Origin of the sequence: Spirillospora sp. NPDC048819 (assembly GCF_040650055.1) — a bacterium.
In the GTDB taxonomy this organism is placed as follows: Bacteria; Actinomycetota; Actinomycetes; order Streptosporangiales; family Streptosporangiaceae; genus Spirillospora.
In genome coordinates this window covers 63,603-121,273 of the sequence record NZ_JBEZGN010000005.1, presented here as the reverse complement: position 1 = coordinate 121,273, position 57,671 = coordinate 63,603, and the positions used below count along the sequence as shown (strand labels likewise).

Genomic DNA, 57,671 nt, shown 5'->3' with positions numbered 1-57,671 from the left:
GCACATGGTGGATGACGCAGAACACCGGCACCCGGCGAGGAAGCACCCACGGTGTGAAGAAGGGGATGCCGTTCTGGCAGTCGACGACCGCGTCGAACGAGCCCTTCCGCCGTATGCGCCGAGCCAGCAGCCACAGCAGCACCAGGGGGTAAACGGTGAAACGGCCGCCGAGGCGCACGAACTCCACGTCCTCGACACGTTCCCGGCGTTTCTGGCCGGGCGCCCTGCACGTGACGTACTGCACGCGGGCCCCTTGACCGGCGAACCTGCGCGCCAGCTCCCAGGCGTAGCGTTCGGCTCCGCCCGCGGCCGGATGCCACGGGTCCCGCCAGTTGACGACCGCCAGCCGCAGGTTGATGGAGGTTGCCGCGGGGCCCGGATCACCGGAGGCTGGGGAGCTCGGGTTCATCCCGACTTGGCGCTCGACGTCGACGGCAGGCCCTTCTCCAGGACGATCTTCACCGGCTCCCGCTCGGCGAACATCGTCCGGATGGGCACGACGGGGATGATCGGGGCCACGGGCACCGAGGGCATCCGGAATCCGGCACGCGCACGGATCCGGGCCAGGTCGAGCAGGCATTGCAGCGAATGCCGCCGCACCGAGAACGTCGAGCCGGGATGGTCGCGCCACACCACGGGGATGTCCGTCACGGACGCGCCTCGCCGCACACAGTGGGCGAGGAGCTCGACGTCGAACGAGAAGCCCGCCGTGCGCAGATCCTCCGCCGCCGCGCGGGCCAGCGGCCCGTAGAAGAATTTGAACCCGCACTGGGTGTCGGCGATGCCGCCCACGAGGTCGCGGACGATCCGGTTGAACATGATGGCGCCGAGCCGCCTGACGGGCAGCGCGTACCCCTCGACGACCGACCGACCGTGGCGCCTTGACCCGACCACGACCGGGCGGCCCTCGCGCAGCAGGACGATGGCTTCGTCCAGCGCGGCGAGGTCTGTTGCCATATCGGCGTCCATGAATCCTACATAAGGAGCGCGCGTCGCGAGCAGTCCCGCGCGGACCGCGGCTCCCTTTCCCCGGCGTTGGCAGCCCACCAGCCGCACGGGCACCGGCCCGTCCCAGGACCGGACGATGTCGGCGGTGCCGTCCGTGCTGGCGTTGTCGACGACGACGACCTCCGCGCGCACCGCAAGCCCGGCGAGCTTGTCGCACAGCTCGCCCAGCCCCTCCGGAAGCCGGTCGGCCTCGTTGTAGGCGGGAACGACGATCTCCAGGAGGGCGGGGCCGTCACGCCGGGTCCCCATCAGGGCCTACACGTCAACGGGAGCCGTAGTTGTACAGCGGCTTGATGACGGGGTCCTGCTGGGAAGAGCTCACCAGCTGGACCGTGGTGAACGACGCTCCGGCGGCGAGCAGGACGCCGACCAGTGCGGCGATGGCGATGCGCATCAGGGGGTCCTTCGTCGGTGTGAGCTGCGGGGTTTGATACTGCTGAGTAACGGAATGCTCAGAGTAGTGCCTGAGGCCCGGAATGACCAGAAAACGGCAATACCCATGACGGCCCACGCGGCGATGACGGGCCCGGCCGCGACCCCGTCCGCGCCGCCGCCGGCGGCCCCATCGATCCGGTATACCGCCAGGTCAGGGCCGCGCATCACCTCGACGGCGGCGCCTGACGGACGAAGCGCGCCGATCTCGGCGTCGACCACGACGTACCGTATCCCCTCGTCACGCAGTGTCGCCGCGGGCGGGGATCCCGTGCGGGCCGCCGGGGCCAGCCGGACCGCCCTCGGGTCCTCGGGCGCGACGGTCGTGTCCCCCACGGTGACGGCGTCGTCCACGATGACCCGGCGGTGCAGGTAGCGGGGCATCGGGTCGAGGACGCGGCGGCCGTGGTTCCACGAATAGCTGCGATACGACGCCCACGGCAGCACCAGCACGTCGCCCCCGGCCGGGTCGCCGTCGATGATCTGCCGGGCCCGCGCCCAGTCGTCCGGATAGCGGACGGCCCGCAGATCGCCCGCCGCGCCCCACGCCAGCGTCGGCAGCAGCATCACCGGCACGGCCATCGCGGCGGCGGGCACCGCCGGCCACCGCGCCTCGGCGGCCCGGTCGGCCGCCACCCCGAGGCCGACCGCGACCACGACGGCGAGCGGCGCCGCGTACTGCTGCCCGTCCCGCAGGACGGCGAACCCGGGCCAGATACCGATGAGCCCTTCAAGGACCGGAGCCGCCACCGCCCCCAGCGCCGCGACCGCGAACCCGGCCGCCGCCGCCACCGCCGCGCCGCGCCGCCAGCCGGGCTCCCGGCACCACTTCCAGTAGGCGGCCAGCGCGATGACCACCACCACCAGCCAGATCGTCGCGGTCACCGGCGCCCCGTACCCGTCCGGCACCGTCTCGCCGTTCCACACGCCGCCGAGCAGGAGCAGGCTTCCGAGCGTCCCGAACGGCGTGTCGGCCCGGGCGGCGAACAGGTCCACGGCCGTCCCGTCCCCCGGTACCCCTGCGGGACGGAGCGCGCCCGGCACCAGCCACGGAAGGCTCAACACCCCCACGGCCCCCACGACCCGCGCCGCGCCGGCCACCCGCACCCGGACGGCCTGGCGCCCGCCCTTCGCCGAAGGCTCCGCCTCACTCACAGCGAGCAGTTCAGGCGCGGCGAGCGGGTCAGGTGTGGGGTGCCGCTCGCCGCGGGGTCGATCTCCAGGGCGGCGGCGCCCGGTCACGAAGGCGACGGCCAGCGCCGTCAGGCCGGATACCGCCAGAGCCGCGAAGCCGCCGATGGCGGCGGGGATGAGGGCTCGGATCAGCCGTCTCCCCCCGCCGGGCTCGTCCGTCCGCGACGCCGCCATGACCACCCAGGGGAGGGCCGCGTAGCCGAGGAGGAGCGCCCACTGGCCGAGGAGCAGGCGCTCGGCGACGAACGGGTTCCAGGCGTAACAGATCCCGGCGGCGAGGCGCGGCAGAAGGCGGCGGGACGGCACCAGCGACGCCGCCGCCGTGCACGCCATCACGAAGATCGCCAGCAGGACGAGCTTCTGCACGACGTCCGCCGGCATGACGGTGGCCAGCGCGGTGATGAAGGCGTCGCTCGGGACGTGCCGAGGAACGATCCCGGTCAGCCCGAACGTCATGGGGGTGAACGCGGGATCGGGCACGAACACCATGTCGTACGACAGCACGAAGCCGGGCGCGAGCCCCGGCCCCAGCGCCGCGAGCCCGAGCCCGAGCCCGGTCAGCGCGGCCGCCAGGTGCCGTGCCCGCCCGTTCAAACCGCCCGCTCGTTCATGTGCGCCGGACGCTACCCGACCCGCTCCCGTGCGGGAGGACGGCCCTCCGGCGACCGCGTCGGGTCGGGGTCGCGGGGCAGGCCGAGGATGCGCTCGCCGATCACGTTCAGGTTGACCTCGGTGGTGCCGCCGCCGATGCTCATCGCGCGGGACGCGAGCAGGTAGCGGGTCCAGCGGGCGCGCAGGTCGTCCTTCCAGCCGCCGGTCAGCGCGCCGTCCTCGCCGAGCAGCGTGAACCCGAACTCGGTGACCTGCTGGCCGTGCTCCATCGCCACCAGCTTCCGGACGTTGGCCGTCGCGCCCGGGTCCGTCCCCGACAGCTGCTTGAGCGTGGCGCGCAGGCCCAGGAGGTTGAAGGAGTGCTCGTCGCAGGCGAGGCCGCCGAGGCCGTCGCGGACGACCGGGTCGTCGGCGAGGCCGAGCCCGGAGGCGAGGTCGATGAGCTTGGGCAGGTCACCGCCGAGCTGGAAGCTGCTGGTCAGGCCGACGCGTTCGTTCGCGAGGGTGGTGCGGGCGACGCGCCAGCCCGCGTTGACGGGCCCGACGACCAGGTCGTCCGGGACGAACACGCCGTCCATGAACACCTCGTTGAAGACGGCGTCGCCGGTGCATTCGCGCAGCGGTCTGATCTCGATGCCCGGCGACGCCATGTCCACGAGGAAGTACGTGATCCCGTCGTGTTTGGGTCGATCGGGATCGGTGCGGGCGATGCAGATGCCCCACTGCGACTCGCGGGCCAGCGACGTCCAGATCTTCTGGCCGCTGATCTTCCAGCCGCCCTCGACGCGTTCGGCGCGGGTCCGCAGCCCGGCGAGGTCGGAGCCCGCGCCCGGCTCGGAGAACAACTGGCACCAGATGATCTCGCCGCGCAGCGTCGGCGGCAGGAACCGCTCCTGCTGCTCCGGCGTCCCGTACTGGACCAGCGACGGGACGACCCACGCCGCGATCATCAGCGGCACCGGCCGCACGTCCGCCGCCTTCAGCTCCTGCTGGATGACGATCTGCTCCAGCGGCCCGGCGCCCCTCCCCCACGGCTTCGGCAGGTGCGGGGTCACCCAGCCGCCCTCCGCCATCGCCGCCCGCTGCCCGAGGGGGTCCATCGCGGCGAGTTCGGCGACTCGGGCGCGGATCTCCTCGCGCACCGGTGCGGCGTCGTCGGGGAGGTCGATGCTCATCGCACGCCGGACCCCCGCGACGGCCAGCGCCGCGACGTCCGCCCTGTGCCTGCTCGCCCGTCCCAGGAGTGCGCGCAGCGTCAGTGCCCTGCGGTAGAGCAGGTGGGCATCGTGCTCGTAGGTGTAGCCGATGCCACCGTGCACCTGGATGTTGCCTTCCGCGCAGGTGACGGCGGCGTCCGCGGCCAGCGCCGCGGCGACCCCGACGGCGTAGGCGCGCTGTTCCTCCGGCTCGCCCAGCGCGCGCGCCGCGTCCCAGACCGCCGCCCTGGCGCGCTCGACGGCGATGAGCATGCGGGAGCACTTGTGCTTGATGCCTTGGAACTGCCCGATCGGGCGGCCGAACTGCTCACGGAGCTTCGCGTACGCCACCGCGTCGTCCAGGGCGCGTCCCGCTACACCACAGGCCTCTGCGCCAAGGAGGACGGCGGCGAACGCCCGCACGTCCACACCGTCCAGGAACCGTTCGTCCGGAACCGTCAATCCCTCGACTGCGACCGATCCGACAGGACGGGTGATGTCGAGGGACTCCAGCGGCCCGAGTGTGACCTCGTCCCGCTCAACGACGACCCGGCGTTCACCGGCCGGAAGCAGGAACACGTCGGCGAGCGGTGCACCCAGCACGGGCTGCACCGTCCCGGAGACGGTGGAGCCGTTCACGTCCAGGTTTCCGGACAGGCCCACCGCCGCCGTGCGGGAACCGTCCGCCAGCCCCGGCAGCAGCTTCGCGGCGCCGCAGGCGTGCAGGACCGCGGACCCCAGAACGGTCGGCGTGTACGGCCCCGGAGCGAGGACGCGCCCGAGTTCCTCCAGCGCGACCGCCTGCTCCAGGAGCCCGAACCCCTGCCCGCCCGCCTCCTCCGGCAGGTGCAGGCCGGGCAGGCCCTGCGCGGCGAGCGCCGGCCAGAAACCGGCGTCCGCGTCGCGGACGGCCTGCGCCGCGATGTTCCGTTCGGCGAACCCGCGCACGGAAGCCGCCAGCGCCTCGTGTTCCTCGGTCAGCCCGATCGCCATGGCCACACCCTCCCTCGACGTGGGCACAGCCTATTAGAACGCTATTCGGTTGTCAGGCGGCGATCTTCAGCCGGGTGAAGAACGTGTTCACGTCCGGCCACATCTTCTTGTGCGTGTTCGGCAGCGACGCGAACACCACGGCGGGCGTCTTGCGGCCGGTGTCGATCACCGCGGTGGCGACGACCTCGCCGGTCGCCCGCACCCCGTCCCGCTGGTAGGTCAGGTACGAGGCGACCAGCCAGCCGGGGCGCCCGTCCACGTTCAACGCCTGCGAGGCCAGCGGCGACGTCTTGTGGGGGAAGGCGTAGTACTGCGCCTCGTACCCCTGCGCGACCAGCGCGGCGACGTTCTTGACGCTGTCCGGCCCCTGGTACGCGTTCTGCATGCCCGGGTGCAGGGTGCCGGTGAGCAGCTGCCCGTACCAGATCTGCCCGGCGCTCCGCTCCGTCACCAGGATCTGCTGCCCGGACCACCCAGGCGTGCCCAGCTTGTTCTGCTTGGTGGGCACCTTCCAGGGGGGCGCCAGCCGCGGGTACGCCAGCCCCGAATACGAATCGGGGACCAGCCCGAGCACCCTGCTCGGGGTACCGGCGAACGTCGTGAGCCGCTTGTCCGCCGGCAGCTTCACCGGCGGCGCCTCGGGCTGCTCCGCGGCCGTCCGGCCCGCGTTCCCGTTCGTCTCCGACGGCTCGTCGCCGCCCTTCAGGAAGTAGACGGCACCCGCCGCGACCAGCGCGGCCACCAGCAGCCCGACCCCGCCGAACAGCACGAGCCGGGACCGGCCGCCGCCGTCGAGGACGTCGCGGGGCGGCTTGGGCGAACCGCCGAGCTTGGAGTCGGCGGACGCCTCGTCCGCCATCCACTCCGGCATCTGCCAGTTGCCGCTGCTCGGCTTGCCGGGCTTGGCCGGCTCCCCCACCCCGGTGGGGACGGCCGGCGTGTACCGCTCGTCACCGGCGCCCTCGTCGAAGAGGTCGCCCTCCCACTGCGGCGACTCGTCCTCTGAGACGGGCGCGACCCGGACGTCGTCGGCGTCCTCGGCCTGGGGCCGGGACTCCTCGACACCGCCCCAGACATCGTGCGCCCCGGTGTCCTCTCCGGACCCCGGGGCGGGCGGGAACCCTTCGGGCCTCTCGGGCTCGGGGAAGGTCATCCGCGCGCCGGCCGCGTCGCCGGCCTCCGGGCTTTCACGGGACTCGTCCCGCGGCTCGCTCTCGCTCATATCGGTCCAGCGCACACCGCGCTCCCCCTGATCGGACATGCGGCACACGTTACGCGAAGATCAGTACTTGAGTTCCGAGGTGTAATCACGCTCAGGACACATCTTCCTATCGCCTCAGTGATAACTGGCCGGTCCGCCGTCACCTGGTGTGACCAGCGTCTCCTCGGCCCGCGGATCGCCCGCCAGCCGTTCCCTGGCCAGCAGTGTCCCGCCCGCCACGGCACCCGGCATCGCGAGCACGGCGCCCAGCGGAATGAGGAACACCACAACGGTCGCGGCGCCGAAGCCGACCACCAGCGGGCGGTTCGCCCTCATCCGCACGAACCGCTCCTTGCGGAGGATCCCGCGCCGTTCCAGCGCGATCGACATCAGCTCGCCCGCCAGGAAGTACCCCGAGACCAGCGCCGCGATCACCGGCACGACCGTCTGACCCACCACCGGAAGGAACCCGCAGGCGAAGAACACCACCGCGAACCCGAGCGCGACGGCCCCGAGGAGCAGCGCGTCCTTGACCGCCCGCCCGATCTGGACCATCAGCGGGACGTCCGGCTCCGGCGGCGCGCCGCCCTGCGACTCCTCGACCCGCACCGCGATGGCCTCATAGAAGGGGTCCCCGACCAGCAGCGTCACCGCGGTGAACGTGATCAGCGCGACGAACAGGGACGCCCCGTAGATCGCGATTCCGGCGACCACGCGCGCCGACGTCCGCGGGGCGTCCGACCAGTCGTCGGCGAACCCCGTCACCCACCCGGCCAGATCATCGATCTGGAACGCCAGGAAGATCAGCCCCGCCCCGTACACGGCCAGCACGATCAACGCGGGGATGAGCCCGAACAGCCACTGCGCCGGATGCCGCGCCGCCCACCCGATGCCGCGCAGCAGATAGCCGACGCCGCTGAACAGATCCTTGAACCCGGACGGCTTGGGCGCTTGGGGGGCGTGGGGTTGGCTCACGCACCCAGACCCTATAGGGCGGGCAACCCCACAAGGCGAGCCGAACGCTCCCAAACCGCGCGCCCGATTTCCGGATCCTTGAGCGCCTCCGCCGCCGGCAGCATCCCCGCACCCGGCGTCGAGCTGTGGAAACCACCGGTGCGTCCCTCGAACTCCTCGTCCAGGGCAAGGCGCAGCGCCATCCTCGCTCCCTGCGCCGGCGTCCGCAGCAACGGGGTGCGCGACAGCAGCGCCCCGATCCGCTCACTCCCCCGGATGTCCCTCGCCAGCCCCGTCGCGACGAGACCCGGGCACATCGCGTTCACCGTGACCCCGCTGCCCTCCATCCGCCTGGCCAGCTCCCGCGCGAACAGGATGTTGAGCAGCTTCGACCGCCCGTACACCCGCAGCGACCCCGCCGGCCCGTACGACCCCGGTTCCGCGAACCGCTCGACGTCCAGCCCGTCCGACTGCCGGTGCGCCTCCGACGCCACGACCACCACCCGCGACGGCGCGCCCTTCTCCAGCAGCCCGAGCAGCAGGTTCGTCAGCAGGAACGGCCCCAGATGATTCGTCGCGATCATGCGGTCGTACCCGTCGGCGCTGACCTTGGCCCGCAGCAGATGCGCGCCCGCGTTGTCGACCAGCACGTCCAGCCGTTCGAACCGCTCCACCAGCGACGCTGCGACCCGCCGCACGTCCAGCTGCACCGACAGGTCCGCGATGAAGGTCTCGACCCGCGCCCCCGGCACGTCCCGCGTCAGTTCCCGCACCGTCGCCGCGCCCCGCATCTCGTTCCGGCAGACGATCGCCACCAGGAACCCCGCCCGCACCAGCCCCCGGGCGATCTCCTTGCCGATCCCCGACGTCCCCCCGGTCACGACCGCGATGCGCTCCATCCCTCCACAGAACCACCCCCGCCGAGCAAACGCACCCCTGGCACAAAGGTGGAACACGTTCTAATATTTTCCGATGAGGTTCACCTACGCCGAGGCGATGACCGACCCGTCCTACTACCTGCCGCTGGCCAGGGCCGCCGAGGCCGCCGGGTACGCGAGCATCTCCGTGGCCGACTCGCTCGTCTATCCGAAGGAGTCCGACTCGGCCTACCCGTACACCGCGGACGGCAACAGGGAGTTCCTTGAGGACAAGGCGTTCATCGAGACGTTCACGCTGATCGCGGCCATGGGGGCGGTGACGAGCAGCATCCGCTTCACGCCGTTCGTCCTCAAGCTGCCGGTGCGCCCGCCCGTGCTCGTGGCCAAGCAGGCGACCTCGGTCGCGTGCCTGACCGGCGGACGGCTCGGCCTCGGCGTGGGCCTCAGCCCGTGGCCCGAGGACTTCGAGGTCATGGGCGTCCCGTGGGAGCGGCGCGGCAAGCGGATGGACGAGGCCGTCGACATCGTCCGGGGCCTGAGCAGCGGCGATTACTTCGAGTTCCACGGCGAGTTCTTCGACATCCCGGCGATCAAGATGACGCCGGCGCAGCCGTTCCCGATCCTGGTCGGCGGGCACAGCGAGGCGGCGCTGCGCCGCGCCGTGGTCCGCGGCGACGGCTGGATGCACGCGGGCGGAGACGACCTGGACGACCTCCTGACCAGGCTGAACCGCATCCGCGAGGCCGAGGGCAAGGCCGCCGGCCCGTTCGAGATCCACGTGATCTCCATGGACGCCTACACGCCCGACGGCGTGAAACGCCTTGAGGACAAGGGCGTCACCGACGTGATCGTCGGCTTCCGCATGCCCTACGTCAAGGGCCCCGACACCGAGCCCCTGCACAAGAAGATCGAGCACCTCGAACGCTTCGCCGAGACGGTCATCGCCAAGGTCGACCACTGAACGAGAACAGGTTACAGTCCGAGCCATGGACGCCATCACCTGGAACGCCCCGGACTCCGACCACCCGGCCCGCCGGGCCGCCCGCGCCTCCATGACGGCCGTGATCGGCGGCGACAAGGGCACCTGGCTGAAGCTCTTCGCCACCGACGCCCTGGTCGAAGACCCCGTCGGCCCGTCCTTCCTGGACCCGTCCGGCAACGGTCACCGGGGCCACGACGGCATCGGCGCCTTCTGGGACACCTTCGTCTCCACCATCGCCGGCTTCCGCTTCACCATCGCCGACTCCTTCGCCAACGGCGACTGCTGCGCCAACGTGGCGACGATCACCACCACCATGGCCGACGGCTCCACCATGACCATCGACTGCGTCCTCATCTACACGGTCAACGAGACCGGCCTGATCACCTCCCTGCGCGCCCACTGGGAGCCGGACCGCGCCATGGCGACCATCACCCGGAAATGAAGGCTGGGCCGCCGACAGAGCGCGTCAGCGGAACAGGAGGCGGGTCATGACCTCCTCGATCGTCCCGCTGGGGTCGTCGGCGGGGGCCGACGTCCGCCAGCCGATGACGCCGTCGGGCCGAACGACGACGGCGCCGCCGGGCCCGGTCCCGTAGACCTCGGTGAAACGATCTTCCTTGTCGACGAGCGGACCGGCGGCGGCCACGCAGTGGGCCTTCAGCGGGACGCCCCGGGACGCGGCCACCGACGCGGCGGCATCGCACCACGCTCGACCGTCCGAGCCGGCGAGCAGGACGAACCCGTCCCCGAACAGGTCGTGCGTCGAGATCGAGGCGCCGTCCCGTTCGAGCGAAAGGTGCGGTGCCCGGATGCCAGGCCGTCCGGTGGGGCTCCGCAGGTCCTCAAGGGAAGACTCCTCCACCGCGGGAGGATCGACGACCCCGGCCGACCGGCACACGGAACCCAACTCGATGGATGCGTCGTCGAGCGGATCCATCAGGTCATCCTTTGGCAGAGAGGAATCCACCCTCAGCACGTAGCGCGTGTACGCCTGCTCGACGGTCAGGTGACAGACGGGCCTGCGCTCCGCGTCATAGGTGTCCAGAAGTCGCGCGTCCGCTGCGCCACTGTGCACCATGGCCAGCTTCCAGGCGAGGTTGTGCGCGTCGGCGATACCGGTGTTGCCGCCGAACCCACCGGTCGGCGGCATGACGTGCGCGGCATCCCCGGCGAGGAAGACGCGCCGGTCCTGGAATCGTGCTGCGGACGCGGCGGCCGCGCTCCACCTCTGCACGTTGTCGATCTCGACGGCGAACTCGGGCCCGGCGCCGAGTGCCGTGCGCACGAGCTCCGCGCACCGGGCAGCGCTGATGTTCTCCCCGACGCTCTTGTCGCGAGAGCCGTCCGGACCGATGGTGGCGAAGACGGCGAGAAAACCGGAATCGGCGGCGATCGAGAACCGGAAGAAGCCCAGCAGCTCAGGATGGTTGACGTACACCACGCTGAGGTTGCGGTCCCCGAGCATGTCCCGGACATCGGCCTTGAAGTAGATGGTGACGCAGTCGGCGAAGCTGCCGCGACCGACCATGTCGATGCCCAGCCGCTCGCGCACGGCGCTGTGCGCGCCGTCCGCCGCGACCAGATACTCCGACCGCACAGTCCGTTCCGCACCGCGGTCACGTGACCGAATGACGGACGTGACACCAGTGTCATCCTGCTCGAAGCTGACAAGCTCGGTCGCGAAGCGGTGTTCGGCCCCAAGATCCCGCGCGCGGTCGCGCAACAGAGGCTCCAACCCGACCTGGGTGATGAACAGCCGCGAGGTCGGGCTGAGTCCCTCGACCCCGTCGTTGTACGACCGGTAGAAGTACTGCAGCTCCCTGCCGCTCAGACTCTCAACGGCAATGATCGCGCCGTTCTGGGCGAACTCCTGCTCCGCAGCGGCGTCCACGGCCTCCTGCATGCCGACGCTGCGAAAGATCTCCATCGTCCCCTGGTGAAACGAGGCCGCCCGGGGATGGATCGCGGTACCCCGGTGCTGCTCGACCAGCATGTGCGGGACCCCGCGCGCGGCGAGCAGAAGCGAGGTGGACAGCCCCACGAGACTGCCCCCCACAACGAGAACCGGAACCTCATGATCAGCCATCGGACCCCTTCCCTCCCGTCGCCACACGGACGCGCGACCCCCAAATCGTACACCTGTCCGCACAGCGGACAAGGGTCACAACCCCTCAAAATAAAAGTCCCCAACCGGAGCCCGGTCGGGGCAGAAAGCAAAGGTGAACAACCACCCCAGCCCGCAAGAGGCCTGGGCGGAACCCCACATCGGCGGTCTGGGGTCCACCCAAACGGGGATTTGAACGGCCCGCGGGCGGAGATCCGCCACGCCGTGACGGATCTGGATGCGCGGACGGGGAACCCGAACAGACCGTTCGAATTTCAGCCTCCGCCGCCCCGGGGAACTCCTCCACCGTCCCGCGGCTACACCGGCTCGGCGCCGTGTCCGGCGGCGATCGCGTCGCCATCGCGCTCCCAGGTTCAAGTTCGGGGGCGGCGATGCGGGCCACTGGGTACCGCCTCGATCTGGAATGGTGGCTCGATGGGGAGTCGTGCTGCCCGGAGAACTGCGCGCAGCCACCGATGACCGCCTGACCAGACCACGGGGATAGATCCATGCGTAGCGACTGGACCGACCTGCCGCCCGAGGTGCTCGGCGCGATCAAGGCCCACACCGGCCCGATCCGCCGGGTCGAGCCAGCGCTGGCGGGCAACCACGCCGACATCGCCGCCACCGTCCACGGCGCGGGCGGGCGGATGTTCGTCAAGGCCGCCCGGAAGGTCGCACCGAATAAGGATGGTGCGGAGGTCCGGTCGCTGCGCTGGGAAGCCGCGATCAATCCCCACGTCAGCGAATACGCCCCCTGCCTGCACTGGACGGTGGAGGCGGGGGGCTGGCTCGCCCTCGGGTTCGAGCACGTCCAGGCCCGCCACTCCGACTACACGCCCGGCTCGGCGGACCTGGACGCCCTAGCAAAGGTCATCGACGGGCTGCAATCTCACCCGCTCCCGGACGTGCTGGAGCGCAAGCGGGTCGAGCGTCGCTGGGAGTTCCTGGCCGACGTCTCACCCCTCGCCGGAAACACGCTGCTGCACGCCGACCTGAACCCCGCCAACGTCCTGCTCGGCGACGCCAGCGCCGTGTACGTGGTGGACTGGACGTTCGCCGGCCGCGGTGCCCCGTTTCTGGAAATGGCACTGCTGCTCCCGTGGCTGCTCAAGGCCGGGCACACGTTCGCCGAGGCGGAACGGTGGGTGTCCCGGTTCCCCGCCTGGACGTCCGCAGACCCCGCCGCCGTCGACCTGTTCGCTCGCGTCTTCGCCGACAAATGGCAGGCCAATATCGTCACCAACACGGCGGACTGGGCGCTCGAACACGCTGCAGCCGCACAGCGGTGGGCGATGTACCGGCGCGGCCGGCACTGAGCACAACAAAAACGCCCCCGCCCTTCCGAGAAGGACGAGAGCGCGTTGTTGTGCAGGTGCCTCTAGAAGCCAAGCGCGAAGCGCGAAGCGAGCAGCCCGGCCGACCCCGCACGAAGGTCAAGATGAACAAGGACCCCGGCCCACAAGGGGCGTGGGGGCGGAGCCCCCACATCGGGGGTCTGGGGGTCGCCCCCCAGATGGACAGAACGGAACGACACGGCGAAGCCGAGCGCAAAGCGCCCGGCGAGCACACGTCGCCGAGAGTGGAGGTGGCGGGAATCGAACCCGCGTCCTTCGGTGATAAGTCAGGGCTTCTCCGGGTGCAGCCTGCTTGGCGTTTTCTCAGCCCCGGCGCTCACGCAGGCGTGTCGCCGACGGGCTCAGCCGCTGTTTGTTTTTCCTACAGGTCCCGCGGCCGGGCTTGCAGGTGGAGTCTCCTTACGATGCCAGACCCCGGGTCGGAGACGCTCCCGGGCTGACAGAGTTGGCTACTCGCCTCAGGCGGCGAGTGCGAACTCGGACTGCTGCTTGTTGGCAGTTATGGTTTGCTGTCACAGGATTTACGAGGTCACGACAGCAACCCTCGACCCGCTTCCCCTGGCTCGAACGACCGAAGTCGAAGCCGGTCACCCCCATGTTGAGTTGTCAAAGCGGATGTCCGGGGACGTCCGCATGACGACGTTACAAGGTTAACGGGCGGGACGGCAACGTAATTCCCGGGTGACAGCCGTGAACCCCGGTGGATGCGAGTGTGTCGCACCCACCGGGGTCGACCGGCAGGGTCAGGCCGGTCCGGACGGCAGAGCCTCCCCCGAGACGAGGCTCTGGTCTCATCACGGCGACTGAGTCCGCAACCCCCCAAGCGGGATCTCAGTCACCCGTAAAGACGCTCGGGGGCGGCGGCTTGGTTGCCCCGCCGGTGTAAAGAGATCACAAAGTCGTCACGTGCCTGGTCGGGCGGGTGGTTCGGTCAGCGGCCGCGGAGGAACTTGGCGGCGATCTCACGGGTGTTGACGCTGCCTTCGACGGCGATGGCGAAGGCGCGGTCGCCGCTGGAACCGACGAACCAGGAGACGGTCCTGTTGCGGTCGCCGTCCCGGTAGGTGGTGAGGGCCGCGACGCCGACGACGTCGCCGGAGACGCGGACGCCGCGGGCGTTGCCGTGGGACGCGGTGAGGCCGAGGACCTTCTTGAGGCTCGCGATGGACTCGGGCTGGAGGTTCTGGGGCGGGGGCGCCTGCACGGTCTTCGGGATGTCCTTGAGGACGTACGGGGGCTTCCAGGTGCCGTTCTGCGCGGCGGCGGCGACGAGGGCCATGGCGAGGGGGCTCACCTGGACCCTGCCTTCACCGATCATGGTGGCGGCCTTCTCGCCGTCGTTGGCGGGGGTCGGCACGGAGCCGGTGAAGGCGGGGACGGTCAGGCCCCAGCTCTTGCCGATGCCGAGCTGGGCGGCTTCGTTGACGAGGGTCTGCGCGTCCAGCTTGGTGCTGAGCTGCGCGAGGGTCGTCTTGCAGGACGCGGCGAAGTGGCTGGCGAAGGAACCGTCCGGACGGGCCCGGTTGGTGAACGTCTCGGTGCCGATGGTGACGTTGCCGGGGCAGGTGGTCTCGGTGTTCTGGTTCATGTCGGCCCGGGAGAACAGGGCCTCGGCGGACACGATCCCGAACGTCAGCCCGGGCGGGTACTTGCCTTCGAACGCGAGGTTCCGCCCGCTCGTCCCGTGGTTGGACACGGCGAGCACCTCGCCGGTGCTGGGGCGCAGCACCACCATGGACGCCGGGTGCCGCAGGCCCGCGAGCGCGTTGTCGGCCTTGCGCTGGAAGGAGGGGTCGAGAGTGGTCTGGACTTCCTGGGGCTGCTGGCCTTCCCAGGAGCGCAGTTCCTCGGTGTTCTTGCCGGTCTCGTCCTGCGCCACGACGCGGACGGTGGGCGTGCCGGCGAGCCGGCGCTGCTGGAGGAGCTGGACGCCGCTGACGCCGATGGTGTCGCCCGGCTGGTAGGGCGCGCCGACCTGCTGGAGGCGGTTGGCGGTGGCGGGGCCGAGGCTGCCGATCAGCTCGGGCGCGTAGGCTGCGGCGATCGGCGCCCTGACGCCGTTGAACTTGAGCCCGGGAATGTTGGCCAGCCGCCTGACGAGCGCGTTGTGCGCGGGCACCTGCAGGGTCAGCAGCGGCAGGAAGTCCTGCGGCGGGGCGGAGCGGACGCGGCCGAGGAGGCGTTCGGCGTCCAGCCGGTGGCCGCCGTCGATGACGGCCTGTTTGGCGAGCAGGTCGAGGGTCTTCTTCGGGTCGGCGAGCTGCCCGGGGAACACCCCGATGTCGTAGGCGCCGACCTCCCGCATCAGGGAACGGCCGTGGGTGTCGGTGACGGGGGCGCGCTCGGGTTCGTCGGTCACCACGGCGAGCCGCTGCCCGGGCTTCAGGCTCGTGTGGATGATCGAGGGGGTCCAGACGACCTTCCACTGCCCGCCGACGCGGCGCAGGTGCATCAGCCCGGGGTACTCCCACGGCTGGCCGTTCTCACCGAGGTCGATCTTCACGGTGAAGCGCGCGTCGGCCTCGTCGCCCTTCTTGATGATCTGGTCGACGTCGCTGTCGGCGACGCCGGTGCCGAGCGACAGCCGCAGGGACGCGGCGTCGAGCTGCTGGCGGACCCGGCTGAGCGCGTCCTCGACCTGCTGTTTGTCGACGCCGACGGTGTTGCCGGCCGCGGCCTCGTAGTTGCCGACCTGCCAGGCGATCAGGAAGTCGCGGACGGCGGGCAGCGCGGAGCGCTCGGCCCAGCACCCGGTCGTCATGCCCGCGACGAGGGCGCCGCAGACCGTCAGCGCGATCGCCCGGCGTCGCATCGCCCGGATCCCGCCGGTCCTCCGCCTCCGGCCTCGATTCGTCATCGACACCCTTCACCGTCTCCTGAACCGGGCCGCCGCCGCCTTCTGCATCTCGCGGTCGGCTTCCCGCTTGGCGATGGCCTGGCGTTTGTCGTAGGACTTCTTACCACGGGCCACGCCGATCTCGACCTTGGCCTTGCCGTCCTTGAAGTACAGCGCGAGCGGGATCAGCGTCCAGCCCGGCTCCGACGACTTGGCGATGATCTTCTGGATCTCGCGCTTGTGCAGCAGCAGCTTGCGGCGCCGGCGCGGCGCGTGGTTGGTCCAGGTCCCCTGCGTGTACTCGGGGATGTGGACGTGTTCCAGCCAGACCTCGCCGTCCATCACGTGCGCGTAGCCGTCGGCGAGGGAGGCGCGTCCTGCCCGCAGGGCCTTGACCTCGGTGCCCATCAGCACCATGCCCGCCTCCCACGTCTCGTCGATGTGGTAGTCGTAGCGGGCCCGTTTGTTCTGGGCGATGAGCTTGCGCCCGGTGTCCTTCTTGCGCCCGGTGTCGCGTGCCACGTCATCAGTCCTTGTCCGGCGTCTCAGTCGTTGCCCGGCGGTTCACGTCGTCGCCCGGCCGTTCACTCGTTGCCCGGCACTGTCGCGTTCAGGCCGCGCAGCACCGTCCGGGCGCGCTGCTCGGCCACTGTGGGCGGGCGGTCGGCGGAGACCGCAACGTCGGGTTCGATCCCCACCCCGTCGAGGTTACGGCCGCTCGGGGTCCGGTAGCGACCGACGGTCAGCTCGATGACCGACCCGTCGGCGAGCGTGATGGGTTCCTGCACCGAGGCCTTCCCGTACGTACGCGATCCTATGATCACCGCGCGGTCGCGGTCGCGGAGGGATCCGGCGACGACCTCGGCGGCGCTGGCGGTGCCGGCGTCGACGAGCACGACGAGCGGCGTCTTCGCATCGCCGGGCTTGGTGACCACGCGATTCTGGGCGGGCCTCCCACGCGGCCTGTACGTCACGACGGGGCCGCTCCGCAGGAACGCCGAGGCCGTCTCGACCGCCTCGTCCAGGAGGCCGCCCGGGTTGCCGCGCAGGTCCAGCAGGACGCCGCCCTCGGGACGGCCGGGCGGCGACTCACCGGCCACGGCCGCGCGGACCTGCCGTCCCGTGCCGCGTGTGAAGGCACCGATCCGGATCAGCCGCGCATGCTCCGGGAGATCGGTCACGGTGACGTCTCCTCCAGAGACGGGTGTGCGGACGAGATGGAACCGCTTTGTTCGATGGTCGCGTTCCACGGTTAGTTCGACGGCCTCTTCGGGACGTCCCCGCAGCGCCTCCGCCACGCGTTCGACGCCCCAGCCCTCCACGGACGCCTTCCCGACGCCGGTGACGACGTCGCCGGCCCGCACGCCCGCGCGCGCGGCGGCGGTCCCCGGCTGGACGCTGGCGACCAGCACCCGGCCGCCGCGTCCGCCGCCGTCCTCGCCTCGGTCGCCGCCGCCGAGCCACAGTCCGACACCGCTGTAGTGGCCGTTCAGACGTCCCTCGACGTCGTCGTACTCGCGGGCGGAGTAGTAGCGCGCCCACTTGTCGTCGAGGGCGTCCAGCATGCCCTGGACGGCGGCGCGGTCGAGTTCGGCACGGCCGACCGGCTCCGCCGCATGCCTGCCGATCTTCGCCGCCGCCTCGTTGAGGATCGACCCGTCCGCGGCGGCGGTGTGCCGTCGCGGGCCCGAGCCGCTCACGACGCCCGCCCCGTAGGCGCAGACGATCGCGGTCGCGACGGCGGTGCCGCGCAGGAGGCGCCCGGCCCTCCGGTCTTCGGGGGGGCGCCGGGGCCGCCTCCCCGGGAGCGGCACGCACCGGAACATGCGGCAAGTGTAGGACGAGGTGAGCCGCCGGATCCGGCGCTTCCGCCGGATCCGGTCACCACGTCAGATCTTCAGGTATCTGCGCAGTGTGAGGAACGACGCGACCGCGCACAGCAGCACGCCGAAACAGATCGAGAGGACGATGACTGCTATCACCTTGCTCCAGCCGAGCTGGCTGACGAGCTGAACGTCCCCCGCCAATCTGTCGATCAGCAGCTTCTTGCTGAACACCAGCAGGATGGCCGAGAAGACCCCGCCGATCAGGCCGGCGATGGCCCCCTCCAGGATGAACGGCATCTGGATATAGGTGTTGGACGCGCCGACGAGCCGCATGATGCCGGTCTCACGGCGCCGGTTGAACGCCGACAGCCGGACGGTGTTGCCGACGAGCATCACCGCGGCGATCACCTGGATCAGCGCGATCGTCAGCGCGGCCACCTGGAGGCCGTTGAGGATCCGGAAGAACCGCTTCAGGATCTCCTGTTCGTTGATCACCGTGTCGACGCCCTTCTGACCGAGCATCGCCTGCGCGACCGCCTTGTACTCCTCGGGGTTCTGCAGCTTGACCCGGAACGAGTCGGGAATGTCACCCTCGCGGGTGCTCTCGACGAAGCCGGGCGAACCCGCGAAGCGGTCCTTGAACCTCTCGTACGCCTGCTGCTTGTCCTCATACTCGACCGCGGAGACCTGCGGCATCTTCTCCAGCTGCGCCTTGAGCGTCTGCCGCTGCTGATCGGTGACGTCCTGCTTCTGGCAACTGGGATTCGAGCTCGTCTTGGCGCACAGGAAGATCGAGACCTCGATCTTGTCGTACCAGTAGCTCTTGGACGAGTCGACCTGCTCCCTGAGGAGCAGACCGGTGCCGAAGAGCGCCATGGCGATGGCGACGGTGATGACGAGAGAGATCGTCATCGTCATGTTCCTGCGGAGACCGATCCAGATCTCCTGGAGAACGAACTGTACGCGCATGCCTCGCTGTCCTTGATCGCCTGTGTCCCGCCGGACGCCTGGGCCGTCCCGCGTTGGAACGCGGGCCCGATGCGGGGCTTTCCTACCTTTGGGCCTTCGGGGTGTCGTACGACCCGGCAGGAATCGATGGTTCAGATGGAAGTGCCATGGAGGGGACCGGGCCCCGGCCCGGGTCATCGCGGGCGGACGATCTCCCGCACCCTCCGGCGAACACGTTTAGTAGGCCTGCCCGTACACACCGCGCGACTGGTCGCGGACGACGCGTCCGTCCTCCAACTCGACGACGCGCTTGCGGAAGGCGTCGACGATCGCGGCGTCATGGGTGGCCATGACGACGGTGGTGCCGGTCCGGTTGATCCGGTCCAGCACCTTCATGATGCCGATCGATGTCGCGGGGTCGATGTTGCCCGTCGGCTCGTCGGCCAGCAGGATCATCGGCCGGTTGACGAACGCCCGCGCGATGGCGACGCGCTGCTGCTCGCCGCCGGACAGCTCGTCCGGCATCCGGTGGGCCTTGCCCTCCAGGCCGACGAGGTCGATGACCTCGGGGACGACCTTGCCGATGAAACGCCTCGGCTTGCCGATCACCTCGAGGGCGAACGCGACGTTCTCGAAGACGTTCTTGTTGGGCAGGAGGCGGAAGTCCTGGAAGACGCATCCGATCCTGCGGCGCAGGTGCGGCACCTTCCAGTTGCTCAGCCTGCTCAGGTCCTTGCCCGCCACGTGCACGTGACCCTGGGAAGGACGCTCCTCCTTCAGGATGAGGCGCAGGAAGGTCGACTTTCCGGAGCCGGACGGACCCACCAGGAACAGGAACTCGCCCTTTTCGATGGCGACGTTCACGTGCTGCAAGGCGGGCCGGTTCTGGCTCGGATAGACCTTGGTGACGTTGTCGAAATGGATCACGGCTGCATCACGGCGGTTCGGTCTCTCGGGGTTGGGGAGCGGCCCGGCCCGCGATCCACGGAATCGTCCGTGCCCGCGCGACTGCGCCGCCCGGTTCCGCGACCAGGCGGGACGCGGAGCCTTCGAGCAGTGTAGAGGGGACGGTCAACTGTCTCGTCCCACTCGGCATGATGGGTGGGCCCGGGGCGGTCACATCGCCCGAACAGCGCGTGCCGTCCGATCAGTGCCATGTGAACCGTCTCCCGACGTCCGGCCGTTTCATACCGTCAAGCTCCCGGACTTGCCGGAACGACCATACAGTCCGGCTACGCTGGATGATGGCGAAAGATACCTAATAGGTCGGCGGACGCCGGACAGGTCGACGCTTCCCCGCACGGACCCGCGTGCCGTTCTCGGAGATTGGGGCCCACCACATGAGCTGCGAACATCTGATCTGCGCTCAGTGCGCGAACCCGGTGGTGGAGGGGCGCTGCCCCACGTGCCGCGAGGCTCGCTCGGAGCTGCACCGCCACGGTATGTACGGCTCGCCCGCCCTCGTCCTCGCGGCGCTCGTCGCCCTGCTGTTCGCGGCGCTGGTGCTGCAGCGCGTCTACGGCTGAAGCCGTGCCCGGGCCGGACCCGCGTCAGGGCTCCTTGTCGAGCGGCGGGGTGGCGGCCTTGGAGATCGCGCCCTCCTCGGCGATGACGTGCGCCTTCGGCTGCTTGCCCTTCTTGACGCGCGGAGGGTCGTACGCCGCGAAGTGCAGGGTCGAGGCCGTGTCGACCTGGTTCCCCTCGACGGTGCCGTCCAGCAGGTGCTCCGCCTCCTCCGGGATCTCCGGCTTGGGCGTGTCTGGGTCCTTGGCGATGAGCGAGGTGTTGCGGAACAGCGAGTAGACGATCAGGCCGCCGCCGTTCTCCGTCCGGAGCCCGAAGTAGGGGAACGGCGTGGCCGTGTGGACGACCTCGAGCGTGAGGTCGTCCTCCTTCGCCTCCTTCTTGTCACGCTTGGCGTCCTTGTAGAAACCGGTGGTGACGGCGCCGGACTTCATCACCTTGGCGGCGACGCTGCCTCCGCCCTCCGCGGCGACCGTCGCGTGGATTCCGATGACGTCGCGGGGACGGATCAGGACGGACGTGTCGTCCTTGCCGAGCGCCTCCGCGTAACCGTCGTCGTCGATCGCGACCTCCGGGACCTTCGTCTTCCGCTGCATGACGGTCGCGAGCGTGAGCTTCCAGTCGTCGGACGGGCCGCGCAGGATGAACGCCATCAGCACCTTGTGCCCGCTCTTGCGCTTGCCGAGGACCGAGCGGTCCACCGACGCCAGGAACCACTGCGGATACGCGGCGTCCTTGAGCTTCGGGACGTACAGCTCAGGCTCGTCATAGTCGAATCGGCGCACCGGGTCGCCGTCGTAGGCGGCCTCGCGGAACTCGGCCGCGGTGAGCTGGGACTGGCCGTCGGACGTCCAGGTCAGCGCCAGCCGCTCGTCGCCGGCGGCCCTGGCCACGTCCTCGTCGGTGACATAGGAGCGGAACGCCCGCTCCGCGACCTCGGGGGTCAGCGCGACCGGCTCGGGCGGGGACGTCGTGGGCATGGCGGCGCTGGGCCGCGCCTCCGTCTTGCCCTCGGCGCAGCCCACGACGGTGACCGCCAGGATGAGCAGCACCCCGGCCGCGATCACCCGCGTGAACCTCTGCACAGACCATCCCCCGGACCGATGTCCCCACCGGCCGCTCCCCGGCCGGCTTCCTCGGCCCGTGATTCTTCCACCTACATGATATTGGCCGTGCGCTCCCGTCCGACGCGGATCGGCGTACATGGCGGATCGGCGTACGCGGACGCCCGCGGGTGCCGCCGCGACGGCGGTGAGCATTGTAGTGCCCGGACGGCGATAGGCTCGGGAGCGTGGCAGGCATCGAACCCGAAGAGCAGCTCAAGGAGCTCGGCTCGACACTCACCAGCATCGAGCAGGTGCTGGACCTCGACGGCATGCGGCGCGACATCGCCGAGCTGCGCGAGCAGTCGGCCGACCCTGACCTGTGGAACGACCAGGAGCGCGCCCAGTCGGTGACGCGCCGCCTGTCGTACCTGGAGAGCGAGCTGGGGAGGGTCGAGACCCTGCGGCAGCGCCTCGACGACGCCGCCACCCTGTACGAGCTCGCCAAGGAGATGGACGACGCCGAGACCCGCACCGAGGCGGACGATGAGCTGGCGGCGCTGCGGAAGGCCGTCCAGCAACTGGAGGTCCGCACCCTCATGTCGGGCGAGTACGACGCCCGGGAGGCGCTGGTCACCATCAACGCGCAGGCCGGCGGGGTGGACGCGGCAGACTGGGCCGAGCAGCTCCAGCGGATGTACCTGCGGTGGGCGGAGCGCCACAACTACCCGACCGAGGTCTACGAGACGTCCTACGCCGAAGAGGCCGGGATCAAGTCCACGACGTTCACGGTGAAGGCCCCCTACGCCTACGGGACGCTGCGCGGCGAGCACGGCACCCACCGGCTGGTCCGGATCTCCCCGTTCGACAACCAGGGCCGCCGGCAGACGTCGTTCGCGGGGCTGGACGTCGTCCCGGTGGTGGAGCAGAGCGACCACGTCGACATCGACGAGAACGAACTGCGCGTCGACGTGTACCGGTCGTCCGGGCCGGGCGGGCAGGGCGTCAACACCACCGACTCGGCGGTGCGGATCACCCACATCCCGACGGGGATCGTCGTGTCCTGCCAGAACGAGCGCAGCCAGATCCAGAACCGCGCCACGGCGATGAACGTCCTGCAGGCCAAGCTCCTGGAGCGCAAGCGCCAGGAGGAGGCGGAGAGGATGTCCGCGCTGCGCGGCGAGGGCACCAGCAGCTGGGGCACGCAGATCCGCAACTACGTGCTGCACCCGTACCAGATCGTGAAGGACCTGCGCACCGGCGTCGAGGTGGGCAACCCGTCCGGGGTCCTGGACGGCGACATCGACGAGTTCATCGAGGCCGAGATCCGCTGGATGCGCCAACAAGAGGCGTAGTTGTTTTGCAGTGCCCTTGGCGTCGGGCCCTGGAGGGCCCTCCTTCGGCGGGCACTGCGGTGCGATCGCTGCATCGCTCCGAACTCGCCTGGCGGCTCGCTGCGCGATCAGGTTTCTTGCTTCGCTCGAAACCTGCCTTCGGACGCGATCGCGGTGGTTTTGGTCGTTGCGGGGCTGGGGTGGGTGCGTCTTTGGCTCTTCAAGGGGCTCAGAAGATCTTTGGCGGGCTTTTGTGTTCGTAGCGTGACTCCGTGGTCACTCTGCGAGGATGGTCGACGGTCCGGATCACCGTCACCATTCGGGGGGCCGAATGCCCGCACGTACCGTCTCCGTTGCCACGTTTCTCGCGTCCGGCCTGCTCACAGCGGCCCTGAGTGCGGGATGCTCGGGTTCCGCCTCGTCGGCTGACCCGGCCAAATCGGTGGGGGCGCCTCCGCTGAACAAGGAACAGGCTCAACGGGTTCTGGCGTCCTACACCGACGCGGCCAACCGGGCGGGCCGGCGCCTCGACCCGAATGCGCTGCGCACCATCGAGACCGACCCGCAACTGACCATGGACGCCGCGGCCTTCAAGCTCCGGCGTGCCGTGAAGCAGCCGCCGCCGAAGTTGAAGTTCACGGAAACGACCTACTACATCCCTCGGCTGACCGGCTATCCGCACTGGTTCGCCGTCGGTGCCGTCACCGGCCAGGGTCAGCAGGCGGTGCGCCACGCGATGCTGTTCACGCAGGCCAAGGCGGGGGCGCCGTGGCTGCTGGCCGCCGACCCCCACCCGGCGGACGCCGCGCTGAGCCGCGTGGCGCTCGATCCGGACGGCTACGCCACCCCGGTCGGCCCGGAGGCCGAGAAACTCGCCGTCGCACCCGGGAAGCTGCCCGCGACGCACGCGGCGCTGCTGACCGAGGGGCCCGGCGCGGAGGGCGCGTCCCTCCTGGCGGACGGCCCGAAGACCAGCGATACGTACAAGGCGCTGAAGCAGGGCGAGAAGACCCTGGCGGGACGGGGTGTGACCCTGTCGTCCAGGTTCTCCGCCACCCGGTACACCGTCCACGCGCTGCGCACCAAGGACCGCGGGGCTCTGGTCTGGTATGTCCTGAAGCAGAACGAGGCGTACTCCTCGTCCCGGCGGGGCAAGCTGGCGGTGAGCGGTGATCTCGTCGGGCTCGCTTCGACGAGGTCCGCCAGGACGCGGATGGACACGACCGTCCTCGTGCAGTACCTGGCCACCGTTCCACCGGAGGGCCGCGCCACCGTCAACGGCATGTACCGCAAGGCCGTCGGCGTCCGGTGAACTGAGGAACTCCCGATCTCCGTCGGGTGCCGGGCGGTCCCGCGCTTCTGACCGCTGCAGCGGGGCCTGCCCGGCATCCGACGGTGCTGTGTTTGCTTTGCAGTTCCCTTGGCGTCGGGCCCTAGGGGCCCTCCTTCGGCGGGAACTGCGGTGCGATCGCTGCATCGCTCCGAACTCGCCTTGCGGCTCGCTGCGCGATCAGGTTTCTTGCTTCGCTTGGAACCTGCCTTCGGACGCGATCGCGGTGGTTTTGGTTGTTGCGTGGTTGGGGTGGGGGCTGGGGTTTGTGCGTCTACACTGACCCGGACAAGTCCGACATGACTGACATTTCATTCGTTGAGGTGGGTCGTGCGCCGTGCCTCCCACGTGGCCCTGGCCGCGCTCGCCATCGCGTTGTCCGGCTGCTCTGGGGGCGGCACGGATGCCGGGGCCGATGCGAAGCCTTCGGGCGAACCTGCGATTACGGCCGAGGAGTCTCGTCGGGTCCTCGATGAGTGGGTGTCCAGGCATAACAAGGCCATCGTTGCCGGTGACGTGCGGCTTTGGCGTGACGCGGTCACGGGGGCGTTGGAGGCGCCCGTCACCGCTCGGGTGCGCACCTACGGCAAGCTGCCGAAGTCGGCGGAGATCTCGCTGGCCAACCCGGTGTTCTACGTCCCCCGGCAGGACGACCGGCCCAAGTGGTTCGGTGTCGCCGCGGTGGAGCGGTCCGGGGGCGAGGAGCAGCAGGTTCTCGGCATCTTCGTCAAGGCGGACGCGCGCTGGCGCGCGGCGCACTGGTTGACGTTCCAGGGCCGGCCGCCGCAGCTCGCCTATGACCGGGAGGGGTACGCGATCCCCGCGTCCGACCGTGGTCTGCCCGCCGCGCACGCGAACTACCTGGAGAACGGTGACGAGAGCGCTCTGGTGCCCGACGTCTACTCGTCCAACGCCCGCAGCCAGGAGCAGGGAGACTGGACGGTCGATTCCGGGACGATCACGCCCGGGCCCGGTTCCTCCTACGCGCTGCGCACCAAGGACGGCGGCTCGCTGGTCTGGTACGGGCTGAAGCAGGAGAAGGTTCTCAGCGGCGGCACCGCGTCCACGCTCCCCGAAGAAGTCCGCGACTACCTGGCGAAGGACGATGACGCCGCCGGTGGCGGAACGCTGCGCACGAGCTGGCAGTGGCTCGTCATCGGGTACGCGCCCGCGTCCGGCAAGGGGCGTGTCCTGGGCGAGTCCGTGTCGCTCACCTCGGCTCGTTGACTTGCGGCGTGCCGTCCTCGGGCGGCACGCCGCAAGCGGACGTCAGGAATCCGTCGACGGCAGGGAGCTGGCGGTGACCAGGGTGCGGATGGCGCCCAGCGCCACCGACAGGGTCGCCAGGTCGAAGCTGTCGCTCTCCCAGATCTCGCTGAGGGTCTGCTGGGCGCGCTGGACGGCGGGCTTGTTCTTGTCCGCCCAGTGGACCATGCGCTCCTCGGGGTTCAGGCCCGGCTCGCTGGTGACGAGGACGTCCTGGGTGAGCGCCGCGTGCGCCGTGTAGAGGTCGTCGCGGAGCGCGGAGCGCGCCATCGAACGCCACTTGTCGTCGCGGGGCAGCGCGATGATGCGTTCGCGCATCCGGGACAGCTGCAGCCGGTCGGCGAGGTCGAAGTAGACCTCGGCGACCTCCTCCACCGGACGGCCAGTGTCGTGGGCGATGCCCACCAGGTCGAACGTGGAGAACGCGGGGACGAACGTCGCGCACTGCTCGGCCAGCTCGTCCGGGACGCCCAGCTCGGCGAAGCCGTCGCGGCGCTGTTCGAACGCGGCGAGGTCCAGCCCGACCAGCAGCTTCGACAGGCGGGTGCGCAGCGTGGCCGCGCCGCCGCCGAAGAAGTCGATGGTCTCGCGGATGTCGAACGGGGGCCGCCGGTTGTGCAGCAGCCAGCGGGCGCCGCGTTCGGTGAGCTTGCGCGCCTCCAGCAGCATCGCGATCTGCGTGGACTGCGCGACCTGCTGCGAGAGGCCCTCCACCGACTCCCAGAACCGCGGCATCCCGAACACGTCGCGGGCGACCAGGTAGGCGCGGGCGATGTCGGACGAGGACGCGCCGGTCTCCTCGTTCATCCGGAACACGAACGTGGAGCCGCTGGCGTTCACCAGGTCGTTCACGACGGCGGTGGTGATGATCTCGCGGCGCAGCGGGTGCCGGTCCATGTAGTGCGTGAACCGCTCGCGCAGCGGCGTCGGGAAGTAGTCGACCAGCCAGGACTCCAGGTACGGGTCGTCGGCCAGGTCGGAGGCGACGAGCTCGTGGTCGAGGGCGAGCTTGGCGTAGGCCAGCATGACGGCGAACTCGGGGCTGGTGAGCCCGAGCCCGGACTGCCGCCGTTCGGCGAGCGCCTTGTCGTCCGGGAGGAACTCCAGGCGGCGCATGAGCCGGCCTTCCCGTTCGAGCTTGCGCAGGTAGCGGGCGTGGATGTGCAGCATCGCGGGCGCCTGCGCGCGGGACGAGGCGAGCACCACGTTCTGCGCGTAGTTGTCGCGCAGGACGAGCCGGCCGACCTCGTCGGTCATCTCGTACAGCAGGCCCTCGCGCTGCTTGCCGGTCAGCTCCCCGTCCCGCACCACCTGGTCGAGGAGGATCTTGATGTTGACCTCGTGGTCGGAGGTGTCGACGCCGGCGGAGTTGTCGATGAAGTCGGTGTTGATCAGACCGCCGCCGCGGGCGAACTCTATGCGGCCGAGCTGCGTCACGCCGAGGTTGCCGCCCTCGCCGACCACCCGGCAGCGCAGGTCGGCGCCGTCGACCCGGACGGGGTCGTTGCCCTTGTCGCCGACGTCGGCGTGGTTCTCCAAGGACGACTTGATGTAGGTGCCGATGCCGCCGTTCCACAGCAGGTCGACCGGCGCCTTGAGGACGGCCCTGATCAGCTCGTGCGGGGTGAGGGCCTTCACGCCGTCGTCGATGCCGAGGGCCTCGCTGATCTGCGGTGTCACCGCGATCGACTTGACGTTGCGGGGGAACACGCCGCCGCCCTTGGAGATGAGCGAGGCGTCGTAGTCGGCCCAGCTGCTGCGCGGCAGCTCGAACAGGCGGCGGCGTTCGGCGTGCGACGTCGCGGCGTCCGGTTCGGGGTCGACGAAGATGTGCCGGTGGTCGAACGCGGCGACGAGCCGGGTGTGCTCCGACAGGAGCATCCCGTTGCCGAACACGTCCCCGGACATGTCGCCGATGCCGACGGCCGTGAAGTCCTCGTTCTGGATGTCGGTGCCGAGGGAGCTGAAGTGGTACTTCACCGACTCCCAGCCGCCGCGGGCGGTGATGCCCATGCCCTTGTGGTCGTAGCCGACGGAGCCGCCGGACGCGAACGCGTCACCGAGCCAGAAGCCGTAATCGGCGGCGACCTTGTTGGCGAGGTCGGAGAACGTCGCGGTGCCCTTGTCGGCGGCGACCACCATGTAGGTGTCGTCGCCGTCGTGGCGGACGACGTTCGGCGGCGGGACGACCTTGCCGTCCACGAGGTTGTCGGTCAGGTCGAGCAGGCCGGAGATGAAGTCGGTGTAGCAGGCGATGCCGGCCTTCTGCCAGGCCTCCCGGTCCACGGACGGGTCGGGGAGCTGCTTGCCGACGAAGCCGCCCTTCGCGCCCGCCGGGACGATCACGGTGTTCTTCACCGCCTGCGCCTTGACCAGGCCGAGGATCTCGGTGCGGAAGTCCTCGCGCCGGTCGGACCAGCGCAGCCCGCCGCGCGCCACCGACCCGAACCGCAGGTGCACGCCCTCGACCTTCGGCGAGTACACGAAGATCTCGTAGGTCGGCCTGGGCTCCGGCAGGTCCGGGATGGCCTGCGGGTCGAACTTCATCGCCAGGTACGGCTTGGCCTGGTAGTGGTTGGTGCGCAGGGTCGCCTGGACGAGCGCCAGGTAGGCGCGCAGGATGCGGTCCTCGTCGAGGCTGGCGACGTCGTCCAGCTTGCCCTGGATCTCCTCGATGATGCCGGGGCTGCGCTCGTCCTCGCCGCCCGCGATCGACGGGTCGAGGCGGCTCTCCCACAGCCGGACGATCAGCCGGGTGATGGACGCGTTCCGCAGCAGCACCTGCTCGATGTAGCGCTTGGAGAACGTGGTGCCGGTCTGCCGCAGGTACAGGGCGTAGGCGCGCAGGATCATCGCCTGCCACCAGTGGAGGCCGACGTGCAGGACGAGGGCGTTGAAGCCGTCGTTCTCGATCTCGCCGTCCCACAGCCGGGTGAACGCCTCCTGGAACAGGCCCTTGATGGAGTCCTCGGGGACGCCGGCGGGCGGCACGTACCGCAGCCCCAGGTCGTAGATCCAGAACCGCTGCCCGTCGGAGGTGTTGATCTCGTAGGGGCGCTCGTCGATCAGCTCGACGCCCATGTTGTGCAGCAGCGGAAGCATCTGCGACAGCGAGATCGGCTCGCCCAGCCGGTAGATCTTCATCCGGCGCTCGCCGGGCTCGGCGCTGTACGGCTCGTACAGGTTGATGGAGGTGTCGGCGTCGCCGCTGAGGTCTTCGAGGCGGCGCAGGTCGGCGACCGCCGTGCGGGCGGGGAAGTCGGCCTTGTACGCCTCCGGGAAGGCGTCCCCGAACCGGCGGCCGAGCGTCCCGGAACGTTCCTCGCCGCACTGCTCGACGATCGCGTCGGCCAGGTCGTCGGCCCAGGAGCGGGTGGCGGCGGCGAGGCGGGACTCCAGGTCCGCGACGTCCACGTCGGGCAGCGGACGGCCGCGCTCGCCGCGGACCACGACGTGCAGCCGCGCCAGCATCGACTCGGTGACGTTCGCGCTGTAGTCGACGCTGACGCCCTCGAACGCCTCCCTCAGCAGCTCCTGGATGCGCAGCCGGACCTTGGTGGTGTACCGGTCGCGGGGCAGGTACACCATGCACGACATGTAGCGGCCGTACAGGTCCTTGCGCAGGAACAGCTTCAGCTGGCGGCGCTCACGCAGCCGCAGCACGCCGAGCGCGATCGGCAGCAGGTCGGCGACGGAGATCTGGAACAGCTCGTCGCGCGGGTAGCTCTCCAGTATCTCGACGAGGTCCTGGCCGTCGTAGCTGTCGGCGGTGAACCCGGCGAGTTCCAGTACCTCTTCCAGCTTGCGCTTGAGGACGGGGATGTGCGCGATCGACGCGCTGTAGGCGACGTGGGTGAACAGGCCGAGGAACCGCCGCTCGCCGATGACGGCGCCGGATCCGTCGAACTTCTTCACCCCGATGTAGTCCAGGTACAGGGGGCGGTGGACGGTGGACCGCGAGTTCGCCTTGGTGAGGACCAGCAGATGCTTCTCGGTCGCCTTCTCGCGCACCTCGGGCGGCAGCGCGGCGAAGCTGTCGGACTCGCGCTTGTCGCTGCGCAGGAGGCCGAAGCCGGTGCCCGGCTCGGGGCGCAGTGCGGATCCGTCGTCGGTCAGCGTGTAGTCGCGGTAGCCGAGGAACGTGAAGTGGCCGTCCGACAGCCAGTCGAGCAGCTCGACGCCCTCGGCGATCTCCTTGTCCGGCAGCGGCGGCGCGGTCTCCCGGATCGCGGCGGCGATCTCCCCCGCGCGGGCCCGCATCCTCGGCTCGTCCTCGACGGCGACCCGCACGTCCTGCAGGACGCGCAGCAGGTCGCGCTCCAGGTCTTCGAGGACGGCGCGGTCGCTGGTGCGGTCCACCTCGATGTGGATCCACGACTCGTCGACGTCGGTGTCGCTGTCGAGCTTGCCGCGGAACGCCTTCAGATGCCCGGCGACGTCGCGGTCCACGCCCAGCAGCGGGTGCACGATCAGGTGGGTGGCCAGCTGGTGGCGGGTGAGCTCCATGGTCACCGAGTCGACGAGGTAGGGCATGTCGTCGGTGACGACCTGCACGACCGTGTGCCCCGGATCCCAGCCGTACTCCTCCAGCGACGGCGTGAAGACCCGGACCTTCGCGCGGCCCTGCGGCCGTTCCTCGCCCAGCGCCCGGTGCGCCAGCGCGGGACCGCAGACGTCGGCCGGATCCCGGTCGGCCAGATCCTCGCGGGCGACGTGCCGGTAGTAGAGCCGGAGATAGGCGAAGGACTCCTCCACGTCTCCACCGCGCGCCCCCGGGCGCCCCGCGCACGTCTCCGCGGCCCGCCGGAGCAGGTCGTCCTTCGCTGGATCGAGCATGCCGCCCATCAAAACTCCCCTAGAGACCCTTCGCCACCTCGTTGTGGCGCCGCTCACGCGCCAGCGTAGCCAGGAATCGCCGCAAAGCCGACCTGCCCGGCCGCAAGGTCAACGTGGCTTTCCCCACCCTGCCAGCCCGTACCGCACCCGCCGGGGAGATCGCCGAACCCGGTGCCGCGGCGTCCGCGCGACACGCCCTGCGACGGCCGGAACGCGTTCGCGGCGCCCGTTCCGATCGTCTCCGGAGGCGTCAGCCGTCGGCCCCGCCGGGGGGCGGCGTCGGCGTCTCATCGCCCGGGTCCCCCGGGCCCGGCGAGGTGGTCGGATCGGTCGGCGTGGTCGTTACGGTGGGCGTCGTCGTCGGCCCTGTCGGTGTGTCGCTCGGGGTGGGGGTGGTGGACGGCGACGGGCTCTCCGTCGGCGTCTCGCTGCCCGGCGACGGGGTGTAGGACGGGGTGACCGGCTGCTGCTGGACGGGCTCCTCGCTCGTCTCCGGCGGCGACGTGCTCGGCGCGACGGACGACGAGGGCGGGGCGCTCGGGTCGCTGACCTTCTGCCCGGCCTTGCCCCGGTCGCCGGAACTGAGGACGAGGACGGAGGAGACCACCACGATCGCGACGAACAGCGCCGCGGCCCCGGCGAGCACGGCCGAGCGGCCCGAACCGGCGAACGTCCGCCGAAGGCCGCCGCCGCTCTTGCCGCCGGGGGCGAGGTCGCGGGGATGGGTGTTCTCGGCGGCCCACTCCGCGGGCGTCGGGAGAGGCCCGGCCGCGGAGCCCCTCGCGTCGGTGCGGTCAAGGCCGGGGACGTCGCGCCCGTCACCGCTCCGGTCGTCCGCCGCCGCGCCGTGGAAGGCGGCCGCCGCCGGGTCCACGAAGCCGGGCTGCTCGCCGAAGGCCGGTTCGTCGTCGAAGACGGGGTCGTCGCCGAACACCGGGTCCGGCTCGAACACCTCGTCCTCGTCGCCGAACTCCGCGGCCCGGACGGAACCGGCGGCGAGCATGGCGGTCGCGTCGGTGCCGCCGGACGCGGGCGCGGCGGGCGCGGCCGACGCCGCCGCCGGCGACGCCTCCTCGTGGCCGAGGAGCCGCATCAGCACCTGCCGGGCGCCCGGCCGGTGCGCGGGGTCCTTCTCCAGGCAGTCGAGCACCAGTTCGCGCAGCGGCCCGCGCAGGTCGCCGAGGTCGGGTTCCTCGTGCAGGATCCGGTTGATCACGGCGGGGATGGTGTCCTGGCCGAACGGGGGCTCCCCCGTCGCCGCGAACACCAGGGTGGCCGCCCAGCAGAACACGTCCGATGGCGTCCCGACCTCGTCGCCGCCGATCTGCTCGGGCGACATGTAGGACGGGGTGCCGATCACCCGGCTGGTGAGCGTGGTGCCGCCGCTGATCGCCCGTGCCACCCCGAAGTCGATGACCCGCGGGCCGTCCGGGCCGATCAGCACGTTGTGCGGCTTGAAGTCACGGTGGACGATCTTCGCCTGGTGGATCGCCGACAGGGCCGTCGCGGTGCCGACCGCGAGCCGGTCCAGCGCCGCGCCGCCGAGCGGGCCGCCGCCCAGCACATGCTGGTTCAGCGACGGGCCCCGGACGTACTCGCTGACGATGTAGGGCCGGTCGCCGTCCGCGTCCGCGTCGATCACCTGGGCCGTGCAGAACGGCGCGACCTGCTTGGCTACCTCCAGTTCCCGCAGGAACCTCGCGCGGGCCTTGTCGTCGGACGTCAGCTCCGCGTGCAGCAGCTTGATCGCGACCTGCCGGCCGTCCTCGTCGGTGCCCAGGAACACGGTTCCCTGGCCGCCCTCGCCGACCCGGCCGATCAGGGCGTACGGACCGAGCCGATCCGGGTCACCGGACCGCAGCGCCCCAACCTCCATGCGTCGAACCGTCCCTCTCTTGATCGACCCGTCGCCGCCGGCTCGCCATGGGCCCGGATCACCCTTCGACAGTGTGACGCCCGAGACTCATGGGAAGTTCACCCGGTCATGGATCAATACGGCGTGATTTAACCCACCGCTCTCGTACGGACACATTTTGGCCGGGAGCCAACCTTAATGCCGTCACATTCCCCAGCGATATAGCCGACCAACATGTCACACAAGCGAGACTGGACGCCATGACATTGCTCGATGGCCGCCGCGTCTACACCCGCGCCGAACTGATGGAGGCGCACGGGCTGGGGCGCAGCACGCTGGAGAAATGGTTCCGCGAGCGCGCGTCCAACGGCCACCCGGAACCGGCCGGGACGGTCGGCTCCCAGCTCGCCTGGGACGCCGGGGCCTGGGACCGCTGGTACGCCGCCCGCGGCTCCGGGACCGTCCCGCCGGGCCTGGTCACCCGCGACCAGCTGGCCGCACGGCACAACGTGAGCCGCCACCGCCTCAAGCAGCTCTGGGCCGACCGCGCGTCCAACGGCCACCCCGACGTCGCGCACCGCTCGGGCAAGGCCCTCTACTGGGACGAGGCCGCCTGGACGGCATGGTTCGCCGCGTATGAGGAACGTCCGCCCGGCGAAGACCCCGACGACCTCGTCACTCTCGCCGACGCCGCCCGCATTCTGGGTCTGGCCCAGACGAGCGTCACCGTCTACCCCAGACGCCCGCCGGCCGGCTGGCCCGACCCGGCCAGGGTCGAACCCCTCGGCGGCGGCAAGGTCCGCCGTCTCTACCGCCGCGGCGACATCCTCGCCTACGCCGCGAGATCTAGGGGGTGAAGTGGGTGAGGACCTCCGGGTTGGCCATGGAGTCCCGGTTGGCGGCCTTGTCGACCGGGGTGCCCTGGAGGATCTTGCGGACGGGGACCTCCAGCTTCTTGCCCGACAGCGTCCGGGGGATGCCGGGGACGGCGTGGATCTCGTCCGGGACGTGCCGGGGTGACAGCGACGAGCGGATCTCGCGCTTGAGCCCGCCGAGCAGGTCGTCGGTGAGGGTCGCGTCCTCGGCGAGCTGGACGTAGAGGAGCAGGCGGCCCTCCTGTCCGAGGCGGCCGGTGTCGATGACGAGGCTGTCGGTGATCTCCTCGAACGCCTCGACGACGCGGTAGAAGTCGGACGTGCCCATGCGGACGCCGCCGCGGTTCAGCGTGGAGTCGGACCGGCCGTAGATGACGCAGCCGCCGTCCGGGAGGATCTTGACCCAGTCGCCGTGCCGCCACACGCCCGGGTACATGTCGAAGTACGACTCGCGGTAGCGCTCGCCGCCCTCGTCGTTCCAGAAATGGACCGGCATGGACGGCATGGGCTCGGTGATGACCAGTTCGCCGACCTCGTTCACCACGGGTTCGCCGTCGTCGCCGAACGCCTCGACCTTGGCGCCGAGGCCGCGGCACTGGATGACGCCGGCGCGCAGCGGCAGCAGGGGCGACGGGCCGACGAAACCGGTGCACAGGTCGGTGCCTCCGGAGAACGATCCGAGCAGCAGGTCCTTGCCGACGGCGTCGTACACCCAGGCGAAGCCCTCGGGCGGAAGCGGGGACCCTGTGGAGCCGATGCCGCGCAGGCCCGACAGGTCGTGTTCCTCGCCGGGGCGGCGGCCTTCCTTGGCCGAGGCCGTGAGGTAGGGCGCGCCGACGCCCATGTAGGTGACGCCGTTGTCGGCGGCGAGCGTCCACAGGTCGAGGGGGGCGCCGTCGTACATGACGACGGTGGAGCCCACCAGCAGGCCGCCGATGAGGTAGTTCCACATCATCCAGCCGGTGGTGGTGAACCAGAAGAAGACGTCCTCGGGGCCGAGGTCCTGATGGAACGACAGGGCCTTGAGGTGTTCGAGGACGACGCCGCCGTGGCCGTGGACGATCGGCTTGGGCAGGCCGGTGGTGCCGGACGAGTAGACGACCCACAGGGGATGGTCGAACGGGACGTCCTCGAACTCCGGGGTGTCGTGCCCGGAACGGGGCAGTTCGCCGTAGTGCAGGCCCACGCGGAGGCCGTCCGGGGTCGCGGCCGGGTCGAGGTAGGGGATCAGGACGGTGGCGGCCAGGCTCGGCAGCGCGGCCTCGATCTCGGCGACGATCCCGCGCCGGTCGAACCGCTTGCCGTTGTAGGCGTAGCCGTCCACGGCGATCAGGACCTTCGGCTCGATCTGCGCGAACCGGTCGATCACCGACGAGGACCCGAAGTCAGGGGAGCACGACGACCAGACCGCGCCGAGCGACGCCGTGGCGAGGAAGCAGATCAGCGCCTCGGGAATGTTCGGAACGTAGGCGGCGACCCGGTCCCCTCTGCCAACGCCCAGGTCGGCCAGACCCGCGCGGACCTCCGCGACATGCATGGCCAACTCGCGGTAGGACAGCACGCGATGCCCGCCCGCCTCCGAGCGGAAGATCACCGCGGTGGCGTCCGGGGTCTCCTCCGCGCGGCGCAGCGCGTTCGCGGCGTAGTTGAGGGTCGCGCCGGGGAACCACTTCAGCCCGTCCACCGGCATGGGCCCGCCCGTCCGGACGGGGCCGTCCCCGCGCTCGCCGACGACCTCGAAATACGACCAGATCGCGTCCCAGAACGCGTCGACCTCCGTGACGGACCAGCGCCACAGGTCGTCGTAGGTTTCCGTGAGGACGCCCCGGTCCCACAGCCAGTGGACGAAGTGGGTCACCCGCGCGTTCGCGACGACCTCGTCCGACGGCTCCCACAGCGCCGCACCCTCAGAAACCTCACGGGTCATCTCTCTCCCTCCCCGCCGCGCCACGGGCGCGGCCCTCCCAATATCGGCCCCGCCGCGCACACGGCGCAACTTCCCCGATCCGCATGCCGAAACCCCTCGGCGCCGCGTCCCATCGCAGGTCAAAGACCCGCCCGCGGCAATCCCGCATCCTCACACATCACCGCCGCCGATCATCCCCCGCCCCCACATGGCGGGGTCCGTCAGATGCGGGTGAGGTCGGCGACGGCGCCGACGACCGCGTGGGTGTCGGCGAGGGTGGCCAGGACCCGTTCGGCGCCGGCGGCGCGGAGTTCGGCCTCGGTGGCGCTGCCGGTGGCGACGGCGATGATCGGGGAGCCGGCGATGTGCGCGGCCTGGACGTCGCGGGGGGAGTCGGCGATGTAGACGGTGGCGGATTCGGGGTAGCGCGTGCCGTGGCGTTCACCGGCGCGGGTGCGGGCGAGTTCCAGGAGGGCGGCCTTGCTGTAGACGCCGTTCTCGTAGCCGCCGGCGTCGAGGTCGAGGCGGCCGCCGAGACCCAACTCGGTCACCTTCAGGCAGGCGTTCGGCTGGAGGGAGCCGGTCAGCACGGACTGGACGACACCGGGGACGTGGGCGAGCGCCTCGACGGCCTCACGGGCGCCGGCCAGGACCCGGCCGTGGGCGCGCAGATCGTCGCGGCGGGTAGCGAACGCCTCGGTGAGCGCGTCGAAGAAGGCCGCCAGGTGGTCGTCGGTGGTGACGACGTCGTTGAACGCGAGGGTCTCGAAGATGATCTCCGACTCGGTGCGGCCGGGGGTGGGCGCCAGGCGGACGAGGGGTCGGCCGATGGTCCGCTGGAAGGCCTCGGCGTAGGCGTCCCGGGTGACCCGCCCGACGTCGACCAGCGTGTGATCGATGTTCCACAGCACCAGACGGTTCAGCGTCGACATCCCGTTCCCATGCGCGGTCGGTTGAACGTGGACGGGCGGCGCCCGGCACCGGCCCGCCCCGCCGAAGCGGCGGGGCGAGCTTATCGTCCGGCCTCCCGCCGCCGACCGCAACCACCCCGGTCCACGGGCCCGCGGGGCGCGGCGGGGCGGGTCAGGTGCCCATGTGGGGGTAGCGGTGGTCGGTCGGCGGGACGAACGACTCCTTGATCGAGCGGACGCTCGTCCAGCGGGTGAGGTTGAACACGGAGCCGGCCTTGTCGTTGGTGCCGGATCCGCGGGCGCCGCCGAACGGCTGCTGCCCGACGATCGAGCCGGTCGGCTTGTCGTTGACGTAGAAGTTGCCGGCGGCGAACCGGAGCGCGTCGGTGGCGGCGGCGATCGCGGCGCGGTCCTCCGCGATGATCGCGCCGGTCAGGCCGTACTCGGAAACGCTCTCCATCTGGTGGAGGACGGTGTCGTAGTCGCCGTCGGCGTAGACGTGCACGCCGAGGATCGGCCCGAAGTACTCCTTCGTGAAGATCTCGTCCGTGGGATCGGACGACTCCAGCACCGTCGGCCGGACGAAATAGCCGCGCGAGTCGTCCAGCTCGCCGCCGGTGAGGATCTTCATGCCGTCGATGCCGCGCGCCCGCTCGATCGCCGCGCGGTGCTTGGCGAACGCGCGTTCGTCGATGACGGCGCCCATGAAGAGCGACAGGTCCTCGGCGACGTTGCCCATCGTGAGGGACTCGGTCTCGGCGCAGAAATCGTCGCGGATCGCGTCCCAGACGGAGCGCGGGACGTAGGCGCGGGACGCGGCGGAGCACTTCTGCCCCTGGTATTCGAAGGCGCCGCGGACGAGGGCCGTCTTCAGTGCGGCCGGGTCGGCGGACGGGTGCGCGACGACGAAGTCCTTCCCGCCCGTCTCGCCGACGATCCGCGGGTAGCCCCGGTACCCGGAGATGTTCTCCCCGATCGCCCGCCAGAGGTTCTGGAAGGTGCCGGCCGACCCGGTGAAGTGCAGCCCCGCCAGGTCGGGGTGGCGCAGCGCCACGTTCGAGACGGCCTGCCCGTCCCCCGTGACGAGGTTGATCACTCCGGGCGGCAGCCCGGCGGCCTCCAGCAGCCGCATCGTGTGGTGCGCGGCCAGCTGCTGGGTCGGGGACGGCTTCCACACCACGACGTTGCCCATCAGCGCGGGCGAGGTCGGCAGGTTCCCGGCGATCGCGCTGAAGTTGAACGGGGTGATGGCGAGGACGAAGCCCTCCAGCGGACGGTACTCCAGCCGGTTCCACACGCCGGGGGGCGACAGCGGCTGGATCCCGTGGATCTGCTGCGCGTAGGCGACGTTGAACCGCAGGAAGTCGATCAGCTCGCAGGCGGCGTCGATCTCGGCCTGCTGAACGGACTTGGACTGCCCGAGGATCGTGGCCGCGTTCACGGTGGACCGCCACGGCCCGGCGAGCAGGTCGGCGGCGCGCAGAAAGATCGCGGCGCGGTCCTCGAACGCCATCGCCCGCCAGGCCGGCGCCGCCTCCCGCGCCGCCGAGATCGCCTCGGCGACGTCCGGATCGGTGGCGTTGCCCATCCGGCCGAGGACGTGTCCGTGGTTGTGGGGCTCGACGACGTCGATCGGCGTCCCGGCCCCCATCCGGTGCTCGCCCCCGATCGCCATGGTCAGCTCGGTCTGCTCGCCGCCGAGCTCCTTGATCTTGGCTTCCAGCGCGGCGCGTTCGGCGCTGCCCGGCGCGTGGCTCTTGACCGGTTCGTTCATCGGTACCGGCACGGTGGTGACGGCGTCCATCTGACGGCTCCCTGCGAATCCGACGGCGTTGTCCGACCTGCCGAGGGACCTACCCGCCCACACCCCGCGAAATACCGCCGCACACGATTTGCCCCCGACCAGGGGGCGTCCGTCAGGTGAGGAGGTGCGGGAGTTCCTGGGTGGCGTACCAGAGGAGTTCGTGGCCTTCGGCGCCGTCCACGGTGAAGAGGGCGTCGTCGTCGCCCGCGTCGGCGGCGGGGAGGGCGTCCGCGGCGGCGGCGATGTCGGCGGCGGCGCCCACGTCGTCCACGTGGCCGGAGGCCACCTTCTTCCACGGGACGGTGGCGGACACCTCGACCTGCGCGCGGTCGGCGCCGCCCACGTCCGTGCCGACCCATGTGACCAGGTCGTCGGGCACCTCGGCGGACAGCACGACGCGGCGGCGCGGGGCGGCGGGGTCGGCGGCGAGGAGCCGCAGCGAGGCGCGGGCGGCGGCGGACAGCGCCGCGTACTCCAGCTCTTCCAGGTCGCCGCCCGCGTACCACTCGCGCAGCGCGGGCGTGACCGCGTGCGCGGCGAGCGGCGCGGGACCGATCTCCCGGGCGGCGTGGACGCCGGCGAGAAGCGTGAGCGTGGACGGCAGGTAAACGCGCATGACGGTCAGCAAGTCTGCCAGACCGTCAGGGCAGCAGGTTCAGCTCGCGCAGTTCGGCGATCGTCGTGTCGGGCGCGGTGTGGTGGATGCCGCGGATGCCGAGCGCCTCCGCGGCGCGGATGTTGTGCTCGATGTCGTCGATGAAGACGCATTCGGCGGCGTCGAGGCCGAGCAGGTCCAGGGCGTGCCGGAAGATCCGCTCGTCGGGCTTGCGCATCCCGACCTCGCAGGAGATGACGACGGCGTCGAAGAGGTCGGCGAACAGGTCGTGGGGGTAGTCGTTGCCCCAGGAGTTGGACAGCAGCGCGGTGCGGGTGCCGGCGGCGCGGGCGGCGCGGAGCGCGTCGTACATCGGCTGGACGGGGTTGAACGCCCCGAACATGCGGGTGATCAGCCCGGGGGCCTCCACCGGGTCGCCGTCGACGGTGAGCAGCTCGGCGGCGAGGAGCCGCTCGAACTCCGCGACGGCCATCGAGCCGTCCTCCAGCCCGTGGATGGGGTTGGTGCCGGCGCCGTCGTAGGCCTGCTTCACCCAGGCGCGCATCACGTTCTTGTAGCGCGCGACGTCGATGCGGTCGGCGGCGAGCCAGACGTCGATCGCGTCGGCCAGCGGGGACGTCAGGACCCCGCCCCAGTCGGTGATCACAGCTTTGACGGTCACGGCCCCGATCGTAGGCGATCGCACCCCCAATCCCCGAATCCCGTTCTACCGACGGGCCGCCACCGCACATCCGTGACCACGCGATCGACGTCGACCGCATGATCACGAACCCCTACCCCGACGACCTCAGCCCCGCCCCCAACCCCGCGACGACCCGAACCGTCGCGATCGCGAATGGACTACAACCGCCTGAGTGCCTCCCTTACGCCGCCGTCGGTCTCCTCCAGCACCGTCGTCGCCCGCGCCGCCGGCACCTCGCCGAGCAGCGAGACCAGCGCGACGCGGGTGTTCCCCCCCGCTTCCGTCAACGCGTTCTCGCAGGTGCGGGCGTCCATGCCCGTCGCCTCGGTGAGGATGCGCACCAGCCGGGCGCGCAGCTTGGAGTTCAGCGCGTTCACGCTGACCATCAGGTTGGAGTAGGTGCGCCCCATCCTGATCATCAGCGTGGTGGAGAAGGAGTTGAGCACCAGCTTGGTCGCGGTGCCGGCCTTCATCCGGGTGGATCCGCTGATCACCTCCGGTCCGGTGGCCAGGCCGATGTGCACCTCCACCTCGTCCGCGTACGGGGTGTGCGGGTTGCAGCTGATCAGCGCCGTGCGGGCGCCCACCTCGGCGGCGGCGCGCAGCGCCCCCACCACGTAGGGGGTGCGGCCGCTCGCCGCGATGCCGACGGCGACGTCACCGGGCTGGACGTCGTGCGCGTCCCGGCGGCCGAGTTCGACGTCGTCCTCCACGTCGGAGATCGCCTGGGACAGCGCGCCGGGCCCGCCGGCGTGGTGGGCCACCACACGGCCCCAGATGCCGAACGTCGGGGGCAGCTCGGCGGCGTCGATCACCGCGAGCCGGCCGGACGTGCCGGCGCCGAAGTAGTGGACGCGTCCGCCCGCGCGCAGCGAGTCGACCGACATGTCGACCAGCCGGGCGACCTCGGGCAGGACGGAGGCCACGACCATCGGCACGGTCGCGTCCTCGGAGTTGATCAGGCGCAGTACCTCCAGTGTCGGCAGCGTGTCGACGTCGAGGGTCCGGGGGTTGCGTCCCTCCGTGGGGAGCTCGCAATCGATCACCGACGCCTCCGGTCGGGTCGCACGGTCCGCCCGCGGACCGCCTCGAACGTGGCTTCCAGGGCCTTGCGGGTCGGCCCGTAGGTGCGCTGCGCCACTCCGACGAAGACGCAGTCGACCACCGTGAGCTGTGCCAGCCGGCTTGCGGTGGCGCCGGAGCGGAAGGTCGTCTCCCGCGCCGCTGTCGTGAGGATCAGGTCCGCCACCTCCGCTATCGGTGATTTGGGGAAGTTGGTGAGCGCCACGGTCTTGGCTCCCCTGCTCTTGGCCACCTCCAGGGCGTCGATGGTCTCCACCGTCGCGCCCGTGTGCGAGATCCCGATCGCCACGTCGCCGTTGCCCAGGACGGCGGCGCTGGTGAGCATGATGTGCGCGTCCGCCCATGCCGAGCAGACGCGTCCGATCCGGTGGAGCTTCTGCTGGAAGTCGGCGGCGACGAACGCGCTGGCGCCGACGCCGTAGACGTCGACCCGTTCGGCGGCGACGACCGCGTCCACGACCTGTTCGAGCATCTTGATGTCGAGCTGGGCGGCGGTCTCCTCGACGGCCCGGGCATCGGCGAAGGTCACCTTCTCAACGATCTGTTCGAGCGAGTCGTCGGGGCTGATGTCGCTGCCGATGACCCGGCCGCCGCTGGCGCTCTGGGCCCGTCCCGCCTCGGTGGCGAGGGTCAGCCGCAGCTCCGGGTAGCCGTGGAATCCGATCGCCCGGCAGAACCTGATGACCGTGGTCTCCGAGGTGCCGCAGGCCTGGGCGAGTTCGGTGATGGTGGAGTTGGCGACCCCTTCGGGGTCGTCGATGACGCGTTGTGCGACGCGTCGTTCGGCGGGGGGCAGCGAGGGCAGCAGCGAGCGGACCCGGACCACGGTGCTCAGCGGAGTGGCGTCCCTCTCGCCCGGCGCCTCACCGCGTGACGCACCGGGCTCCCCCGTGATCCCCTGTTCGGGGCGCTGCTCAGGGCTCCGGTCGGAGCCGATGGGTTTCCTCATGGAGGAAATTTTCTTACGCGCAGGATGTCACGTCAACGGTAGAAAAGGCTACGGTCGCCATGTGTTGACCCATTTGGCCGGTCCTTACGTGGTCGGTATCGACGCGGGTGGCACGAAGACCCGCTGCGTCGTGCTGACGCTCGGGGGTGCCCTGGCCGGTTCCGGCACCGGCCCCGGGGCCAACCCCAACTCCGGAGGCGACACCGCAGGGGCGCTGACCACCGCCCTGCGGGAGGCGCTCGGGGACCTGGACCGCACCCACATCCTCACCGGCGTCTTCGGGATCGCCGGGGCGGGCTCGGCCGGCCGGCCCGCCGCCGTCACGGCGGCGCGGCAGGCATGGCAGGCCGCGGGACTGCGCGGCTCGCCCGCGGTGGTGACCGATATCGCGGTGGCGTTCGCCGCCGGAACCAGCGAGCCCAAGGGCATCGTGGTGTTCTCCGGCACGGGCGCCGGCGCGGCGGTCATCAGCGACGGGACGATCGTGCAGCGCGCGGACGGCTACGGCTGGCTCGTCGGGGACGAGGGTTCGGCGGTGTGGCTGGGCAAGGAGGCCGTGCGGGCGGCGCTCGCCGCCTACGACGGCCGCGGCTCCCCGACGCTGCTCACCGATTCGGTCCCCCGGGCCCTGCTCGGCGCCACCGTGGTCGCGGAGATCGACTCGGACAGGCGAAGACCCCGCCCCCCGAGGGCGCTGGCCATGGCCGGCGCCCCTTCGCCGTCACCGGGCTCCGCCGTCCTGTCGCAGGCGACCTCCCTCTCCTCGGGAGGGGGGTCCCCCGGCGGGGGAGGCGGCCGTGCCCCGAACGGCGCGGGCACGGTCATGCTGCTTCCCGGGGCCTCCTGTCCGGCGTCCGGAAACGGGCCCTATCCCCCGTCCGGCAACGGCCCCACGGGCCCGCACGGCCCTCCGGGCGCGCACGGGCCGCCGGGCCGCCCCGGGCCGCCGGGCCATCTGGGGCCGCCGGGACACCCGGTGGTCCCCGGCCCGGCGGGACATCCCGAGGTGCACGGGACCCCGCCCGACCCCCGGCTCGCCCAGGCGATCATCAAGGAGGTCTACGGGCGTCCGCCCTCGGCCCTGGGCCGGCTCGGCCCGGTGGTCGCCGCCGCCGCGGCCGCCGGCGACCCCGTGGCCCGCCGCATCACCGAAGAGGCCGCGCAGTGGCTGCTCCGCGACGTGGACGCGGTGCGCCCGGCCCTGTCCGACCCCTGTGCACCGGTCGTCATGCACGGCTCGGTGCTCCGCGAGGGACCCGTCGCCGACGCCGTCCGCACCGGGCTGCGCGACCGCTTCGCCACGGCGCCGCGCTGCGCGGGCGACGGGGCCGTCGGCGCGGCCGGGATGGCGCTGCGCCGCCTCGGCCACCCCCTGCCCGGCTGAGCCGCCCTCCCCCGGCCCACCGGCCCCGGCCCGACCGGCCCGACCCGGCCCGGCCGCCCCCGAAGAAGACGGCATCGAGGCCGTCAGGGTTCATCACGATGGACCCCACAAGATCGGCGATCCGCTTGCGATCCTGGGGTCCATCGTGATCAGGGTGTTACCACGGTGGAACCAGATCCGCCGGAGCGGTACCGGTGAGGCCGGGTCCGGTGGGAAAAGCGGCCACAGACGTGGCTCGTACCGATTCCTCCTGGTGGCCGCTGCGAGCGTGCCTGAAGGTCTGGAGATCGGTTCGACAGCGGGGCGGGGAACGCATAACGTCACGACGACCGATTGCGACCGAGGAACCGAGACCATGTCGGGGGGCCTGGTCAGGTGCGTGCTTCACCTCCACTCGCGTTCGCGGCGGCGGCGCTGGCCCTTGCGATGGCCGCGGGCTGCGGCGGCGGAGGCGAGAGCGGCAAGGGTGGGCGAACGTCGTCCGCCCCGTCCGGCGCGCCCGGTTCGGCGGGCACGCCGGCGCCGGCGCCGGACGCGTGGATCCCCGGCCGTGTCGCGAAGATGAGCGTGGCCGAGAAGGTCGGGCAACTGTTCGTCCCGACGTTCTCCAGCCGCGCCGACGCCGTCGAGAAGATCAAGAAGTACCACGTCGGCGGGCTCATCTACTTCCCCGGCAACATCAGCACCCCGGAGCGGACGGCCGCGCAGTCGAACGCGCTGCAGAAGGCGTCCGGCATCCCGCTGCTGCTCGGCGTCGACGAGGAGCAGGGCATCGTCTCGCGGACCGCGTTCGCCACCCGGTTCCCCGGCAACATGGCGCTCGGCGCGACCGGCGACCCCGCGCAGGCCCGCGCCGCCGCCCAGGTCACCGGGGCGGAGCTGCGCGCGATCGGCATCAATCTGGACTACGCGCCGGACGCCGACGTGAACGTGAACCCGCGCAACCCGGTGATCGGGCTGCGCTCGTTCGGCGCCGACCCGGCGCTGGTGTCGAAGATGACGGCCGGGGCCGTCGGCGGTTTCCAGGCCGCCGGGATCGCGGCCACCGCCAAGCACTTCCCCGGGCACGGCGACACCGCCACCGACAGCCACACCGGCCTGCCCGTGATCAAGCATTCCCGCAAGGAGTGGGAGCGGCTGGACGCGCCGCCGTTCAAGGCGGCGATCGCTGCGGGCGTCGACATGATCATGACGGCGCACATCGTCGTCCCGAAGCTCGACCGGTCGGGCGACCCCGCCACGCTGTCGAAGACCGTCCTGACCGGGCTGCTGCGCGGCACGCTCGGGTACCAGGGCGTGATCACGACGGACTCGCTGGAGATGGCGGGGGTGCGCGAGAAGTACGGCGACGCGCAGGTGCCGGTCCGGGCGATCAACGCGGGCGCCGACCAGCTGCTGATGCCGCCGAGCCTGCCGCGCGCCCACGCGGCGGTGGTGCGTGCCGTCCGGTCCGGGAAGATCACGCGGAAGCGGCTGGACGAGTCGGTGACGCGGATCCTGCGGCTCAAGCAGCGGCGCGGCCTGTTCCAGGAGAAGCCCGCCGACCCGGCCGAGGCCGGCTCGGTGATCGGCTCGTCCGCGCACAAGGCCACCGCCCGGCAGGTCGCCGAACGGGCGGTCACCCTCGTCCGCAACGATGACGGCCTGCTCCCCCTCAAGGGCAGGAAGGTCGCGGTCACCGGCCCGGAGAGCGACGCGCTCCGCGCTGCACTGCGCAAGCACGGCGTCACGACGGCGGCCCCGGGTTCGGCGGACGTCACCGTCCTGACCACGAAGAACGCCGGGCAGGCCACCGCCGCCCGGGTCCGGGCGCTCGGGTCGGGGCCGGTCGTCGTCGCGGCACTCGGCCTCCCCTACGACCTCGGCGCCGCCGGGGGCGCGGAGGCGACGCTCGCCACGTACTCGTCCAGCACCGTCTCGGTCAACGCGCTCGCCAAGGTGCTGAGCGGCGCGGCGAACCCGACGGGCAGGCTCCCGGTCCCGGCGGCCGGCGAACCCGTCGGCCACGGCCTCGGCTACAGGTAGCGGCACCCGCCGTCCATGGGCGTGAAGACCATGGACGTAAGGGCTCTCCACCTGGGATGATCAGCGCGCCTTCACCCCCCAGGAGGTCCCCGTGCGCGCCCGTCCGTCCTTCGCGGCCCCGTTTCTGCTTGCGGTGCTCCTGCTTCCGGTGCTCGGCGCCTGCGGAGGCGAGGACGAGATCACGATGCCGCCGCTCACTCCCGAGCCCGGCGACTCCCGGTTCGCCTCCGATGTCGGAGCGGCGTCGCCGAAGGAGAGCCTTCCCGCGCGGCTGACGCTGTACAAGTACCTGCGCTCGATCGCGCTGGGGAGCACCGCTGCGTGCAAGTACACGTCGGCGGAGTTCGACCTCGCCCGGTTCGGCGACGGTGGATGCGAGGCGGGCTTCCGCCAGGCCCGCGCGGGTCTCCGTCCCGAGGACGTCACCGCGCTGCGCGGCGTCACGGTGCCGGCCGCCGAGGAGGAGCCGGACGGCGCCTACACCGTCCGGCACGAGGACCTGAAGTGGCGGGGCGCGCCGGCCCGGCTCCAGCCGAAACCGGGCAGCCCGCCCCTCGCCTTCTTCCTGGACACCTACACCATCCGCCAGTACGACGGGCGCTGGGTTCTCGACGCCTGACGCTCCCTCCGCACCGACACCCCGGCCCGCCGCTCCGTCAGACCCCGAGGCCGGCGAGGGCGGGGAGGTGGGCGCGGGCGGCCTCGCGCGCCTGCCCGGCGGTGCGGGCGGTGCGCGCCGCGGCGGCGGCCTGCCGGCACTCGTCCAGCGTGTGCCGGGCGAGCGCGGCCCGCACCAGCGGGAGGGACGGGGCGCTCATCGACAGCGACGTCACGCCGAGCCCGACCAGCACGCACGCGAGCGCCGGGTCGCCGGCCGCCTCCCCGCAGACACCGCAGGGGACGCCCGCCCCGGCCGCCGGGGCGACCAGGTCGAGGACGGCGGGCTGCCACGGGTCCTGGAGGTGCGCGAGGCCGCCGACCTGCCGGTCCGCCGCGCACGCGTACTGCGTGAGGTCGTTGGTGCCGATGCTGAAGAACTCCACCTCCGGCGCGAGGTCGTGGGCGCGGAGCGCGGCGGCGGGCACCTCGATCATGACGCCGGGGTGCTCGATGCCGGCCTCGCGGCAGGCGGCGGTGAAGTAGGCGGCCTCGGCGGCGTCGGTCACCATCGGGGCCATGACCTGGAGCTTGACGGTCAGGCCCGCGGCGGCGCGGGCCAGCGCGGCGAGCTGGGCGGCCAGGACGGCGGGGTGCCGGCGCATCATCCGCAGCCCGCGCTCGCCGAGCGCCGGGTTCGGCTCCTCGCCGGGGGCGGGCAGGAACGCGAGGGGCTTGTCGGCGCCCGCGTCGAGCGTCCGGACGACCACGCGGCCGGCCGGGAACGCCTCCAGGACCTTCCGGTACGCCTCCTCCTGCTCCTCGTCGGACGGCGGCGCCGCCCGGTCGAGGAACAGGAACTCGGTGCGGTACAGCCCGACGCCCTCCGCGCCGTTCGCCAGCGCCGCCTCGACGTCCTTCGGGCCGCCGATGTTGGCCAGCAGCGGCACCTCGTGGCCGTCCTTGGTGACGCCCGGCCCGGTGGACTCCTCCAGTGCGGACGCGCGGGCCGCCGCCGCGGCGCGGGCCGCGGTGACCTCCTCGTCGGACGGGTCGGGACGCACCGTCCCCGCGGCGCCGTCGACCAGCACGCGGGTCCCGTCGGCGAGCGACGTCGCGCCGCGCAGCGCCACGACCGCGGGGACGCCCATCGTCCGGGCCAGGATCGCGGTGTGGCTGGTGGGGCCGCCCTCCTCCGTCACGAACGCGACGACCTGCGCCGGGTCGAGGACGGCGGTGTCGGCGGGGGCGAGGTCGCGGGCGACCAGGACGAACGGCTCGTCCGACTCCGGGACGCCGGGCACCGGCAGGCCGAGCAGCCGGGCGATCGCACGGTCGCGGATGTCGTCCAGGTCGCTGACCCGGGCCGCCATGTACTCGCCCGCCCCGGCGAGCATCTCCCGGTAGAAGCCGAACGCCTCGAACACGGCGCGGGCCGCCGCCGCGCCCTCGTCGATCTTGGTTCGGACACCGTCGGCGAGGCCGGGGTCGCGGGCCATCAGCGCCTGCGCGTTCAGCACGTCCCGCCCGGCGGTGTTGCCGGCCTCGGCGGCGCGGCCGCCGCGCTCCTCCAGGTCGGCGGCGACGGCCTCCAGCGCGGCGAGGGCCGTGTCGCGTTCGGCGGCGGCGTCACCGCCGTGCCGGGAACCGGCGGGCGGTTCCGGGACGGCCCCGGCGATGCTCCGCACCGGCCCGGCGCCGACGCCGGGGCTGACGCCCGCGCCCTGCAATACGTCCGGCACCTCTCAGGCCCCCTCGGGCTCCGGCTCGGACAGCAGCTTCTCAAGGCTGTCGAGCAGCTCGTCGGCGCCCGCGCCCTCCGCGGACAGCGTGACCTCCTCACCGTGCCGCGCGTCAAGCCCCAGCACGGCGAGGATGCTCTTGGCGTTCACCGGGTCACCGCCGTGCTTGGCCACGGTGACGTCCATCGGCGCCTGCGCCGCGGTCTGCACGAACAGCGCGGCCGGCCGCGCATGCAGCCCCACCCTCGACTCGATCTTGACGTTGCGCACGCTCACTGCACACTCCTCATCGCTCATAACGGTCACCACCCATAACGGCCAACGCCCATGACGGCGTTTCAGCTCTTCACGGCGTTCTCAGTCCGCGCACCCGCAGCGCTGGGCCCGGCACGACGTCCACTTCCTTGAAATCGGGCACCACGTGGTCGGCCTCGGCCAGTGCCCCGGCCGGCTGCGTGGTGATGACGCCCACGCAGGTCATCCCGGCGGACTTGACCGCCGCGACGCCCGCCGGCGCGTCCTCGAACCCGATCGTCTCCTCCGGCGGGACGTCCAGGTCGCGTGCCGCGGCCAGATACCCCTCCGGGTGCGGCTTGCCCGTGACGACGTCACCGGCGGTCACCACGATGTCCAGCAGGCCGCGGATGCCCAGCTCGTCCAGCAGGCCCTCGGCGTACAGGCGCTGCCCCGAGGTCACCACCGCCAGCGGCACGCCGGCGTCCGCCAGCGACCGGACGAGGCCGACCGCACCGGGGACGGGCGCGACCGGCGGCATCCCCGGCATCGCCCCGTAGGACAGCACCTGCTCGAACAGTTCCTCGACCGTCCGGCCGGGGAACAGATGCGCCAGGTCGGCGAGTACCTCGAGCCCGCGGCGCCCCGCGAACGAGGCGATCAGCGCCTCGTCGTGCGGGACGCCGTGCGCCTCGAACAGCCGCGACCACATCGCGCGGTTGCGCGGCTCGGTGTCGATGAGGGTGCCGTCGAGGTCGAACACCGCCGCACCCAGGCCGATCACCGCCATGCGGCCGGTTCCCCGGTTCCAGCCGTCAGATCCATTCCGTCAGCTCCATGTGAACAGTTCGGCGCCTTTGGTCACCTCGCCCGACTCCACCACGTCCGACAGTGCGTCGGCGCCCGCGTCCAGCGCCACGACGGCGCAGATCGGCGAGCGTCCGCCCGCCTCGATGACGGCGGGGTTCCAGCCGACGACCGGCTGCCCGGCGGTGACCTCGTCACCCTCGGAGACGAGGAGCTCGAAGCCCTCGCCCTTCAGCTTGACGGTGTCGATGCCGAGATGGACGAGCACGCCGTGGCCCTCTTCGTCCACCACGACGTAGGCGTGCGGATGCAGCTTGACGATCTTCCCGGTGACGGGCGCGATGGCGTGACCGGGTGCGCGTTCGGGGTCGACGGCGGTGCCCGGGCCGACCATGGCCTGGGCGAACACCGGGTCGGGGACGCCGGCCAGGCCGACGACCCGGCCGGTCACCGGTGACATTACTCGGGTCATGGGAGGGCCCTCTTGTTCGGTCGAGGAACGTGTCAGTCGAGGATGTCCTCGATGTCGGTGGCGATGGTGTCGGCCTCGGGGCCCACGACGACCTGCACGACGGTGCCGCTCCGCATGACGCCGATCGCACCCGCCTTCTTCAGCGCCGCCTCGTCGACCTTGCCGGCGTCGGAGACCTCGGTGCGCAGCCGGGTGGCGCACGGCTCGATCTCGACGATGTTGTCAGCGCCGCCCAGGGCGGCGACGATGGCCTCGGCCTTGTCCATGTTCTTCTCCTAGTCGGGGTGGGCCCGGCGGGCCGGGACGGGGACGGAGCTCAAGTGAACACTCTGTGTTCAGTCTGTCTGGGTGACCTTGTTCAGGCCACGGGGGACGTCGGGATCGATGCCGAGACGGCGGGCCAGGTTCTCCACCAGGATCTGCCCGGGGACGATGAGCCCCAGCGGCGCGACCCATTCCGGGAGCGCGGGGCCGGGCAGCGCGGCCGAGCACGCCTCCGCCAACTCCGGGCCTCCGCCGACGCCGAAGGCGCGGGCGCCCGCCCCCTCGACCCGCCGCGCCAGCGCGACGGTGCCGGCCAGCGTCGGGCCGGAGTCGGCCGCCACCAGCAGCGCGGGCGTCTGCGCGTCGACGACGGCGATGGGGCCGTGCAGCAGGTCGGCGTACGACAGGCCCATGGCGTGCAGGTAGCACGCCTCCTTGATCTTCAGCGCCAGCTCCAGCGCGGTGCCGAACGCGATGCCGCGCCCGGACACGACCGTGCCCGGGACCTTCGCCAGCTCGTCGACGATCTCCGGCAGCGCGGGCGACGCCTCGGTCAGCATGATCACGCGGGCCACCTCGTCCGGGATGCGGCGCAGGTCGTCCACGGCCACGTCCGCGCCGAGCCCGATGCCGAGCACCGACAGCGCGGCGAGCTGGGTGGTGTAGGTCTTGGTCGCCGGGACGGCGACCTCGTCGCCCGCCTGGGTGATCAGCGCGACCTCGGCGGACTCGGCCAGCGGCGACCCGTCGCCGTTGGTGACCGCCACGGTGCGGGCGCCGCAGTCCTTGGCCCAGTCGAGCGTCTCGACGATCTCCTCGGTCTTGCCGGACTGGCTGATCGCCACGGCCAGCACGCCGTCCAGATCCAGCCTGCGCCGGTAGGTCGTCGCGATCGACGGAGCGGCGAGCGTCGCCAGCCGTCCGGCGCGCGACTCGATGAGGTAGCGCCCGTACACCGCCGCGTTGTCGGACGATCCGCGGGCGATGAACAGCACCTGCCGCGTCTGCCGGGCCAGTGCCTCCAGGTCGGGCACGCGCGGCAGCAGCGCACCGACCGTCCGGGCCAGCGCGTCGGGCTGCTCACCGATCTCGGCGCGCATCTGACTGGTCATGATCCCCCTCCGAAGACTTTCTGCCCGCCCACCCAGGTGGTACGCGCCCGGTGGTCCGGGCCCAGCCAGACCAGGTCGGCGGCGGCGCCGGGCGCGATCCGGCCGAGGTCGCGGCGGCCGATCAGGTCGGCCGGGACGCGGGTCGCGGCGTCCACCGCCGCGGCGGTGCCGATGCCGAGGCCGATCGCGTTGCCGACCGCGTCGTCCAGCCGGAGGCCGGACCCGGCGATCGTGCCGTCGGCGCGCAGCGGCGGGCCCTGCTCGGGCATGGTGATGGGCTCGCCGCCGAGGTCGTAGGTGCCGGGCGGCATCCCGGCGGACGCGGCCGCGTCGGTGACGAGCACGACCCGCCCCGGCGCGGCCCGGAACACCAGCGCGGCCGCCTCGGACGCGACATGGTGCAGGTCGAGGATGAGGCCGGGGCTCAGCCGGTCGTCGATCAGGGCCTGGACGGCGACTCCCGGGTCGCGGTGGTGGACGCCGGACTGCGCGTTGAAGATGTGGGTGACCTTGCGGGCGCCGGCGTCGGCCGCGGCGGCGACCTGGGCGGCGGTGGCGTCGCTGTGCCCGACGCTGACCAGGACGCCCGCCGCGGTCAGCGTGCGGATGGCCTCCAGCGCGCCGTTGCGTTCGGGCGCGAGGGTGAGCAACTTGACGAGCCCGGTCTCCAGGAGCGTCGCGATGGCCTCGGGCGCCGGGTCGGTCAGGTAGGCGGGGTTGTGCGCGCCTTTGCGCTTCTCCGACAGGAACGGGCCTTCGAGGTGGACGCCGAGTACGCGCGTCCCGTCCGGCAGGTTCGGCAGGAGGTCGCGGGCGCGGCGCAGGGCTTCGGCCTGCGTCTCGACCGGGGCGGTGATGAAGGTCGGCATGAACGCGGTCACGCCGGTCTCGGGGAGGCGGGAGACGACGGTGTGCCAGCCGGCCTCGTCCGCGTCGACCATGTCGTAGCCGAAGTACCCGTTCACCTGGAGGTCGACCAGGCCGGGCGCGAGGAGCCCGTCGGGGAGCTCGACATCGGGCGTGCCGGGCGGAGGGCCCTCACCGGCCTCGGCGATCACACCGTCGTGCACGCGGACGAAGCCCGGGGAGAGCACCCGGGCGGGACCGTCCGCGGGGGTGATGACCATGTCGGGGGCCGTGATCAGTTGTGATGCCATGGCTGCGCACTCTCCGCGACACGACGTTCGCTGGTCGTTCCGGCCGGTTCAACTGGTCTAGTCCGGACTAGACCAGTACGTACCATACTCCACGAATCGGAGGGTGCCGCAAGACGTCGGACGGAACCCGTTCGGTCCCCCTCCGCCGGGGAGGGGGCCTCCGCTCTGACGGTCGGCAACGGTGTCTCACCACCGGCCCGCAAAGCGGACAGGGCATCCGAATATCCGGTCTGACCTGGGAGTTCCTTCGATCATGCGGTCGTCATGGCGTGATCCGGTCGTTACGAATTCGTGCATTGACATGACTTTCGATCCTGTGGTCTAGTCCGGCCTAGACCAGTATGAATCTCCGAAGACCGTCCGAAACTCCAACCACCTCATACCCGTCGAAACCCGGCGAATCCCATCGATCCGGCTACCGGCCGTCGAGGACCCTCGTGACGACCATCGATCCGAACAGCCCCGTACCGAAGTACTTCCAGCTCCGCGCCATCCTTCTCGACCTCATCGAGAGCGCGGAACTGCCCGTCGACGCCCCGATCCCGTCGGAGCGCGAGCTGTGCGCCCGGTACGAGCTGTCCCGCATGACCGTCCGCCAGGGGGTCGACCAGCTCGTCTCCGAAGGCCGGCTCTACCGCGTCCCCGGCAAGGGCACGTTCGTGGCCCGACCCAAGATCGAGATGCCATTGCGGCTCGTCTCGTTCACCGAGGACATGCTGGCCCGCGGCCTGCGTCCCGGCGCCATCGACCTGGACCGCCGGACGGTCCCGGCCGACGCGCGCCTCGCCCGGATCTTCGAGGTCGAAACCGGCACCGAGATCCACGTCATCGAACGCCTGCGCACCGCCGACGGTGAGCCCATGGCCGTGGAGCGCTCCCACCTCCTGGCCTCGCTCGCCCCCGACCTGCTCGACCGCCGCCTGGCCGACCGCTCGCTGTACGGCGTCCTCGAAGCGGTGTACGGGCTGGTCTTCGACGCGGGCGACCAGACCATCGACGCCAGCCTGGCCGACGCCACCGACGCCAGGCAGCTGCAAATCCCCAAGGGCAGCGCCGTTCTGCTCCTGCAACGCCGCTCGTACACCGGAGGTGTGTGCGCCGAGCTGGGCGTGTCGACCTACAGGGCAGACAGGTACCAGATCCACACGGCCCTCGGAAACCCCCCGCCGCACTCCTGAAAACCCCCTGAGGAGGAATCTCGCGATGACTTCGACGACAGTGGACTCCGCTCCACGGCGAGGATCGAGCACCCTCGCCGTGCTGCAGCGCATCGGCCGCAGCCTCATGCTGCCGATCGCGGTGCTTCCGGCCGCCGCACTCCTGCTCCGCTTCGGCCAGGCCGACATGCTCGGCGCCGACGGCCTCGGCTGGGATCGCGTCGCCGAGATCGTCGGCGAGGCCGGCAACGCGCTGTTCGCCGCACTGCCCCTGCTCTTCGCCGTCGGCGTGGCGATCGGTTTCGCCAAGAAGTCCGACGGCTCCACCGCGCTGGCCGCGGTGGTCGGTTACCTGGTCTTCGACCGCGTGTCCAAGATCATGTTCTCGCACACCGAAGAGCTTCAGGGCAACGTCATGATCACCAAGGTGACCGACGGCACCGAAGCCAAGGTCATCGACTGGGGCGCCCAGAACCCGACGCAGGTGCTCGGCGGCATCCTCATGGGCCTCATCGCCGCGCTGCTGTACCAGCGCTTCTACCGGATCAAGCTGCCGACCTGGCTGGCGTTCTTCGGCGGCCGCCGGTTCGTCCCCATCATCACCGCCGCCGCGGGCCTCGCCCTCGGCATCGTGATCGGCTTCGTCTGGCCGGTGCTCGGCAGCTGGCTCACCGACTTCGGTGAGTGGATCACCGGGGCGGGCGCGGCCGGCGCCGGAATCTACGGCGTGATCAACCGGCTCCTGCTGCCGTTCGGCCTCCACCACATCCCGAACTCGCTCATCTGGTTCGTGTTCGGCACCTACGAGGGCCCCGACGGCACCGTCACCGGCGAGATCAACCGCTACCTGGCCGGCGACCCCGACGCGGGCGGCTTCCTCGCCGGGTTCTTCCCCGTGCTGATGTTCGGCCTGCCCGGCGCGGCCCTCGCCATCTGGCGCGCCGCCCCCGCGCACCGCCGTCCCGCGGTCGGCGGCATCATGGTCTCCGCCGGGCTCACCGCGTTCATCACCGGCGTCACCGAGCCGATCGAATTCGCGTTCATGTTCGTCGCGCCGCTCCTGTACGGCGTGCACGTCGTCCTCACCGGCATCTCGATGGCGATCCTGGAGGCCGCCGGGGCCCAACTCGGGTTCGGCTTCTCCGCCGGCCTCATCGACCTGCTGCTGAACGCCCGCAAGGACAACACCGAGGGGCTGTGGCTCATCCTCGGCATGGGCGTCCTGTACTTCTTCCTCTACTACTTCATCTTCAAGTTCCTGATCGAGAAGTTCAACTTCGCGACACCCGGCCGGGAACCCGAAGGCGAGGAGTCGACGGCCGTCGACCCCGCCGCCGACCCGGAGATGGCCGGCGCCGCCGCGAAGAGCAGCGGGAAGAAGGAACGCAAGGGGCCCAGCGACGACCCGGAGGAAGCCCCCTCCGGCGGCTGATCCGCTCCGCGGGGCGCCGCGGCCCCTCATCCCCGCGGCGCCCCCTCCCGGGCCGGTCAGCCCACCGGCCCGGCTCCCACGGGTCCCGGACTCCCCGCACTGTCCGGGACCCGGCTCCCAGGCGGCGGGACGCCCCACGCGTCCCGCCGCCTTCACATCTGCCGCTCCGGGCTCGTCCGCCGGCCCGACCCGTCCGCCGGTCCACCTCGCCTGCCGGTCCACCTCGTCTGCGCGCCGTTGTGGGGCAGGCCGGATGTGGTCAGCGTGTATTTATCGCGCGTCTCGCGACTCCTGTCTTCAAACGAGCCAGGAGGTTTCGCATGCGTCAACGTCCAGCCACGCCCTCTGCCGTCCGGATCATCCGGTACCGCGCCGCGCCTCCGTCCGGCGAGACGCGCGGAGCGCTGGCGCTACGTCCCTCGGCACCGCCCCCCGCGCGGCCGCCGAGGCTGCGTCTCGTGCGCCCGGCGGACGGGATGGACGCCGAACTGCAGGCCGTGGCGGAGGCGGCCGTACGGCTCGTCGTGGAGATCCTGGCGGGGACGCGTCCGGCGACCCAGCTGTCCCTGATCGCCGTCCCGGCGGTGTGCCGGGACATGACCCGGCATCAGGGCGCGGACAGGCGCGGCGGGCGGATCGTCCCGCCGAGGGTGCTGTCCACCCGGTTGCAGCGCCCCGCCCCGGCCGTCGCGGAGACGACGGCGGTCGTGGTCGTCTCCGGACGCGCCCACGCGCTGGCGCTCCGCCTGGAGCACACCCGCGGCCGATGGCGCTGCACCGCCCTCGAAACCACCGCCACAGGCTGACACCACCCGGGCGGCGGGGCAAAGCGAAAGCGGCCTCCCGGGATCCGGGAGGCCGCTCTCAGGGCCCTGCTCGTTACTTGTTCTTGTTGCGCGGGTCGCCGTGGCAGCGCTTGAACTTCTTGCCCGAGCCGCACGGGCACGGGTCGTTGCGGTTCACGCCCGCGTACTCGTCCTTCGTCTCCTCGCTGTGGTGCTCGACGCCGCCCTCACCGTCGACGGTCGGGGCCGAGTACTCCAGCTTCTTCGGACGCGACGGCTTCTCCAGACCCTTCGCCTTGATCGCCGGGACGTCCTCCGCCTCCTCCACGTCGTCCTCGGCGGCGGCCGAGTCCTCAGCGCCGGCGGCGGGCGCGGACTTGGCGACGGAGACGGGCTTGGCGCCCACCGCCGGGGCCTCCGGCTGGTCCTCCACCTCGACCTCGAGGTTGAACAGGTAGCCGACCGACTCCTCCTTGATGCCGTCGAGCATCGCGTTGAACATGTCGTAGCCCTCACGCTGGTACTCCACCAGCGGGTCGCGCTGCGCCATGGCCCGGAGGCCGATGCCCTCCTGGAGGTAGTCCATCTCGTAGAGGTGCTCGCGCCACTTGCGGTCCAGGACCGACAGGACGACGCGGCGCTCCAGCTCCCGCATGACCTCGGGGCCGAGCTCCTCCTCGCGCTTGTCGTAGGCCGCCTCGGCGTCGTTGCGGATCTTCTCGGCCAGCGTCTCGGCGTCCAGGCCGGACAGGTCGCCGTCATCGCCCTCGACCAGGTCGTCGACCGTGATCGAGATCGGGTAGAGCTGCTTGAACGCCTTCCACAGCTTGTCGAGGTCCCACTCCTCGGCGAAGGCCTCGCCGGTGGCGCCCGCGACATAGCCCGCGACGACCTCGTCGATCATGCGGCGGACCTGCTCGTGCAGGTCCGCGCCCTCCAGCACCTTGCGGCGCTCGGCGTAGATGACCTTGCGCTGCCGGTTCAGGACCTCGTCGTACTTCAAGACGTTCTTGCGCATCTCGAAGTTCTGCTGCTCGACCTGGCTCTGCGCCGACTTGATCGCATTGGTGACGATCTTCGATTCGATCGGCACGTCGTCGGGGATGTTCAGCCGGGTCATGATCGACTCGACGCGCGCCGAGTTGAACAGCCGCATCAGGTCGTCCTCCAGCGAGAGGTAGAACCGGGACTCGCCCGGGTCGCCCTGCCGGCCGGACCGTCCGCGCAGCTGGTTGTCGATGCGCCGCGACTCGTGCCGCTCGGTGGCGAGGACGTACAGGCCGCCGACGTCGACGACCTCCTCGTGCTCGCCCTTCACGGCCTCCTGGGCCTTCTCCAGCGCCTCGGGCCACGCCGCCTCGTACTCGTCGGGCGTCTCCAGCGGGGACAGCCCGCGCTGGTGCAGCTCCAGGTCGGCGCGGAAGTCGGGGTTGCCGCCGAGCATGATGTCGGTGCCGCGTCCCGCCATGTTCGTCGCGACGGTCACGCCGCCCTTGCGGCCCGCCTCCGCGACGATCGCCGACTCCTGCTCGTGGTGCTTGGCGTTCAGCACCTGGTGCGGGATGCCGCGGCGCTTGAGCATCTTGCTCAGCTTCTCGGACTTCTCCACCGAGGTCGTGCCGACCAGGACCGGCTGGCCCTTCTCGTGCCGCTCGGCGATGTCGTCGACGACGGCCTCGAACTTGGCCTGCTCGGTCTTGTAGACCACATCCGCGACATCGTCGCGGATCATCGGCTTGTTCGTCGGGATCGGCACGACGCCGATCTTGTAGGTCTTGTTGAACTCCGCCGCCTCGGTCTCGGCGGTACCTGTCATGCCGGCCAGCTTGCCGTAGAGGCGGAAGTAGTTCTGCAGGGTGATCGTGGCGAGAGTCTGGTTCTCGTCCTTGATCGCCACGCCTTCCTTGGCCTCGATGGCCTGGTGCATGCCCTCGTTGTAGCGGCGGCCGTGCAGGATGCGCCCGGTGAACTCGTCAACGATCAGGACCTCGCCGTTCATGACGACGTAGTCCTTGTCGCGCTTGTACAGCTCCTTGGCCTTCAGCGCGTTGTTGAGGAAGCTCACGAGCGGCGTGTTCACCGAGTCGTAGAGGTTGTCGATGCCGAGCCAGTCCTCGACCTTCTCGACGCCCGACTCGGTGATGCCGACCGTGCGCTTCTTCTCGTTCACCTCGTAGTCGCCCGGGCCGTACTCGTCGATCTGCCCGGCGGTGCTGACCAGCTCGGCGCGCTTCAACCGGGGCGCGATCTTGGCGAACTCCGAGTACCACTTGGAGTTCTGCTCGGCCGGCCCGGAAATGATCAGTGGGGTCCGGGCCTCGTCGATCAGGATCGAGTCGACCTCGTCCACGATCGCGAAGTTGTGACCGCGCTGCACGCACTCTTCAAGGCTCCACGCCATGTTGTCGCGCAGGTAGTCGAACCCGAACTCGTTGTTCGTCCCGTAGGTGATGTCGCAGTTGTAGGCGGCGCGGCGCTCGTCCGGCGTCATCTGCGGGAGGACGACACCGACGTCGAGACCGAGGAACTGGTGGACGCGGCCCATCCACTCGGCGTCGCGCTTCGCCAGGTAGTCGTTCACCGTAACGATATGGACACCGTCGCCGGACAGGGCGTTGAGGTAGGCCGGAAGCACCGCGGTCAGGGTCTTGCCCTCACCGGTCTTCATCTCGGCGATGTTGCCCAGATGCAGGGCGGCACCCCCCATCACCTGGACGTCGAAGTGCCGCTGCCCCAGAACGCGTTTGGCGGCTTCGCGGGCGGTCGCGAACGCCTCGGGCAGCAGTTCGTCCAGGGACTCACCGTCGGCGAGACGCTCCCGGTACTTGTCGGTCAGCTCGCGCAACTCGGCGTCGCTCATCTCGAGGAAGTCCTCCTCGATCGAGTTGACCTGATCCGCGAGCTTCTTGAGCTTGCGCAGGGTTTTTCCCTCGCCCGCACGAAGGATCTTGTCGATGACTGGCGGCACTCTCGAAGGCTCCTTGCAGATCGTGGTTCACCGCTCAAGGCGGCACGCACACCACACGTACGATGCCCATCGTAGGCGAGACCCAGAATGGTCTAGGTCACTCCACAGCGCAATCCACAGCGCGTCCCGTTTGAGTTTCCGGGTCGCGGAGAGGATCTCTTCACGCCACGGAGGGAGACGCAATGTCCGAAGAGTCGCACGGATCGCACGCCGGCCGGCCGGGCTCATGGGTCGCGGTCGCCATCATCTTCGCCGGCTTCGTCGTGGGCGGCGTCGCGCTCTGCCTGGGCCCGATGTGGATCATGTTCTGGGTCGGCGCCGGAATCATCGTCGCCGGTCTGCTGGTCAGCTGGCTCGTCCACCTGTTCTCGGACGTCGTCGTGGACGCGCCCCGGGTCATCCCCGAGATCGTCGACTACTCCCTGTTCGGCTCACGCTCCGCGAAGCGCCGCGGCGGCCGCGCGGGCGAGGTGCTCGACAGCCCCGTCGCCACGGACCCCCAGCAGAGCCCGCACGGCTGACCCGCACAGGCCACACGCTCTCCAGGCTGCAACACCCCGAAAATCACGCTGAATTCCCCCCGCCCCAGTCCCGCTCATGCCCCCGCCCCAACCCCCGGCCCGGCCAGAGGCCTGACATCTGGCTTGGGCGAGCCTGCTGGCTTGGGCGAGCCTGCTGGCTTGGGCGAGCCTGCTGGCTTGGGCGGGTCCGCTGGCTTGGGCGGGTCCGCTGGCTTGGGCGAGCCTGCTGGCTTGGGCGAGCCTGCTGGCTTGGGCGAGCCTGCTGGCTTGGGCGAGCCTGCTGGCTTGGGCGAGCCTGCTGGCTTGGGCGGGTCCGCTGGCTTGGGCGAGCCTGCTGGCTTGGGCGGGTCCGCTGGCTTGGGCAGGTCCGCTGGCTTGGGCGGGTCCGCTGGCTTGGGCGGGTCCGCTGGCTTGGGCGGGTCCGCTGGCTTGGGCGGGTCCGCTGGCTTGGGCGGGTCCGCTGGCTTGGGCGGGTCCG

General features: G+C 71.1%; 47 protein-coding genes and 1 other RNA gene (1 of these 48 only partly in view). 15 read left to right on the top strand and 33 right to left on the bottom strand.

All coding sequences use genetic code 11. The features are described from left to right. From AB0C35_RS09945 to AB0C35_RS09910, 8 genes are all read right to left on the bottom strand, one after another. A protein-coding gene (locus AB0C35_RS09945) for a glycosyltransferase family 4 protein (RefSeq protein WP_358452625.1) crosses the window boundary here: on the bottom strand, window positions 1-409 show its 5' portion. It extends 827 nt beyond the left edge of the window; 409 of the gene's 1,236 nt are visible here — the first part of the coding sequence; it begins with the start codon at window positions 407-409; its stop codon lies off the left edge, out of view. Continuing rightward, a complete protein-coding gene (locus tag AB0C35_RS09940; RefSeq protein ID WP_358452623.1) occupies window positions 406-1,257 on the bottom strand; it encodes a glycosyltransferase in 852 nt (283 codons plus the stop codon). The genes AB0C35_RS09945 and AB0C35_RS09940 overlap by 4 nt, the downstream gene beginning before the upstream one ends. A gap of 13 nt (window positions 1,258-1,270) precedes the next feature. Then, complete coding sequence (locus AB0C35_RS09935) at window positions 1,271-1,402, bottom strand: hypothetical protein (protein ID WP_358452621.1); 132 nt, start codon at window positions 1,400-1,402, stop codon at window positions 1,271-1,273. Next, window positions 1,402-3,228 carry a hypothetical protein gene (locus AB0C35_RS09930; protein WP_358452619.1) on the bottom strand — a complete coding sequence of 609 codons (1,827 nt, stop codon included), beginning with the start codon at window positions 3,226-3,228 and terminating at the stop codon, window positions 1,402-1,404. The genes AB0C35_RS09935 and AB0C35_RS09930 overlap by 1 nt, the downstream gene beginning before the upstream one ends. 29 nt (window positions 3,229-3,257) lie before the next feature. Next, entirely contained in the window at window positions 3,258-5,435 is a 2,178-nt protein-coding gene (locus AB0C35_RS09925; RefSeq protein WP_358452617.1) for an acyl-CoA dehydrogenase, read from the bottom strand. 52 nt (window positions 5,436-5,487) lie between these two features. After that, window positions 5,488-6,696, bottom strand: a complete 1,209-nt coding sequence (locus tag AB0C35_RS09920; protein WP_358452615.1) for a hypothetical protein — start codon at window positions 6,694-6,696, stop codon at window positions 5,488-5,490. 75 nt (window positions 6,697-6,771) lie between these two features. Beyond that, entirely contained in the window at window positions 6,772-7,611 is an 840-nt protein-coding gene (locus AB0C35_RS09915) for an EI24 domain-containing protein (RefSeq protein WP_358452613.1), read from the bottom strand. A gap of 11 nt (window positions 7,612-7,622) precedes the next feature. Next, window positions 7,623-8,489, bottom strand: coding sequence for an SDR family NAD(P)-dependent oxidoreductase (locus AB0C35_RS09910; protein ID WP_358452611.1), 867 nt, complete (start codon window positions 8,487-8,489; stop codon window positions 7,623-7,625). 73 nt (window positions 8,490-8,562) lie between these two features. Here AB0C35_RS09910 and AB0C35_RS09905 point away from each other — a divergent pair, with 73 nt between their 5' ends. Further along, entirely contained in the window at window positions 8,563-9,429 is an 867-nt protein-coding gene (locus AB0C35_RS09905) for a TIGR03619 family F420-dependent LLM class oxidoreductase (RefSeq protein ID WP_358452610.1), read from the top strand. Between the two features lie 25 nt (window positions 9,430-9,454). Then, on the top strand, window positions 9,455-9,892 hold the full coding sequence (locus tag AB0C35_RS09900; protein WP_358452608.1) for a nuclear transport factor 2 family protein: 438 nt from the start codon (window positions 9,455-9,457) through the stop codon (window positions 9,890-9,892). A 24-nt stretch (window positions 9,893-9,916) separates the two neighbouring features. On the opposite strand, the gene AB0C35_RS09895 is transcribed toward AB0C35_RS09900, so the two are convergent. After that, window positions 9,917-11,536: an FAD-dependent monooxygenase gene (locus tag AB0C35_RS09895; protein WP_358452606.1), complete on the bottom strand. Its 1,620-nt coding sequence runs from the start codon at window positions 11,534-11,536 to the stop codon at window positions 9,917-9,919. 527 nt (window positions 11,537-12,063) lie between these two features. Here AB0C35_RS09895 and AB0C35_RS09890 point away from each other — a divergent pair. After that, the gene (locus AB0C35_RS09890; RefSeq protein WP_358452604.1) at window positions 12,064-12,873 is read left to right on the top strand and encodes a phosphotransferase; all 810 of its coding nucleotides are present in this window, start codon (window positions 12,064-12,066) and stop codon (window positions 12,871-12,873) included. Window positions 12,874-13,134: 261 nt separating this feature from the next. On the opposite strand, the gene ssrA is transcribed toward AB0C35_RS09890, so the two are convergent. The 6 genes from ssrA to ftsE form a co-directional block, all read right to left on the bottom strand. Next, window positions 13,135-13,507, bottom strand: a transfer-messenger RNA (tmRNA) gene (gene ssrA / locus AB0C35_RS09885). A 336-nt stretch (window positions 13,508-13,843) separates the two neighbouring features. Next, window positions 13,844-15,724 carry a penicillin-binding transpeptidase domain-containing protein gene (locus AB0C35_RS09880; protein ID WP_358452602.1) on the bottom strand — a complete coding sequence of 627 codons (1,881 nt, stop codon included), beginning with the start codon at window positions 15,722-15,724 and terminating at the stop codon, window positions 13,844-13,846. Between the two features lie 54 nt (window positions 15,725-15,778). Beyond that, window positions 15,779-16,270, bottom strand: a complete 492-nt coding sequence (gene smpB / locus AB0C35_RS09875; RefSeq protein ID WP_358452600.1) for an SsrA-binding protein SmpB — start codon at window positions 16,268-16,270, stop codon at window positions 15,779-15,781. A 62-nt stretch (window positions 16,271-16,332) separates the two neighbouring features. Further along, window positions 16,333-17,574: a S41 family peptidase gene (locus AB0C35_RS09870; RefSeq protein ID WP_358452598.1), complete on the bottom strand. Its 1,242-nt coding sequence runs from the start codon at window positions 17,572-17,574 to the stop codon at window positions 16,333-16,335. A 63-nt stretch (window positions 17,575-17,637) separates the two neighbouring features. Beyond that, window positions 17,638-18,543 carry a permease-like cell division protein FtsX gene (gene ftsX / locus AB0C35_RS09865; protein ID WP_358452596.1) on the bottom strand — a complete coding sequence of 302 codons (906 nt, stop codon included), beginning with the start codon at window positions 18,541-18,543 and terminating at the stop codon, window positions 17,638-17,640. A 216-nt stretch (window positions 18,544-18,759) separates the two neighbouring features. Continuing rightward, window positions 18,760-19,449 carry a cell division ATP-binding protein FtsE gene (ftsE, locus tag AB0C35_RS09860; RefSeq protein ID WP_021597771.1) on the bottom strand — a complete coding sequence of 230 codons (690 nt, stop codon included), beginning with the start codon at window positions 19,447-19,449 and terminating at the stop codon, window positions 18,760-18,762. A gap of 413 nt (window positions 19,450-19,862) precedes the next feature. Between ftsE and AB0C35_RS09855 the strand changes: the two genes are divergently transcribed. Then, a complete protein-coding gene (locus tag AB0C35_RS09855) occupies window positions 19,863-20,048 on the top strand; it encodes a hypothetical protein (RefSeq protein ID WP_358452594.1) in 186 nt (61 codons plus the stop codon). 24 nt (window positions 20,049-20,072) lie between these two features. On the opposite strand, the gene AB0C35_RS09850 is transcribed toward AB0C35_RS09855, so the two are convergent. Then, window positions 20,073-21,131 carry a hypothetical protein gene (locus AB0C35_RS09850; RefSeq protein WP_358452592.1) on the bottom strand — a complete coding sequence of 353 codons (1,059 nt, stop codon included), beginning with the start codon at window positions 21,129-21,131 and terminating at the stop codon, window positions 20,073-20,075. A 206-nt stretch (window positions 21,132-21,337) separates the two neighbouring features. Between AB0C35_RS09850 and prfB the strand changes: the two genes are divergently transcribed. The 3 genes from prfB (at window position 21,338) to AB0C35_RS09835 (ending at window position 24,980) form a co-directional block, all read left to right on the top strand. Beyond that, entirely contained in the window at window positions 21,338-22,444 is a 1,107-nt protein-coding gene (gene prfB, locus AB0C35_RS09845) for a peptide chain release factor 2 (protein WP_358452590.1), read from the top strand. A gap of 421 nt (window positions 22,445-22,865) precedes the next feature. Continuing rightward, window positions 22,866-23,735: a hypothetical protein gene (locus AB0C35_RS09840; RefSeq protein WP_358452588.1), complete on the top strand. Its 870-nt coding sequence runs from the start codon at window positions 22,866-22,868 to the stop codon at window positions 23,733-23,735. Between the two features lie 534 nt (window positions 23,736-24,269). Then, complete coding sequence (locus tag AB0C35_RS09835) at window positions 24,270-24,980, top strand: hypothetical protein (protein WP_358452586.1); 711 nt, start codon at window positions 24,270-24,272, stop codon at window positions 24,978-24,980. Window positions 24,981-25,022: 42 nt separating this feature from the next. On the opposite strand, the gene AB0C35_RS09830 is transcribed toward AB0C35_RS09835, so the two are convergent. Continuing rightward, window positions 25,023-29,864 carry an NAD-glutamate dehydrogenase gene (locus AB0C35_RS09830; protein ID WP_358452584.1) on the bottom strand — a complete coding sequence of 1,614 codons (4,842 nt, stop codon included), beginning with the start codon at window positions 29,862-29,864 and terminating at the stop codon, window positions 25,023-25,025. A 241-nt stretch (window positions 29,865-30,105) separates the two neighbouring features. Further along, a complete protein-coding gene (locus AB0C35_RS09825) occupies window positions 30,106-31,731 on the bottom strand; it encodes a serine/threonine-protein kinase (protein WP_358452582.1) in 1,626 nt (541 codons plus the stop codon). A 239-nt stretch (window positions 31,732-31,970) separates the two neighbouring features. Here AB0C35_RS09825 and AB0C35_RS09820 point away from each other — a divergent pair, with 239 nt between their 5' ends. Next, window positions 31,971-32,567, top strand: coding sequence for a hypothetical protein (locus AB0C35_RS09820; protein WP_358452581.1), 597 nt, complete (start codon window positions 31,971-31,973; stop codon window positions 32,565-32,567). On the opposite strand, the gene AB0C35_RS09815 is transcribed toward AB0C35_RS09820, so the two are convergent. The 7 genes from AB0C35_RS09815 to AB0C35_RS09785 form a co-directional block, all read right to left on the bottom strand. After that, complete coding sequence (locus tag AB0C35_RS09815) at window positions 32,557-34,512, bottom strand: acetoacetate--CoA ligase (protein ID WP_358452579.1); 1,956 nt, start codon at window positions 34,510-34,512, stop codon at window positions 32,557-32,559. The two genes, AB0C35_RS09820 and AB0C35_RS09815, sit on opposite strands and share 11 nt — an antisense overlap. Before the next feature lie 200 nt (window positions 34,513-34,712). Further along, window positions 34,713-35,423 (bottom strand): haloacid dehalogenase-like hydrolase, encoded by a 711-nt coding sequence (locus AB0C35_RS09810; RefSeq protein ID WP_358452577.1) that lies wholly within the window; start codon window positions 35,421-35,423, stop codon window positions 34,713-34,715. Between the two features lie 151 nt (window positions 35,424-35,574). Further along, entirely contained in the window at window positions 35,575-37,206 is a 1,632-nt protein-coding gene (pruA, locus tag AB0C35_RS09805) for an L-glutamate gamma-semialdehyde dehydrogenase (protein WP_358452575.1), read from the bottom strand. Between the two features lie 112 nt (window positions 37,207-37,318). Next, on the bottom strand, window positions 37,319-37,822 hold the full coding sequence (locus AB0C35_RS09800; RefSeq protein ID WP_358452573.1) for a hypothetical protein: 504 nt from the start codon (window positions 37,820-37,822) through the stop codon (window positions 37,319-37,321). Window positions 37,823-37,847: 25 nt separating this feature from the next. Then, window positions 37,848-38,483, bottom strand: a complete 636-nt coding sequence (locus AB0C35_RS09795) for an HAD family phosphatase (protein ID WP_358452571.1) — start codon at window positions 38,481-38,483, stop codon at window positions 37,848-37,850. Window positions 38,484-38,662: 179 nt separating this feature from the next. After that, window positions 38,663-39,550 (bottom strand): N-acetylmuramic acid 6-phosphate etherase, encoded by an 888-nt coding sequence (locus tag AB0C35_RS09790; protein WP_358452569.1) that lies wholly within the window; start codon window positions 39,548-39,550, stop codon window positions 38,663-38,665. Further along, entirely contained in the window at window positions 39,547-40,536 is a 990-nt protein-coding gene (locus AB0C35_RS09785; protein WP_358452567.1) for a MurR/RpiR family transcriptional regulator, read from the bottom strand. The genes AB0C35_RS09790 and AB0C35_RS09785 overlap by 4 nt, the downstream gene beginning before the upstream one ends. 61 nt (window positions 40,537-40,597) lie before the next feature. Between AB0C35_RS09785 and AB0C35_RS09780 the strand changes: the two genes are divergently transcribed. The 3 genes from AB0C35_RS09780 (at window position 40,598) to AB0C35_RS09770 (ending at window position 44,564) form a co-directional block, all read left to right on the top strand. Further along, the gene (locus AB0C35_RS09780) at window positions 40,598-41,920 is read left to right on the top strand and encodes a BadF/BadG/BcrA/BcrD ATPase family protein (RefSeq protein ID WP_358452565.1); all 1,323 of its coding nucleotides are present in this window, start codon (window positions 40,598-40,600) and stop codon (window positions 41,918-41,920) included. Between the two features lie 375 nt (window positions 41,921-42,295). After that, window positions 42,296-43,945, top strand: a complete 1,650-nt coding sequence (locus tag AB0C35_RS09775; protein WP_358452564.1) for a glycoside hydrolase family 3 N-terminal domain-containing protein — start codon at window positions 42,296-42,298, stop codon at window positions 43,943-43,945. Between the two features lie 91 nt (window positions 43,946-44,036). Further along, a complete protein-coding gene (locus AB0C35_RS09770; RefSeq protein ID WP_358452562.1) occupies window positions 44,037-44,564 on the top strand; it encodes a hypothetical protein in 528 nt (175 codons plus the stop codon). Between the two features lie 37 nt (window positions 44,565-44,601). On the opposite strand, the gene ptsP is transcribed toward AB0C35_RS09770, so the two are convergent. The 7 genes from ptsP to nagA all read right to left on the bottom strand — a co-directional run bounded on the left by ptsP (window position 44,602) and on the right by nagA (window position 50,330). Then, complete coding sequence (gene ptsP / locus AB0C35_RS09765; protein ID WP_358452560.1) at window positions 44,602-46,284, bottom strand: phosphoenolpyruvate--protein phosphotransferase; 1,683 nt, start codon at window positions 46,282-46,284, stop codon at window positions 44,602-44,604. 3 nt (window positions 46,285-46,287) lie between these two features. Next, window positions 46,288-46,560 carry an HPr family phosphocarrier protein gene (locus AB0C35_RS09760; RefSeq protein WP_358452558.1) on the bottom strand — a complete coding sequence of 91 codons (273 nt, stop codon included), beginning with the start codon at window positions 46,558-46,560 and terminating at the stop codon, window positions 46,288-46,290. Window positions 46,561-46,630: 70 nt separating this feature from the next. Further along, complete coding sequence (locus tag AB0C35_RS09755) at window positions 46,631-47,308, bottom strand: HAD family phosphatase (protein WP_358452557.1); 678 nt, start codon at window positions 47,306-47,308, stop codon at window positions 46,631-46,633. A 39-nt stretch (window positions 47,309-47,347) separates the two neighbouring features. Beyond that, window positions 47,348-47,797: a PTS glucose transporter subunit IIA gene (locus tag AB0C35_RS09750; RefSeq protein WP_358452555.1), complete on the bottom strand. Its 450-nt coding sequence runs from the start codon at window positions 47,795-47,797 to the stop codon at window positions 47,348-47,350. Between the two features lie 32 nt (window positions 47,798-47,829). Then, window positions 47,830-48,063, bottom strand: a complete 234-nt coding sequence (locus AB0C35_RS09745; protein ID WP_358452553.1) for a PTS glucose/sucrose transporter subunit IIB — start codon at window positions 48,061-48,063, stop codon at window positions 47,830-47,832. 69 nt (window positions 48,064-48,132) lie between these two features. Further along, window positions 48,133-49,173 carry an SIS domain-containing protein gene (locus AB0C35_RS09740; protein WP_358452551.1) on the bottom strand — a complete coding sequence of 347 codons (1,041 nt, stop codon included), beginning with the start codon at window positions 49,171-49,173 and terminating at the stop codon, window positions 48,133-48,135. Beyond that, a complete protein-coding gene (nagA, locus tag AB0C35_RS09735; RefSeq protein WP_358452549.1) occupies window positions 49,170-50,330 on the bottom strand; it encodes an N-acetylglucosamine-6-phosphate deacetylase in 1,161 nt (386 codons plus the stop codon). Before nagA ends, AB0C35_RS09740 begins: the two co-directional genes overlap by 4 nt. Window positions 50,331-50,767: 437 nt before the next feature. Between nagA and AB0C35_RS09730 the strand changes: the two genes are divergently transcribed. The 3 genes from AB0C35_RS09730 to AB0C35_RS09720 all read left to right on the top strand — a co-directional run bounded on the left by AB0C35_RS09730 (window position 50,768) and on the right by AB0C35_RS09720 (window position 53,725). After that, window positions 50,768-51,508, top strand: coding sequence for a GntR family transcriptional regulator (locus AB0C35_RS09730; protein WP_358452547.1), 741 nt, complete (start codon window positions 50,768-50,770; stop codon window positions 51,506-51,508). Between the two features lie 25 nt (window positions 51,509-51,533). Beyond that, window positions 51,534-52,919: a PTS transporter subunit EIIC gene (locus AB0C35_RS09725; protein ID WP_358452545.1), complete on the top strand. Its 1,386-nt coding sequence runs from the start codon at window positions 51,534-51,536 to the stop codon at window positions 52,917-52,919. A 320-nt stretch (window positions 52,920-53,239) separates the two neighbouring features. Beyond that, window positions 53,240-53,725, top strand: a complete 486-nt coding sequence (locus tag AB0C35_RS09720; protein ID WP_358452543.1) for an Rv3235 family protein — start codon at window positions 53,240-53,242, stop codon at window positions 53,723-53,725. Window positions 53,726-53,798: 73 nt separating this feature from the next. Here the strand turns inward: AB0C35_RS09720 and secA are convergent, their stop codons facing one another. Next, complete coding sequence (gene secA / locus AB0C35_RS09715) at window positions 53,799-56,672, bottom strand: preprotein translocase subunit SecA (RefSeq protein WP_358452541.1); 2,874 nt, start codon at window positions 56,670-56,672, stop codon at window positions 53,799-53,801. A 182-nt stretch (window positions 56,673-56,854) separates the two neighbouring features. Between secA and AB0C35_RS09710 the strand changes: the two genes are divergently transcribed. Then, window positions 56,855-57,193 (top strand): HGxxPAAW family protein, encoded by a 339-nt coding sequence (locus AB0C35_RS09710; protein WP_358452540.1) that lies wholly within the window; start codon window positions 56,855-56,857, stop codon window positions 57,191-57,193. Window positions 57,194-57,671 lie beyond the last annotated feature (478 nt).

Coding starts and splice junctions, on each gene's coding strand:
- AB0C35_RS09940 (WP_358452623.1), bottom strand. CDS start 1,257: ATGGGGACCCGGCGTGACGGCCCCGCCCTCCTGGAGATCGTCGTTCCC.
- AB0C35_RS09935 (WP_358452621.1), bottom strand. CDS start 1,402: ATGCGCATCGCCATCGCCGCACTGGTCGGCGTCCTGCTCGCCGCCGGA.
- AB0C35_RS09925 (WP_358452617.1), bottom strand. CDS start 5,435: ATGGCGATCGGGCTGACCGAGGAACACGAGGCGCTGGCGGCTTCCGTG.
- AB0C35_RS09920 (WP_358452615.1), bottom strand. CDS start 6,696: ATGTCCGATCAGGGGGAGCGCGGTGTGCGCTGGACCGATATGAGCGAG.
- AB0C35_RS09910 (WP_358452611.1), bottom strand. CDS start 8,489: ATGGAGCGCATCGCGGTCGTGACCGGGGGGACGTCGGGGATCGGCAAG.
- AB0C35_RS09905 (WP_358452610.1), top strand. CDS start 8,563: ATGAGGTTCACCTACGCCGAGGCGATGACCGACCCGTCCTACTACCTG.
- AB0C35_RS09900 (WP_358452608.1), top strand. CDS start 9,455: ATGGACGCCATCACCTGGAACGCCCCGGACTCCGACCACCCGGCCCGC.
- AB0C35_RS09895 (WP_358452606.1), bottom strand. CDS start 11,536: ATGGCTGATCATGAGGTTCCGGTTCTCGTTGTGGGGGGCAGTCTCGTG.
- AB0C35_RS09890 (WP_358452604.1), top strand. CDS start 12,064: ATGCGTAGCGACTGGACCGACCTGCCGCCCGAGGTGCTCGGCGCGATC.
- AB0C35_RS09880 (WP_358452602.1), bottom strand. CDS start 15,724: ATGCGACGCCGGGCGATCGCGCTGACGGTCTGCGGCGCCCTCGTCGCG.
- AB0C35_RS09870 (WP_358452598.1), bottom strand. CDS start 17,574: ATGTTCCGGTGCGTGCCGCTCCCGGGGAGGCGGCCCCGGCGCCCCCCC.
- ftsX (WP_358452596.1), bottom strand. CDS start 18,543: ATGCGCGTACAGTTCGTTCTCCAGGAGATCTGGATCGGTCTCCGCAGG.
- AB0C35_RS09855 (WP_358452594.1), top strand. CDS start 19,863: ATGAGCTGCGAACATCTGATCTGCGCTCAGTGCGCGAACCCGGTGGTG.
- AB0C35_RS09830 (WP_358452584.1), bottom strand. CDS start 29,864: ATGGGCGGCATGCTCGATCCAGCGAAGGACGACCTGCTCCGGCGGGCC.
- AB0C35_RS09825 (WP_358452582.1), bottom strand. CDS start 31,731: ATGGAGGTTGGGGCGCTGCGGTCCGGTGACCCGGATCGGCTCGGTCCG.
- AB0C35_RS09820 (WP_358452581.1), top strand. CDS start 31,971: ATGACATTGCTCGATGGCCGCCGCGTCTACACCCGCGCCGAACTGATG.
- AB0C35_RS09815 (WP_358452579.1), bottom strand. CDS start 34,512: ATGACCCGTGAGGTTTCTGAGGGTGCGGCGCTGTGGGAGCCGTCGGAC.
- AB0C35_RS09810 (WP_358452577.1), bottom strand. CDS start 35,423: ATGTCGACGCTGAACCGTCTGGTGCTGTGGAACATCGATCACACGCTG.
- pruA (WP_358452575.1), bottom strand. CDS start 37,206: ATGGACGCCGTCACCACCGTGCCGGTACCGATGAACGAACCGGTCAAG.
- AB0C35_RS09800 (WP_358452573.1), bottom strand. CDS start 37,822: ATGCGCGTTTACCTGCCGTCCACGCTCACGCTTCTCGCCGGCGTCCAC.
- AB0C35_RS09785 (WP_358452567.1), bottom strand. CDS start 40,536: ATGAGGAAACCCATCGGCTCCGACCGGAGCCCTGAGCAGCGCCCCGAA.
- AB0C35_RS09755 (WP_358452557.1), bottom strand. CDS start 47,308: ATGGCGGTGATCGGCCTGGGTGCGGCGGTGTTCGACCTCGACGGCACC.
- AB0C35_RS09750 (WP_358452555.1), bottom strand. CDS start 47,797: ATGACCCGAGTAATGTCACCGGTGACCGGCCGGGTCGTCGGCCTGGCC.
- AB0C35_RS09745 (WP_358452553.1), bottom strand. CDS start 48,063: ATGGACAAGGCCGAGGCCATCGTCGCCGCCCTGGGCGGCGCTGACAAC.
- AB0C35_RS09740 (WP_358452551.1), bottom strand. CDS start 49,173: ATGACCAGTCAGATGCGCGCCGAGATCGGTGAGCAGCCCGACGCGCTG.
- nagA (WP_358452549.1), bottom strand. CDS start 50,330: ATGGCATCACAACTGATCACGGCCCCCGACATGGTCATCACCCCCGCG.
- AB0C35_RS09725 (WP_358452545.1), top strand. CDS start 51,534: ATGACTTCGACGACAGTGGACTCCGCTCCACGGCGAGGATCGAGCACC.
- AB0C35_RS09720 (WP_358452543.1), top strand. CDS start 53,240: ATGCGTCAACGTCCAGCCACGCCCTCTGCCGTCCGGATCATCCGGTAC.
- AB0C35_RS09710 (WP_358452540.1), top strand. CDS start 56,855: ATGTCCGAAGAGTCGCACGGATCGCACGCCGGCCGGCCGGGCTCATGG.